Origin of the sequence: Streptomyces sp. NBC_01283 (assembly GCF_041435335.1) — a bacterium.
Taxonomy (GTDB): domain Bacteria; phylum Actinomycetota; class Actinomycetes; order Streptomycetales; family Streptomycetaceae; genus Streptomyces.
The window spans coordinates 2,772,501-2,830,171 of the sequence record NZ_CP108430.1 but is presented as its reverse complement, the minus strand read 5'-3'; the positions used below and the strand labels follow the sequence as shown (position 1 = coordinate 2,830,171).

Sequence of the window (57,671 nt, the reverse complement as noted above, 5' to 3'; positions counted from 1 at the left end):
GGGTCCGCCGCGGGTTGGCCCACCACTCGAGGAACAACACCACCAGGTCGTACGACCACCCGGCGAAGCTCTCGTCGGCGTCGATGATGTTCTTGAGCCTGGCCCGTAGTGCCCACCCCTCCAGCTTGGGCACGGGCTCCGAGGTCAGCCGCTCGATGAAGTGCTGGATCCAACCCGTCCCGTAGATCGGGAGGTTGGACTCGGGAGCGTAGATCCGCAGAGTCTTGCCGATCAGGGCTGGACCTGAGCGCACCGCGGCGATGGTGTCGATGTCGGCGAGGCGGCCCTCGCGGGCGGCGGTCACGGCCGTGATGATGCCGTCCCGTACGTGCTCCCAGGCCTCCTCGGCATTGGCGTAGCGCGAGTCGTGCCACCAGTCGCCGTCCGGGCCCTTCCGGTAGATGAGGTGCTTACGGGCCGAACCGCCGGCGATGCTCCCGAGGGCATCGCTGCCGAACTCGATCAGATAGCAGTACGGCTTGGTCGTGCTGCTGCCGCCCTGGCCGAGCGCGAACCGTTCCAAGGACATAGTGGGCCACTCCTCCCAGGGAAAGGCTTCGCGTATCTGTCGCGCCGCGTCGTCCCGCTTCCGCAGGGTCTCCTCGCAGCCGGCGCCGTCGAAGGCGGCTCTCGCCTCGGCGAGCGGCCAAGGGCGCATCGTCTCGGCCTGCGTGGGCGAGATGGACTTGAGGACGCAGCTGCACAGACCGATGATCGTCTGGCCGGAACCACCGAGCAGCCCGATGCTCCGGGCGAACTTGATGCGGCCCTCGGTGTCGCCGGACGGCGCCGAGTCGAGGATCCGGCGCCACAGGAGTCTGTCCGGGTCGGGGAAGCGGGGCAGAACCTCGGAGTCCGTCAGGTGCGAGCACCGGAGATCGTGATGCATCTTGCGGCCGTTGAGCGGCAGGACCACTTCACCCGGCGACGGCGTGAGCGCGAAGTCGTGTCCTTCATAGGTGACGGCCACCCGCTCCTGCTCGTCGGCCATGACGCTCCCTCGCGTGCTGGATCACTCCTCGATCGGGCGTCGACCGTACCGCGCCACCACCAGCGCCACGCCCTGCAGCACCATCCCGAACAAGCACCAGCTGGCCACCACGTCCAGGGGCCAGTGATACCCGCGCCGCACCAGGCCGAGGCCGACCGCGAAGTTCAACAGGGCGCAGGCGATGACCAGTTCGCGTCGGGCGTAGGTGCCGCGCAGGTGGGGCAGCAGGAGCAGGGCCGCTCCGCCGTAGGCGACCAGGGCGGTGGCGGTGTGGCCCGAGGGGTAGTAGCCGTTGCCGTCCATGCCGGGTGGGCCGGTGCGGCCGATGAGTTCCTTGAGCGGGATCACGAGTGCCGGGACCGCGGCCATGGCCACGGCGGCGGCGACCGGGGCCAGCCACCAGCGGAACGTACCGGCCCGGTGGCCGCGCCACGACGTGTAGGCGATGGCGGCGGCGAGGAACGGGACGGCGACGGCGACCCCGCCCAGATCGGCGAGGAACTCGGCGGCGCCGTCCGGGAGGCGGCTTCCGGTGATCCAGGGGCCGAGCCGCTCGTCCGCGTCGCGGAGGGGGCCGTCGGCGATCACTTGCCAGGTGATGAGCGCGAAGAGCAGCGCGCAGAGGCCGAAGAGGAAAATGGTCGGCCGCCCCGGAACAGGGGGGGTAGTTCCGAGGCGGCCGACCTGACCGGTGTGCCGCACGCCCCGGGGGGTTTGGGGCGGGCGGCCGTCCGATCGGTGAGGAGTTCCGGAGCCAGTGACTCCGGGTGTGTGCGCGAGGGCACGACCAAGACGGGGCTGGGGAGGCTCCGTCCCGGTGTCGCCCACAGTCCCCTGTGGGCGGGGTGTTTCTCTCATCTGCAGAAACCGTACGTCAGGTGGTGACGGGCCGACAGGCGGAACGGCAACCCGGCATGGGTCCCGCACACCTTCTTCACACGCCCTGACGGTCACTCCAGGTCACGGTTCTCGCACCGCGCGCCGTACACACACGTCAGGCCGCGCTCGGACACATGCGGAGCCGGGATCTTCCCCCTTTGGGGTGATCCCGGCTCCGCCGAGCACGTCCGCGGGCTCGTCCGCGGGGGAGGTGATCAGATGCGGGCGAACGCCGCCTCGATGATGTCCAGGCCCTCGTTCAGGAGGTCGTCGCCGATGACCAGCGGCGGCAGGAAGCGCAGGACGTTGCCGTACGTGCCACAGGTGAGGACGAGCAGGCCCTCCGCGTGACACGCCTTGGCGAGCGCGGCCGTCGCCTCGGCGTTCGGCTCCTTCGTGGCGCGGTCCTTGACCAGCTCGATGGCGATCATCGCGCCACGGCCGCGGACGTCGCCGACGATGTCGTACTTCTCCGCGATGGCGTTCAGGCGGGCCTTCATCGTCGCCTCGATGGCCTTGGCCTTGCCGTTGAGGTCGAGCTCCTTCATGGTCTCGATGGCGCCGAGCGCACCGGCGCAGGCCACCGGGTTGCCGCCGTAGGTGCCGCCGAGGCCGCCCGAGTGCGCGGCGTCCATGATCTCGGCGCGGCCCGTGACGGCGGCGAGCGGCAGGCCGCCCGCGATGCCCTTGGCCGTCGTGATCAGGTCGGGGACGATGCCCTCGTCCTCGCACGCGAACCACTGGCCGGTGCGGCAGAAGCCGGACTGGATCTCGTCCGCGACGAAGACGATGCCGTTGTCGTTGGCGAACTTCACGATCTCCGGCAGGAAGCCCTTCGCGGGCTCGATGAAGCCGCCCTCGCCGAGCACCGGCTCGATGATGATCGCGGCGACGTTCTCCGCGCCGACCTGCTTGCTGATCTGGTCGATGGCCTGCTTGGCGGCCTCGGGACCGGCGTTCTCCTCGCCCGTCGGCCAGCGGTAGCCGTAGGCCACCGGGACGCGGTAGACCTCGGGCGCGAACGGCCCGAAGCCGTTCTTGTACGGCATGTTCTTGCTGGTCAGCGCCATCGTCAGGTTCGTACGGCCGTGGTAGCCGTGGTCGAAGACGACAACCGCCTGGCGCTTGGTGTGCGCACGGGCGATCTTGACGGCGTTCTCGACGGCCTCGGCGCCGGAGTTGAAGAGCGCGGACTTCTTCGCGTGGTCACCCGGCGTCAGCTCCGCGAGCTGCTCGGCGACGGCGACGTACCCCTCGTACGGCGTCACCATGAAACAGGTGTGCGTGAAGTCGGCGAGCTGCGCGGTCGCCCGGCGTACGACGGCCTCGGCGCTGGCGCCGACCGACGTCACGGCGATGCCGGAGCCGAAGTCGATGAAGCGGTTGCCGTCGACGTCCTCGATGATGCCGCCACCCGCGCGCGCCGCGAAGACGGGCAGCACGGAACCCACGCCGCCGGCGACCGTGGCGGTACGGCGGGCCTGCAGCTCCTGGGACTTCGGCCCGGGAATGGCGGTGACGACGCGGCGCTCCTGCGGAAGTGCGGTCATGGGGTGCTCCTGGGGGTGGGGCGAGGCGGACGCTCGATGCTGGCTTTCGTTGCTGCTTTCTTTCGCAGGTTAGGGGCGGAGCGTGGGGGCGGGCATGCTCCACGGGGGAGTTTTTCGGCGTGGCGGTTGTCCGTGATGGACATAGCGGCCCGTGGGCGGGGTGCGGCTTTCGTCCCCATCGGCACCCTGCCCACGTCAGGGTGTTCCCGCAGGTCCCGGGCGCGTATCCGGTGAACTCCCCCTGCGGGGGCACTAGATTGACGGCTGAACCGACAGACCGGCAGGTCAGGGGGCAAGGGCCATGGACTCCGAAGGCACGCACGACGCTCGCGGTACGCACGCCACACCGGTGCCGCGTCCGGCGGGGCCGGCCGTCCCCGCGGCGCCGCCGATGCCCCGGCGGGCGCCCGGCGCCGACAGCACCCCATCCGTCGCCGACTGGCTCGCCGCGCCCCGCCCCGAGGCGGCCCCCGGCATCTGGCGCTACGCCTACCGGCCCCCCGCGCCCGAGGCCGAGAGCGAAGGCGTCAACCGGCGGCTGATCGTCGGCATGGTGATCTCCGCCGTGCTCGGCCTGCTGTTCTGGTCGCTGTGGCGGCAGGGCAACATCCCCTATCAGTGGGCCCTGCTCAAGCTGTTCACGCCGGGCGACTGGTGGTGGGCCGGCAGCGTGCAGCCCAAGGAGCGGCAGGCCGACGACGCCCGGATCGTCTACAACGGTCTTGTCTTCGGCGCGGTGCTGTACTCCGTCGGACGGCTCGGTGCCTGGCCCGACTCGATCCGGCACTTCGTGGTGCGGCGCCCGCAGCCCTCCCGCGCCGTGGTCGCCTCCGTCGCCGCGGTCGGTGTCCTGATCTTCGTCTGGCCGAGCGCCTTCGGGCTCGACGCGCGCCCGCTGCCCGTGGTCGACCCCGTCTTCTCCCTGGTCGCACTCATCGCGGGGGGTTACGAGGTCTTCACCTCGCAGGTGCTCACCGACGTCCTGTACATCCTGATCACCCTCGCGGTGCTGTGGCCCTTCGCCCGGATCGGCGGATGGTGGGAGGCGATCCGCGACGCCACGACCGCCAAGGCCGCGACGCCCGCGACGGCACGCCCCCGCGCCACCCCGCCGCGCCCCGCCGGCGCTCCCGCCCGCGGCCACTGGCCCGAACTGCGCGCGGCCGGACACGACAAGGCCGCCGACCTGCTCTCCGCCGAGCTGGTCAGCGGACGCATGAACGACGTCGACTGCGCCCGCGTGGCCCACGCCTGGCGCACCGCCGCCCCCGACGCGGGCGCGCTCGCCACCTTCGTGGACACGGTCGCCCGGCACGGTGCCGCCTCCTGGACCCACCCCTCGGGCCAGCGCGACCTGCCCACCCGCAGCGCCGTCCACGACCTGCTCGTGGGCCAGGTCAGGATCGGCCGCTTCGCGCAGGACGAGCGCAACCCCTACGCCGTGCGCAACGCCGGCGCCGCGCTCGACCCCGCCGTGCTCGGCACCTCACTGCTCGCGGTGGGCCCGTCCGGTGCGGGCAAGACCGGACGGCTCATGTGGCCGGTGGCCGAGTCCCTCGCCCTGGGCGCCCTGACCGGGCAGTGCGCGGTCGTCGTCGTGTGCGCCGCGGGCACGGCGCTCGGCCCCGACAGCGCGTACGACGTCGTGGTCAGGCCGGGCGATCCGGCGTCCGTGCACGACCTCGACCTCTACGCGGACTGCGACGACCCGGACGAGGCCGCCGCCTTCCTCGCCGAAGGGCTCGTCGGCGACCTCGAAGCCGTGGACACGCGGCGCGCCGCCACCACCCTCGCCCAACTCCTCGGCCCCTACCGCCGCCTCCACGGACGCTTCCCGTCCGTGCCCGTGCTGCGCGAACTGCTGGAGGGGGCCCCGGCCGCGCTCGACGCCCTCCGCGCGGGCCTCGCCGCCGACGAGCACACCGCCATGCGCCGCGAACTCGACGCCCGCGTCCGCCAGTCCGGCTCGCCCAACGACCCGGGCCCCGCCCTGGCCGACCGGCTCGCCCTGCTCGACCGCCCCGCCTTCGCCGACTTCTTCGACCCGAGCGGCGAGGGACACCCCTTCTCGATGCGGGCCGTGGCCCACCACCCGCTCCGCGTCCGGGTGGACCTGCCCGAACACGGACACGAGGAGGCGTCGCGGCTCCTGGCCCGCCTGCTGCTCGCCCAGTTCTCGTACGTCGCGCGCGGCCGTGCCCGGCGGCCGCACTTCGCGTGCCTGATCCTCGACGACGCCGCCCGCACCCTCACCACCGAGAGCGTGCGCGCCATCCAGCGGCTGCGGTCGCTGAACGCGGGCGTCGTGCTCGGTCTGCGCACGATCGGCGAGGTGCCGGAGGCGCTCCAGGGGCCGCTGTACGCCGCGGTCGGCTGCCGGATGGCCTTCTCCGGTGTGACGACCTGGGACGGGCGCCGGTTCACCGAGGCCTGGGGCACCGAGTGGATCGAGACCAGGGAAGTGGCTCAGCACACGGTCTTCGCCGACCAGCCGATGACCCGGGCCCTGCACTCGCTGCGCAAGCTCGTCACCGGCAAGGCGGTCACCACCGACGCCGTCACCGTACGCAAGGTCGAACGCGAACGCTGGTCCGCATCCGATCTGGCCCACTCCCTGCCCCCGGGCCACGCGGTGCTCTCCCTGACGGACGTACGGGGCGAGCACGCGCCGCCCCTTTTGGTGGACCTTCGGGGATAGCCACCCGGGCGCACGCAGCGGGGGCGCGGTCAGCGAGGTACATACGGGGAATTCGGTCCCGTACGTACCGTACGGTGAGGCAGAATCGACACAGGTCGTTCATACGTACCGGCCAAAAGATCCACATCTCGTCCGGGATTCAATGGCCGACCGGGACGCGCGCCCGCCGCCGGTGCCAGGCATCAGCCCTGATGTGCCCTGACCCTACTGACCAGACCTGAAGGCCCCATGCCGCCCACGCTCGCCTCCCTCGTCCACCACTCCGCACTGAAGCTCACCGTGCGCGCCGGTGAGGACCATCTGGACGCGCCCGTGCGCTGGGCGCATGCCAGTGAGCTCACCGACCCCGTGCCCTACATGGAGGGCGGCGAGCTCCTCCTGATCACCGCGCTCAAACTGGACGCGGAGGACCCGGAGGCCATGAGCCGCTACGTGAAGCGGCTCGCGGCGGCAGGCGTCGTCGGGCTCGGGTTCGCGGTCGGGGTGCATTACAAGGACATTCCGGAGGCGTTGGTCGCGGCCGCCGCGGACGAAGGGCTTCCGCTCCTTGAGGTGCCCCGGCGCACCCCGTTCCTCGCCATCAGCAAGGCGGTTTCCGCGGCCATCGCCGCCGACCAGTACCGCGCGGTGACCGCGGGCTTCGCCGCCCAGCGCGAGCTGACCAAGCAGGCACTGAGCGACGGTCCCGAAGGGCTGCTCGGCGCGCTCGCCGGCCAGGTGGACGGCTGGGCCGCGCTGTACGACGCGTCCGGCGCCGTCGTCGCCACGGCCCCCGAGTGGGCGTCCCGCCGGGCCGCCAGGCTCACCACCGACGTGGAGCGCCTGCGGGACCGGGCCGCACCCGCGAGCGCGGTCGTCGCGGGCGCCGAGGACCGGGTCGAGCTGCACTCGATCGGCACGGGACGGCGGCCCCGCGCCGCGCTCGCCGTCGGCACGGCCTCCACCCTCGGCACCGCGGAGCGGTACGCCCTGCACTCCGCCATAGCGCTGCTCACCCTCACCACGGAGCGCAACCGCTCGCTGCAGGCCGCCGAGGCGCGGGTCGGCTCCGCGGTGCTGCGGATGCTGCTCGCGGGGGAGCCGGACCATGCCCGCACGGTGGCGGGGGAGCTGTACGGCAGCCTGCTCGACGCGCCGTTCCGCCTGGTGGTCGCGGAGGTGCCCGCCTCCGCCCCGGACGACGCCGACCCGTTCGCCGGTCTGACCGACGCCGTCGAGTCGGCCGCGGCACGCGCCGGTGAGGCACTCCTCGTCGTCCCCTACGGCGAGCGGCTCGTGCTGCTCGTCGTGGACGGCGGCGCGGGCGCGGCGGCCTGCGTCGCGTACGCGCAGACGCTGGAGGCAGGGCGTTCCGAGGCGCCGGAGGGCGGTGCGGGCGACGGGGCGGCTCTCCTCCTCGGCCTCTCCGCGCCTGCCGGACCGATCGCGGCGGCCACCGCGTACAAGCAGGCGGACCAGGCGCTGTCCATCGCCCGGCGCCGGGGCCGTGCGCTGGTCGAGCACGAGGACCTGGCGGCGGGCTCGGTCCTGCCGCTGCTCGCCGACGATGCCGTACGGGCGTTCGCCGACGGACTGCTGCGCGCCCTGTACGAGCATGACGCCACCGGCCGCGGCGACCTGATCGCCTCGCTGCGGGCCTGGCTCTCGCGCCACGGCCAGTGGGACGCGGCGGCGGCGGACCTGGGCGTCCACCGCCACACCCTTCGCTATCGGATGCGCAGGGTCGAGGAGATCCTGGGCCGCTCCCTGGACGACCCGGACGTCCGCATGGAGCTGTGGCTGTCCCTGAAGGCGACATCGAGCGGTACGGAGTAGCTGCGGGGCAATCGTTCCCCTGCCAAAGCGGCGCGGCCCCAAGGGTCAGTACTCCGCGTCGGACAAACGCCCCGCGCCCTTGCCGCCCCTACGGTGGGGAACGTACCCCCCAAGACACACCTTCGCGGAAGGGCCGGGAATCGACATGACTTCCATCCACGCCTTCTGGCTCGCCGGTCGCCAGACCACCGGTGAGACCACTCTCGACGTCACATCGCCGTGGGACGGACGGGTCGTCGGCAAGGCGTCCGTACCGACCGACGCCCAGGTCGAGGAAGCCGTCGCCGCCGCGTACGCCGTGCGCGACGAGTTCGCCGCGACCCCGGCGCACGTGCGGGCCGCCGCCCTCGACCACGTGAGCCGCAGGCTCGTCGAGCGGACGGAAGAGATCGCCCAGCTCATCTCCGCGGAGAACGGCAAGCCGATCAAGTGGGCCCGTGGCGAGGTCGGCCGTGCCGTCTCCGTCTTCCGGTTCGCCTCCGAGGAAGCCCGCCGCTTCAACGGCGGCGAGGCCCAGCGCCTCGACACCGACGCCGGTGGCCAGGGGCGTCTCGCCTTCACGCGCCGCTTCTCCAAGGGTGTCGTCCTGGGCATCGCGCCGTTCAACTTCCCGCTGAACCTCTGCGCCCACAAGATCGCCCCGGCCATCGCGTCCGGCACGCCGATCATCCTCAAGCCGGCTCCGGCGACCCCGCTCTCGGGTCTCCTCATCGGCGAGCTGCTCGCCGAGACGGAGCTCCCGGCCGGTTCCTGGTCCGTGCTCCCCGTCGCGAACGAGAAGATGCCCGCCCTCGTCCAGGACGAGCGCCTCCCCGTCATCTCCTTCACCGGCTCCGAGAAGGTCGGTTACGCGATCCTGGACTCGGTGCCGCGCAAGCACTGCACCCTGGAGCTCGGCGGAAACGGCGCCGCCGTCGTCCTGGCCGACTTCTCCTCCGACGAGGACCTGGACTGGGCGGCCTCGCGCATCGCGACGTTCTCCAACTACCAGGGTGGCCAGTCCTGCATCTCGGTGCAGCGCGTCATCGCCGACGCCTCCGTGTACGACCGGCTCGTGCCGCGCGTCCTCAAGGCCATCGAGGCCCAGGTCACCGGCGACCCGTCCGACCCGAAGACCGACGTCGGCCCGCTCGTCAACGAGGACGCCGCCAAGCGCGTGGAGTCCTGGGTCGACGAGGCCGTCCAGGCGGGTGCGCAGCTCCTCGCGGGCGGCAAGCGGGACGGCGCCTCGTACGCGCCGACCGTCCTCGCCGACGTCCCGGCCGGCACCACCATTGCCGTCGAGGAGGTCTTCGGGCCGGTCCTCACGATCAAGAAGGTGGACGGCGAGGCGGAGGCGTTCGCCGCCGTCAACGACTCCAAGTACGGCCTCCAGGCGGGCGTCTTCACGCACGACCTGCAGACCGCCTTCCGCGCCCACCGCGCCCTTGAGGTCGGCGGCGTGGTCATCGGCGACGCGCCGTCTTACCGCGCCGACCAGATGCCGTACGGCGGCGTGAAGCAGTCCGGCGTGGGCCGCGAGGGCGTCCGCTTCGCGATGGACGACTACACGTACGAGCGGGTCATGGTCCTGACGGGCCTCGACCTGTAGGTCACTTCCCGTCACTTCTCGGACCGGACGGCCGGAGCCCACTGTGCGGGGGCTCCGGCCGTTCTCGTGTGCGCGTGTCCCACGCGTCCCGGTGGGCCGAACGCTGCGCGAGGACTGGTGGGCTCGGGGCGAATCGGGTACATACGATCCATACGATCGAGTAGCACCAGTCAGTAACCGACCGGGTCGAGATCGGGTCAATCGGAGCCGACCGGCCCCACTCCGCGGCGAGGTGAGCTCCTCAATGCCCGCACCAACGACACCACCTTCCGGTCCGTCCGTCACCGAGCGCGAGGCCCGGCAGGTCGCCGAGGCCGCCCGCGAGCAGGACTGGCGCAAGCCCAGCTTCGCCAAGGAACTCTTCCTCGGCCGCTTCCGGCTCGACCTGATCCACCCGCACCCCCTGCCCGCCGACGAGGACGCCCGGCGCGGCGAGGAATTCCTCGCCAAGCTCCGCGACTTCTGCGAGACGAAGATCGACTCGGCGCGCATCGAGCGCGAGGCGAAGATCCCCGACGAGGTGCTCAACGGGCTCAAGGAGCTCGGCGCCCTCGGCATGAAGATCGACACGAAGTACGGCGGGCTCGGCCTCACGCAGGTGTACTACAACAAGGCCCTGGCCCTGGTCGGCTCCGCGAACCCTGCGATCGGCGCGCTCCTCTCCGCGCACCAGTCGATCGGCGTACCGCAGCCGCTCAAGCAGTTCGGCACCCAGGAGCAGAAGGACGAGTTCCTGCCGCGCTGCGCCCGCACGGACATCAGCGCGTTCCTCCTGACCGAGCCGGACGTGGGCTCCGACCCGGCGCGGCTTGCCACCATGGCGGTGCCGGACGGCGACTCGTACGTCCTGGACGGCGTGAAGCTGTGGACGACGAACGGTGTCGTCGCCGACCTCCTGGTCGTCATGGCGCGCGTGCCGAAATCCGAGGGCCACAAGGGCGGCATCACGGCCTTCGTGGTGGAGGCCGCGGCCGAGGGCATCACCGTCGAGAACCGCAACGCCTTCATGGGCCTGCGCGGCCTGGAGAACGGCGTGACCCGCTTCCACCAGGTCCGCGTCCCCGCCGCGCACCGCATCGGACCGGAGGGCGCGGGCCTGAAGATCGCCCTGACGACCCTCAACACCGGCCGCCTCTCGCTGCCCGCGATGTGCGTCGGCGCGGGCAAGTGGTGCCTGAAGATCGCCCGTGAGTGGTCGGGCGCGCGGGAGCAGTGGGGCAAGCCGGTCGCGCTGCACGAGGCGGTCGGCGCGAAGATCTCCTTCATCGCGGCCACGACCTTCGCCCTGGAGGCCGTACTCGACCTCTCCTCCCAGATGGCCGACGAGGACCGCAACGACATCCGCATCGAGGCGGCGCTCGCCAAGCTGTACGGCTCCGAGATGGGCTGTCTGATGGCGGACGAGCTGGTGCAGATCCGCGGCGGCCGCGGCTTCGAGACCGCGGAGTCCCTCGCGGCCCGCGGCGAGCGCGCGGTCCCGGCCGAACAGGTCCTGCGCGATCTGCGCATCAACCGCATCTTCGAGGGCTCGACGGAGATCATGCACCTGCTCATCGCCCGCGAGGCGGTGGACGCGCACCTCAAGGTGGCGGGCGACCTGATCGACCCGGACAAGTCCCTCACCGACAAGGCGAAGGCGGGCGCGCGGGCAGGCGGCTTCTACGCACGCTGGCTGCCGAAACTGGTCACCGGCCCGGGCCAGCTCCCGCGCTCGTACACCGAGTTCCACCCCAGCGGCCACGCGAACCTCTCCCCGCACCTGCGCTACGTGGAACGGGGCGCCCGCAAGCTGGCCCGCTCGACGTTCTACGCGATGTCGCGCTGGCAGGGAAAGATGGAGACCAAGCAGGGCTTCCTGGGCCGCGTGGTCGACATCGGCGCCGAACTCTTCGCGATGAGCGCGGCCTGCGTGCGCGCCGAGCTCCTGCGGACGACGGAGGACCACGGCCGCGAGGCCTACCAGCTGGCCGACACGTTCTGCCGTCAGTCCCGCATCCGCGTCGACGAGCTGTTCGACCGCCTGTGGACCAACACGGACGACGTCGACCGCAAGGTGGTCAAGGGCGTCCTGAACGGCATGTACACCTGGCTGGAGTCGGGCGTCGTGGACCCCAGCGGCGAAGGACCCTGGATCGCGGACGCCACACCGGGTCCGAGCACCCGGGAGAACGTCCACCGGCCGATCCGCTGAGCCGGCGGCCGGGGGCGGGTTCCCGCCCGTCCCCGGCCGGAGTTCCCGCCCAGAACACGATTCCGGCCGACCGGATCGGGGCGCAGTGTCTCCTCACACCGCCGCCCAGGCAAGAATGGGGGGATGAGCGACAGTCCAGCCCCCCTCGCCGACCCGCATCTCGTCTTCGACCCCGTCGTCACGGACGGTCCGCGGGACATCGTCATCCTCGGCTCGACCGGGTCGATCGGCACCCAGGCCATCGATCTCGTCCTGCGCAACCCCGGTCGCTTCCGCGTCACCGCGCTCTCCGCCGCCGGCGGCCGCGTCGGACTGCTCGCCGAGCAGGCGAGGCGGCTGCGGGTGCGGACCGTGGCCGTGGCCCGCGAGGACGTCGTACCGGCGCTGCGCGAGGCGCTGAAGGGGCAGTACGGCGACGAGCCGCTGCCCGAGGTCCTCGCCGGGCCCGACGCGGCCACGCAGCTCGCCGCGTCGCAGTGCCACACCGTCCTGAACGGCATCACGGGATCCATCGGGCTCGCGCCCACCCTCGCGGCGCTCGAAGCGGGCCGCACCCTCGCGCTCGCCAACAAGGAGTCGCTGATCGTCGGCGGCCCGCTGGTGAAGGCGCTCGCCAAGCCGGGGCAGATCATCCCCGTCGACTCCGAGCACGCCGCGCTCTTCCAGGCGCTCGCCGCGGGCACCCGCGCCGATGTGCGCAAGCTGGTCGTCACGGCCTCCGGGGGCCCGTTCCGGGGGCGTACGAAGGCCGATCTGGCGAACGTCACACCGGACGACGCGCTCGCGCACCCCACCTGGGCCATGGGCCCGGTCATCACCGTCAACTCGGCGACGCTCGTCAACAAGGGCCTGGAAGTCATCGAGGCGCACCTCCTCTACGACATCCCCTTCGAGCGCATCGAGGTCGTCGTCCACCCGCAGTCGTACGTGCACTCCATGGTCGAGTTCACCGACGGGTCGACGCTGGCCCAGGCCACGCCGCCCGACATGAGCGGTCCGATCGCCATCGGCATCGGCTGGCCCGAGCGAGTGCCGGACGCGGCGCCCGCCTTCGACTGGACGAAGGCCTCCAGCTGGGAGTTCTTCCCCCTCGACAATGACGCTTTTCCGTCGGTCGGGCTCGCCCGGCACGTGGGGAAGCTCGCGGGCACGGCCCCGGCGGTGTTCAATGCCGCCAACGAGGAGTGCGTGGACGCGTTCTTGAACGGCGCCCTGCCCTTCAACGGGATCATGGAGACCGTCACGAAGGTCGTCGCCGAACACGGCACACCGGCCGCGGGAACTTCCCTGACCGTCGCGGACGTCCTCGAAGCGGAGACCTGGGCGCGTGCCCGGGCCCGTGAACTGACGGCGAAGGCGACCGCGGAGGCCCGCGCATGACGACCCTGATGATGATCCTCGGCATAGTCGTCTTCGCGGTCGGGCTGCTCTTCTCGATCGCCTGGCACGAGCTGGGCCATCTGTCGACCGCCAAGCTGTTCGGCATCCGCGTGCCGCAGTACATGGTCGGTTTCGGCCCGACGATCTTCTCGCGCAAGAAGGGCGACACCGAGTACGGCGTCAAGGCCATCCCCCTCGGCGGGTACATCCGCATGATCGGCATGTTCCCGCCGGGACCGGACGGCCGCATAGAGGCACGCTCGACGTCGCCCTGGCGCGGCATGATCGAGGACGCGCGGTCGGCGGCCTTCGAGGAGCTCAAGCCCGGCGACGAGACCCGCCTCTTCTACACGCGCAAGCCGTGGAAGCGCGTGATCGTGATGTTCGCGGGCCCGTTCATGAACCTCATCCTCGCCGTGGTGATCTTCCTCGGCGTGATGATGACCTTCGGCATCAGCACGCAGACGACGACGGTCGGCAAGGTGTCCGACTGCGTCATCCAGCAGAGCGAGAACCGCACCAAGTGCCAGAAGGGCGACACGGCCGCGCCCGCCAAGGCCGCGGGACTGAGGCTCGGCGACAAGATCGTGGCCTTCCAGGGCGAGCCCGTCGACGACTGGTCCGCGCTCCAGGGCAAGATCCGCGAGACCATCGGCCCGGCCACCATCACGGTCGAGCGCGACGGCAAGCGGGTCGACCTGCACGCCAACCTGATCAAGAACCAGGTCAGCAAGACGGACGGCGACGGCGGATACGTCCAGGGGAAGTACGTCTACGCGGGCTTCCTCGGCTTCACCCCCGCCACCGGCATCGTCCAGCAGGGCTTCGGCGACTCCGTGAACCGCATGGGCGACATGATGGAGAACGGCGTCGAGTCGCTCATCGCCCTGCCGTCCAAGATCCCCGACCTGTGGGACGCGGCCTTCGGGGACGGCGACCGCAAGCAGGACTCCCCGATGGGCGTCGTCGGCGCGGCCCGCGTGGGCGGCGAGGTCTTCACGCTGGACATCCCGCCGGAGAACCAGATCGCGATGATGCTGTTCCTGGTGGCGGGCTTCAACCTCTCGCTGTTCCTGTTCAACATGCTGCCGCTGCTGCCCCTTGACGGCGGGCACATCGCCGGGGCGCTGTGGGAGTCGGTGCGCCGCAAGGCGGCCAAGCTCCTGAAGCGGCCCGACCCGGGCCCCTTCGACGTCGCGAAGCTGATGCCCGTTGCCTATGTGGTGGCCGGAATCTTCATCTGCTTCACGATTCTCGTCCTGATCGCGGATGTAGTTAACCCGGTAAGAATCTCGTAGTAATGCGAAGTTTGCGGCGGCCGGGCACTCTATGTGTCCGGTCGCCCACCATTGGGTGGACTTGGGGACGGGATGTGCTCGGGCCCTGTGGGGTGCCGTAATCTCGAAGCCTGGAGCCCGCCGATCTCGGGACCTTGATCCACACCTTGGGGATGCACGCCAGATGACTGCCGTTTCTCTCGGAATCCCGTCCGTACCGACCAAGCTCGCCGACCGCCGGGTCAGCCGCAAGATCCAGGTCGGTACGGTCGCCGTCGGCGGGGACGCGCCTGTGTCCGTGCAGTCGATGACGACGACGCGTACGTCCGACATCGGGGCGACGCTGCAGCAGATCGCGGAGCTGACCGCGTCCGGCTGCCAGATCGTGCGGGTCGCCTGTCCGACGCAGGACGACGCGGACGCCCTCGCGACGATCGCGCGGAAGTCGCAGATCCCGGTGATCGCCGACATCCACTTCCAGCCGAAGTACGTATTCGCCGCGATCGACGCCGGCTGCGCCGCTGTCCGTGTGAACCCGGGCAACATCAAGCAGTTCGACGACAAGGTCAAGGAGATCGCGCGCGCCGCGAACGACGCGGGCACCCCCATCCGGATCGGCGTGAACGCGGGTTCGCTGGACGCGCGCCTTCTCAAGAAGTACGGCAAGGCGACTCCCGAGGCACTGGTCGAGTCGGCCCTGTGGGAGGCGTCGCTCTTCGAGGAGCACGGCTTCCGGGACATCAAGATCTCGGTCAAGCACAACGACCCGGTGGTCATGGTCAACGCCTACCGCCAGCTCGCGGCGGCGTGCGACTACCCCCTGCACCTCGGTGTGACGGAGGCCGGTCCCGCCTTCCAGGGCACGATCAAGTCGGCGGTGGCCTTCGGCGCGCTGCTCTCCGAGGGCATCGGCGACACGATCCGCGTCTCCCTCTCGGCCCCGCCGGTCGAGGAGATCAAGGTCGGCATCCAGATCCTGGAGTCCCTCAACCTCAAGCCGCGCCGCCTGGAGATCGTCTCCTGCCCCTCCTGCGGCCGCGCCCAGGTCGACGTCTACAAGCTGGCCGAAGAGGTCACCGCGGGCCTGGACGGCATGGAGGTCCCGCTGCGCGTCGCCGTCATGGGCTGCGTCGTGAACGGCCCCGGCGAGGCCCGCGAGGCCGACCTCGGTGTCGCGTCCGGCAACGGCAAGGGTCAGATCTTCGTCAAGGGCGAGGTCATCAAGACCGTCCCCGAGTCGAAGATCGTCGAGACGCTCATCGAAGAGGCCATGAAGATCGCCGAGCAGATGGAGAAGGACGGCATCCCCTCGGGCGAACCGACGGTGGCCGTCGCGGGCTGACGCCTGACATGACGCAAGGGACCGGGTGCCCCTCCGGAGGTGGCGCCCGGTCCCTTGCGTGCGGTGCTACTCGGCATCTCCGGTTAAAGTACGGAGATCAGCAGACCGTGTGACTCCGCCCCGAGGGGCTTCTCGCAGTGACGCGACGGTCAAGCCCTGACCGACGCCCTGAGGGCACGCGGCGACGCTAGCAGGGTGTTCGACTGGTTGTCGTTGCCCGCAGGGAGTGATGGAGACGCCCCGTTGTTGACGCAGACCACCACCAGGGTCCTCGAACCGAGTGACCTGGACGCCGCGCTCGCTGTGCTCGACCGCGAGCCGGTGGCCAACGCCTTCGTGACCTCACGGGTCCGCGTCGCGGGCCTCGACCCGTGGCGGCTCGGCGGCGAGATGTGGGGCTGGTACCAGGACGGAATGCTGGAGTCCCTCTGCTACGCGGGCGCCAACCTCGTCCCCATCTGCGCGACCCCGCGCGCGGTCCGCGCCTTCGCGGACCGCGCGCGCAGGGCAGGCCGCCGCTGCTCCTCCATCGTCGGCCCCGCCGAGCCCACCGCCCAGCTCTGGCGGCTGCTCGAACCGTCCTGGGGCCCCGCCCGCGAGGTCCGCGCCCAGCAGCCCCTGATGGTCACCGACCGCCTCCCGCGGGACATCGCCCCCGACCCGTACGTCCGTCGCGTCCGCAAGGACGAGATGGAGACGATCATGCCCGCGTGCGTGGCGATGTTCACCGAGGAGGTCGGCATCTCACCGCTCGCCGGCGACGGCGGACTCCTCTACCAGGCGCGGGTCGCCGAACTCGTCGGCGGGGGCCGCTCCTTCGCCCGCCTCGACCGCGACGGCAAGGTCGTCTTCAAGGCCGAGATCGGCGCGGCCACCGCACAGGCCTGCCAGGTGCAGGGCGTCTGGGTGGCCCCCGAGTACCGGGGCCAGGGCTACGCGGCACCGGGCATGGCGGCCGTCCTGCGGTACGCCCTCGCGGACGTCGCCCCGGTCGTCAGCCTCTACGTCAACGACTTCAACACCGCGGCCAGGGCGGCGTACCGGCGGGTGGGGTTCCAGGAGGTCGGGGCGTTCATGAGCGTCCTGTTCTAGTCAGGTTCGGGGCAGGTTCCGGTCCGGTTCACGTCCGGTTCCGGCCCCTGCGCGTCTCACACCGCACTCCTCACGCACCCCCGTCCGCGAGTTAAAGTTCGGCGCATGACTGACGACGTCGTGATCGGGCCGCTGGACCTCGCCACGCACGTGGACGAAGCGCTGCGGGTGCAGGCCCACGCCTTCGGGCTCAGCGACGACGAGGTGACCGTGCGGCGCCAGATCGTGCTGCGGCACCTCACCTACCCCGGCGCCCGCGCGCTCGGCGCCACCACCCCCGAGGGGCGGCTCGTCGGCTTCGTCTACGGCATGCCCAACGACCGCGGCCACTGGTGGTCCACGGTCGTCGAGCCGTATCTGCGGGTCCACGGCGTGGAGGACTGGCTCGACGACTCCTTCGTGATCACCGAGCTCCATGTGCAGCCCGGTTACCAGAACCGCGGCGTCGGCCGCACCCTCATCACCACCATCACGGACACGGTCGACCAGCCGCGCTCGATCCTCTCCGCGATCGACGTCGAGAGCCCCGCACGCGGCCTCTACCGCTCGCTCGGGTACGCGGACCTGGCCCGCAACGTCCAGTTCCCCAGCGCCCAGAAGCCGTACGCGGTGATGGGCGCGCCCCTGCCGCTGAAGCGGTCGGGCAGCTAACCGATTTCCGCCCGCGCCCGGGCCCCGGCTAACCTCCTGCCATCACCCTTCCCCAAGCTCTCGGCTTAGGCCGAGCAGGGGGGACCCCCTTTCGCAGGAGTTCACCATGGCCCAGGTCCAGCGCATGTCCCGATTGATGATCAAGACACTGCGCGACGACCCGGCGGACGCAGAGACGCTCAACCACAAGCTGCTCGTCCGGGCCGGATACGTCCGCCGCACCGCCGCAGGCATCTGGTCCTGGCTGCCGCTGGGCAAGAAGGTCCTGGAGAACATCACCCACGTCGTGCGCGAGGAGATGGACGCCATCGGCGCCCAGGAAGTCCTCCTGCCAGCGCTCCTGCCCAAGGAGTCGTACGACGCGACGGGCCGCTACGACGAGTACGGCGACCTGCTGTTCCGCCTCAAGGACCGCAAGGGCGCCGACTACCTCCTCGGTCCGACGCACGAGGAGATCTTCACCCAGATCGTCAAGGACCAGTGCTCGTCCTACAAGGACCTGCCGGTGATCCTCTACCAGATCCAGACGAAGTACCGCGACGAGGCCCGCCCCCGCGCCGGTGTGCTCCGCGGCCGCGAGTTCCAGATGAAGGACTCGTACTCCTTCGACACCACGGACGAGGGCCTCGCCGAGTCGTACGCCCTGCACCGCGCCGCGTACATCAAGATCTTCGAGCGTCTCGGCCTCGACCACCGCATCGTCTCCGCCGTCTCCGGCGCGATGGGCGGCTCGGCCTCCGAGGAGTTCCTGGCGCCCGCGCCGGCCGGCGAGGACACCTTCGTGGACTGCCCCGCGTGCGACTACGCGGCCAACACGGAGGCCGTCTCCTTCGTCGTCACGGAGGCCGCCGACGGCTCGGCGCACGGCCCCGTCGAGGAGCTGGACACCCCCGACACCCCGACCATCGAGACGCTCGCCGCCCACCTCGGCGTCCCGGCCTCCGCGACCCTGAAGAACCTCCTGGTCAAGGTCGACGGCGAGATCGTCGCCGTGGGCGTGCCCGGCGACCGCGAGGTCGACCTCGGCAAGCTCGGCGAGCACCTGGCGCCCGCCGTCGTGGAGCTGGTGACGGCCGAGGACTTCGAGGGCCGCGACGATCTCGTACGCGGCTACGTCGGCCCGCAGGGCCTGGACAAGGTCCGCTACATCGCCGACCCGCGGGTGGCGGCGGGCACCGCCTGGATCACCGGCGCGAACAAGATCAACACGCATGCGAAGAACGTCGTCGCGGGCCGTGACTTCGAGGTCGACGACTACCTCGACGTCGTGGTCGTCGAGGAGGGCGACCCCTGCCCCAAGTGCGGCACCGGCCTGAAGCTGGACCGCGCCATCGAGATCGGCCACATCTTCCAGCTCGGCCGCAAGTTCGCCGACGCCTTCCAGCTCGACGTCCTGGGCCAGCAGGGCAAGCCGGTCCGCGTGACCATGGGCTCGTACGGTATCGGCGTCTCGCGCGCGGTGGCGGCGCTCGCCGAGCAGACCGCGGACGACAAGGGCCTGTGCTGGCCCAAGGAGATCGCCCCCGCCGACGTCCACGTGGTGGCCGCGGGCAAGGCGCTCCAGACGGAGCTCGCGCTCGACGTCTCCGAGCAGCTGAACGCGGCGGGCGTCCGGGTCCTGGTCGACGACAGGGCGGGCGTCTCGCCCGGCGTGAAGTTCACGGACGCCGAGCTGATCGGTGTCCCGCAGATCCTGGTGGCGGGCCGCCGTTCCGCCGAGGGCGTCGTGGAGCTGAAGGACCGCCGCACCGGCGAGCGCGAGGAGCTCACCGTGGCCGAGGCGATCGCGCGACTCACTGCCTGAGCCTGATGCTCAGACGCCGGACGGGCTGAATCTTCAGCCCGTCCGGCGTCTGGGGACGAACTCGGCGGATCAAGTGGTTGCGGCACAGGAGCCCGCTACAGCCACCCCGCGAACTCCAGCAGCAGCTCCGCGTCCTGCTCCCGCCCCACGCGCCGTGCCCGCACCCCGGACTCCACGGCCCGGAACAGCGTCCAGCCCCGCAGCCGCTCCTGGTCCACGTCCAGCGACTCGGCCAGCTTCTTCACCCGGCGCCGGGTGATCGACGCCCCGGAGGGCGAGGCGATGAGGTCCTCCACCCGGTCCCGCACCAGGCGGGCCAGGTCGAACGCGCACTCGCCCACCACCGGGTCGGGCCCCACGGCCAGCCACGGCACGCGGTCGCCCTGAAGCACCTTGCTCTGCCGGAACGTGCCGTGCAGCAGCCGTACCTCCACGTCCCCGGCCAGCAGCTCGTCCCGCGCGGCGAGCGCGGCGTCCACCAGCGGCGCGACGTCCCCGTCCGAGGCGGCCCGCATCGCGTCCGCCTGCCGTCCCGTCCGCTCGGCGACCGTCTCGAAGCGGTGCCCGGTGGGCGGCTCCACCCACAGCCGGCGCAGCGTGCCCGCCGCCTCCAGGAGGGCCTTGGCCTCGGGCAGCGAACGGACCGACACATCGCGGTGCAGCCGCTCCAGGAGGAGGGCCCCGTCCGCGGCGGAGGGGTCGAGCAGCCGTACGGCACCGAGCCCGTTCCAGTGCGCGAGCGCGGCGCGCTCGCTCTCGGGCCGCGACCTCGGCGGCACCAGCTTCAGCACCGCGGGCGCGTCGTCGGCTTGGCGTACCATGATGACGAGGCTGCTGCGCCCACCGGGCACGTGCACCCGCTCGACGGTCAACTCGCGTAGAGCGACGGCCTGTTCGGCTGCTCCGGGCAGCTTCTCCAGCCAGTCGTCGCCGTCCTGCGCCGCCTCGCCGAGTGCGGTGACGAGGCGCCGGGGCGGTTCGAAAGCCATGCGCGAGGTGTTCCCTTCCTGGCGGTCGTGAGCGCCTACGCCTTGGGGCCCGCCGGTGCGGTGGTGTCCGACCCGGCGGCCCGCTCTGCGAGACCAGGGAAGGTTACGCTCCCGCCGCGCCACCGTGCCGCACGGACCGCCGCCTCCCGAAGCGCCTCGGCCGCGCTGCCGCGCCGGGCGCCGGTGGAGGCCCGTACGAGATCGGAGTAGACCCCCGCGACCCGTTCCTCCAGCTCCGTGGCGAGCCGTACGGCGGCATCGGAGTCCGGCACCGCGAACGGCAGCGCGTAGGCGGCCGCCGACGGCTCGGGCTCGCCGCCCAGGTCGCGCACGGCGCGCTGCAACGCGTCGCGCCGGGCGCGATGCGCGTCGTACGCCGTGCGCGCCTCCTCCCTGCGGCCCTCGCTGATCCGGCCGCCGACGACCCCGAAGCCGTACACGGCGGCGTGCTCGGCGCCCAGCGCGGCCTGCACCGCGCGCAACTCGTCCTTGGAATCGCTCACTTGTCGCCCTCCGTCAGCAGATACGCGTGCGTGGCGCCCGAGGCCGCCACCGACGCGAGCAGCCTGGCCAGCTCAGCCGGCGCGTCCAGCAGCTCGCTCCCGCGCCGCTTGGCCAGCTCCCGCTCGGCCTTGGCGAGCTCACGCACCGCGTCCTTCTCGTCCTTGGGGACGGCGGGCTTCCGGGAGGGCGGCGCGGAGGGGGCGGAGGGGGCGGGAGCACCCGTCGAAGCCGAGGGGCTCGGGGGAGCGGATCCCTCGGCGAAGACCGCCTCGTGCCGCTTCACCTCGGCCCGCAGCGGATCCAGCCGCCCGGCCAGCGAGGGATGCGCGGCGAGGACGGCGTCGTAGCGCCCGAGCAGCTCACCGCTGTCCCGGGCGGCACGCGCGCGCAGCCGCGCGGCGGCGGAGGGGCGCTCGTCCTCGTCCGTGGACGAGGAGTCCGAGCAGCCCGAGAGCAGTACGGCCCCGGCCGCTCCGGCGGCCCCGGTCAGCAGGCTCCTGCGGCGCGGCCCCGAGCGGGCGTGCGAGGGGGTGGGATACGACGGCACAGCGGACGTCCTCGGCAGGAAGGCCAGAAAGGCAGGCAGTCAGATGGTGGGCGAGCCGGGCGCGAGCCCGGTGATCACCGTACCTGCGGCCTGCCCTCGTACGCGTGAGCGGCTCGGTGCCGGTCGGACGGGGCCGTGCCGCGGCCGGACGGGGGCCGGACGGCGGGCGGCAACACCCCTCGGGACCGGATACCCTTTGACCTGACACGCGAACGATCCCACAACAGCACACGCGGCCGAGGAGTCACCCGGATGAGCACCACCCAGAGCGAGAGGCTGCGAGAACTGCTGGAACCGCTCGTCAGCTCGAAGGAACTGGATCTCGAAGAGATCGAAGTGGCCTCGGTCGGACGCAGTCGGGTGCTGCGCGTGGTGATCGACTCCGACGACGGCGTGGACCTGGATCAGATCGCGGAGATCAGCCGCGAAATCTCCGAGAAGCTCGACGAGAGCGACGCGATGGGCGACGGGGAGTACACCCTCGAAGTCGGCTCCCCGGGCGCCGAGCGCCCGCTGACGGAGCACCGCCACTATCTGCGCGCCGTCGGCCGCCTGGTGAAGTTCCAGCTGACGGAGGGCGGCGACGACCTGATCGCCCGCATCCTCGAGGTGGACGACGAAGGCGTGAATCTTGAAGTACCGGGCGTGAAGGGGCGTAAGCCCACCGCCCGCAGGCTCACCTTCGACGCGATCGCCAAGGCGCGCGTCGAGGTCGAGTTCAACCGCAAGGACAAGAAGGAAGAGGAGGCGTAGCCGTGGACATCGACATGAGTGCCCTGCGGGGTCTGGTCCGGGAGAAGGAGATCTCCTTCGACCTGCTGGTCGAGGCGATCGAGTCGGCCCTCCTCATCGCCTACCACCGCACCGACGGCAGTTTCCGTCGCGCCCGCGTGAAGCTGGACCGCGACAGCGGCCATGTGACGGTGTGGGCGACGGAGGACCCGGCGGACCTCGAAGAGGGGCAGGAGGCCAAGGAGTTCGACGACACCCCGTCGGACTTCGGCCGGATCGCCGCGACGACCGCCAAGCAGGTCATCCTGCAGCGTCTGCGCGACGCCCAGGACGACGCGACGCTCGGGGAGTACGCCGGCCGCGAGGGCGACATCGTCACGGGCGTCGTCCAGCAGGGCCGCGACCCGAAGAACGTGCTCGTCGACATCGGCAAGCTCGAGGCCATCCTGCCGGTGCAGGAGCAGGTCCCGGGCGAGGAGTACGCCCACGGTCTGCGCCTTCGTTCGTACGTCGTCCGGGTGGCGAAGGGCGTCCGCGGCCCCTCGGTCACGCTGTCCCGCACGCACCCGAACCTCGTCAAGAAGCTCTTCGCGCTCGAGGTGCCGGAGATCGCCGACGGATCGGTCGAGATCTCGGCCATCGCCCGCGAGGCCGGTCACCGGACCAAGATCGCGGTCCGTTCCACCCGCTCCGGGCTCAACGCCAAGGGCGCCTGCATCGGTCCGATGGGCCAGCGTGTGCGCAACGTCATGGCCGAGCTCAACGGCGAGAAGATCGACATCGTCGACTGGTCGGACGACCCGGGTGAGATGGTCGCCCACGCGCTCTCCCCGGCGCGGGTCAGCAAGGTGGAGATCGTCGACCTCGCGGCCCGTTCCGCGCGGGTCACGGTGCCCGACTACCAGCTCTCCCTCGCGATCGGCAAGGAGGGCCAGAACGCCCGCCTCGCCGCGCGGCTCACGGGCTGGCGCATCGACATCCGTCCGGACACCGAGCAGCCGCAGGACTCCCCGGAGGCCTGATCGGGGTGCCGATCGACCGCTGATCGCGTACTGATCAAGACAACAACCGTTCGATTTTTGCCCCAAAGGGGTGAGGTCGGTGCGGGGAGGTAGACTTAATCGTGTCTGGCCGGACGCAAGCCCGCGCATGCCCTGAACGCACCTGTGTGGGGTGCCGGGAGCGAGCGGCCAAGAACGATCTGCTGCGCATCGTGGCGAAAGAGGGCGCTTGCGCCCCCGATCCAAGCGGTACGCTGCCCGGCCGGGGTGCGTACATCCACCCCGTTCCGGTCTGTCTCGACCTGGCGGTCCGACGCAGGGCGTTCCCGAGGGCCTTCCGGGCCCCGGGCCCGCTCGACACGGCGGACTTGCGCCGAGTCGTCGAGACAGTTGCCCAGCAGGCAACACCGTAAGGAAGGTCGCGCGGAACCCCGCGCGGCCCTGGTATTCCGCGAGTTGGAAGTAGGTCGAGATTGCGATGAGCACTCGATGAGCACGCGATGAGTACGCCCATGAAGTAGCGACGGTCCGGCGTAACCCGGACCTAAAAGGAGCGAAGTGGCTAAGGTCCGGGTATACGAGCTCGCCAAGGAGTTCGGCGTAGAGAGCAAGGTCGTCATGGCCAAGCTCCAAGAACTCGGTGAATTCGTACGTTCGGCGTCCTCGACGATCGAGGCGCCCGTTGTACGCAAATTGACTGACGCATTGAACCAGGGTGGTGGCAACGGCAAGCCCGCCGCCGCCAAGCCCGGGGCGCCGCGCAAGCAGGCCGCCCCCAAGCCGCCGGCCCCCTCGGGCCCGGCGTCCCCCTCTCCCGCGCAGGCCGCCCGTCCGGGTCCGGCCGCGCCGAAGCCGCCGGCGGCCAAGCCCGCCGCCGCGGCCGACAAGCCCGCGGCCTCCCCGGCCGCTCCCGGCCCGCGTCCGGGTCCGAAGCCGCCGACGCCGAAGCCGGCGCCCGCAGCTCCGGCCGCCCCGGCGGCTCCGGCTGCCCCTGCCGCACCGGTCAGCCCGGCTCCGGCCGCCCCGGAGTTCACCGCTCCGCCGGCCGCTCCGGCTGCCCCTGCCGCCTCTTCGGCGCCGGCAGGTCCCCGTCCGGGCGCTCGCCCGGGTGCCCCCAAGCCCGCGGGCCGTCCGGCCCCCGGCCAGGGTGGTCAGGGTCAGGGTGGCCAGGGTCGTGGCGACCGCGGCGACCGTCAGGGTGGCGCTCCGCGTCCCGGCGGCCAGGGTGGCGCAGCGCGCCCCGGTGGCCGTCCGGCAGGACCGCGTCCCGGCAACAACCCCTTCACCTCTGGTGGCTCCACCGGCATGGCGCGCCCGCAGGCGCCCCGTCCGGGCGGCGCCCCGCGTCCCGGCGGCCAGGGTGGCCCCGGCGGTCCCGGCGGCGCCCCGCGCCCGCAGGGCCAGGGCGGCCAGGGTGCTCCTCGTCCGCAGGGTCAGGGCGGCGCTCGCCCCAGCCCCGGCGGCATGCCTCGCCCGCAGGGTGGTGCCCCGCGTCCCGGCGGCGCCCCCGGTGGCGGCGGTAACCGTCCCAACCCGGGCATGATGCCGCAGCGTCCCGCTGCCGGTCCGCGTCCCGGTGGTGGCCCCGGCGGTGGCCGTGGTCCCGGTGGCGGCGGCGGTCGCCCGGGCGGCGGCGGTCGTCCCGGTGGCGGCGGCTTCGCAGGCCGTCCGGCCGGTCCCGGTGGCGGTGGCGGTTTCGCCGGTCGTCCCGGTGGTGGCGGTGGCGGTGGCGGTTTCGCCGGTCGTCCCGGTGGTGGCGGCGGTTTCGCCGGTCGCCCCGGTGGCGGTCGTCCCGGCGGCCCCGGTGCCCGTGGTGGCACGCAGGGTGCGTTCGGCCGTCCCGGCGGGCCCGCCCGTCGTGGCCGCAAGTCGAAGCGGCAGAGGCGCCAGGAGTACGAGTCGATGCAGGCTCCGTCGGTCGGCGGCGTCATGCTGCCGAGGGGCAACGGCCAGGCTGTCCGCCTGTCCCGTGGTGCCTCGCTGACCGACTTCGCCGAGAAGATCAACGCCAACCCGGCGTCGCTCGTCGGCGTGATGATGAACCTCGGCGAGATGGTCACGGCCACGCAGTCCGTGCCGGACGAGACGCTGAGGCTGCTCGCGGACGAGATGAACTTCGTCCTTGAGATCGTCAGCCCCGAGGAGGAGGACCGCGAGCTGCTCGAGTCCTTCGACATCGAGTTCGGCGAGGACGAGGGCGGCGAGGAAGCACTCGTCGCGCGTCCGCCGGTCGTGACCGTCATGGGTCACGTCGACCACGGTAAGACCCGACTTCTGGACGCGATCCGCAAGACGAACGTCATTGCGGGCGAGGCCGGCGGTATTACGCAGCACATCGGTGCGTACCAGGTCGGTGCCGAGGTCAACGGCGAGGACCGCCGGATCACCTTCATCGACACCCCCGGTCACGAGGCGTTCACCGCCATGCGTGCCCGTGGTGCGAAGTCCACCGACATCGCGATCCTCGTGGTCGCGGCCAACGACGGTGTGATGCCGCAGACGATCGAGGCGCTGAACCACGCCAAGGCGGCCGACGTGCCGATCGTGGTCGCGGTCAACAAGATCGACGTCGAGGGTGCCGACCCGACCAAGGTGCGCGGTCAGCTCACCGAGTTCGGTCTGGTGGCCGAGGAGTACGGCGGCGACACGATGTTCGTCGACATCTCCGCCAAGCAGGGCGAGAACATCGAGGCCCTCCTGGAGGCCGTGGTCCTGACCGCGGACGCCTCGCTCGACCTGCGCGCGAACCCGGCGCAGGACGCGCAGGGTATTGCGATCGAGTCCCACCTGGACAAGGGCCGCGGCGCCGTCGCGACCGTCCTGGTCCAGCGCGGTACCCTCCGCGTCGGTGACACGATGGTGGTCGGCGACGCGTACGGCCGAGTCCGCGCGATGCTCGACGACAAGGGCGAGAACGTGGAAGAGGCGGGTCCGTCGACTCCGGTCCTCGTCCTCGGTCTCACCAACGTCCCGGGTGCCGGCGACAACTTCCTGGTCGTCGACGAGGACCGTACGGCCCGTCAGATCGCCGAGAAGCGTGCCGCCCGTGAGCGCAACGTCCGCTTCGCCCGCAAGGGTGTTCGGTTCTCCCTGGAGAACCTGGACGAGGCCCTCAAGGCCGGTCTGGTGCAGGAACTCAACCTCATCATCAAGGGCGACGCGTCCGGTTCGGTGGAGGCTCTCGAGTCCTCGCTGCTCCAGCTCGACGTCGGCGAAGAGGTCGACATCCGCGTCCTGCACCGCGGCGTGGGTGCGGTCACCGAGTCGGACATCGACCTGGCGACCGGCTCCGACGCGATCGTGATCGGCTTCAACGTCCGTGCGGCCGGTCGTGCCGCGCAGATGGCCGACCGCGAAGGCGTGGACGTCCGGTACTACTCGGTCATCTACCAGGCGATCGAAGAGATCGAAGCGGCCCTCAAGGGCATGCTCAAGCCGGAGTACGAAGAGGTCGAGCTCGGCACGGCGGAGATCCGCGAGATCTTCCGCTCGTCCAAGCTGGGCAACATCGCCGGTGTCCTGGTCCGGTCGGGCGAGGTCAAGCGCAACACCAAGGCGCGCCTCATCCGCGACGGCAAGGTCATCGCGGAGAGCCTCAACATCTCCGGTCTGCGCCGCTTCAAGGACGACGTCACCGAGATCCGCGAAGGGTTCGAGGGCGGTATCAACCTCGGCAACTTCAACGACATCAAGATCGACGACGTCATCGCGACGTACGAGATGCGCGAGAAGCCTCGCGGCTGATCAACGCAGCTCGAACCGGGGCCGGTCGAGGGGAGGTAAATCCCGTCGATCGGCCCCGGCCGTTCCGTGTACGGTTCTTGTGTCCCTGCCAAGTGGTTGGCGGGGCACGACCCCGAACCGGCGGGACATCCGGACACACATGTATGTGGGGACACTGTCCTTCGATCTGCTCCTCGGCGACGTTCACTCGCTGAAGGAGAAACGCTCCGTCGTCCGCCCGATCGTCGCCGAACTCATGCGCAAATACGCGGTGAGCGCGGCGGAGACCGGCAACCAGGACCTCCATCGCAGGGCCGAGATCGGCCTGGCATTGGTCTCCGGGGAGACGGGGCACCTCACCGACGTACTGGACCGGTGCGAGCGCCTGGTCGCCGCCCGTCCCGAGGTGGAGCTGCTCTCCGTTCGACGCAGGCTCCACGGCGACGAAGACTGATTGCACAGCAAGGCGAAGAAGGAGACGGAGCAGTGGCCGACAACGCGCGGGCGAAAAGGCTGGCGGACCTCATCCGAGAGGTGGTTGCCAAGAAGCTGCAGCGCGGGATCAAGGACCCGCGGCTCGGTACGCATGTGACCATCACGGACACCCGGGTGACGGGTGACCTGCGGGAGGCGACCGTCTTCTACACGGTCTACGGCGACGACGAGGACCGCGCGGCAGCCGCCGCCGGCCTGGAGAGCGCCAAGGGCGTCCTCCGTTCGGCGGTCGGTGCGGCGGCGGGTGTGAAGTTCACCCCGAGCCTCACCTTCGTGGCGGACGCGCTGCCGGACAACGCCAAGGCCATCGAGGACCTCCTCGACAAGGCCCGGATGTCGGACGAGAAGGTGCGCGAGGTGTCCGCGGGCGCCGAGTTCGCCGGCGGGGCCGACCCGTACCGCAAGCCGGAAGCGGACGACGACGACAACGACGAGACGGATGGCGACGCCTCGGCATGAGCAACACCGGCAACAAGACGCCGGACGGACTTGTCATCGTCGACAAGCCGTCCGGCTTCACTTCGCATGACGTGGTCGCCAAGATGCGCGGGATCGCCAAGACCCGCCGCGTCGGCCACGCGGGCACCCTCGACCCCATGGCGACGGGCGTTCTCGTCCTCGGGGTCGAGCGGGCGACCAAACTCCTCGGCCATCTCGCGCTGACGGAGAAGGAGTACCTCGGCACGATCCGGCTCGGCCAGAACACCGTCACGGACGACGCCGAGGGCGAGATCACCTCGTCGGCCGACGCCTCGGGCATCAAGCGCGACGCCATCGACGCGGGCATCGCCAAGCTCTCCGGCGACATCATGCAGGTGCCGTCGAAGGTCAGCGCCATCAAGATCGACGGCAAGCGGTCGTACGCGCGAGCGCGCGAGGGCGAGGACTTCGAGATCCCCGCCCGGCCGGTGAAGATCTCCGCCTTCACCGTGTACGACGTCAGGGACGCCGTCGCCGAGGACGGCACCCCCGTCCTCGACCTGGTCGTCTCCGTCGTCTGCTCGTCGGGGACGTACATCCGCGCCCTGGCCCGCGACCTGGGCGCCGACCTCGGGGTCGGCGGCCACCTGACGGCCCTGCGGCGCACCCGCGTCGGCCCGTACAAGCTGGACGCGGCGAAGACCATCGACCAGCTCCAGGAGGAGCTGACGGTGATGCCGGTGGCGGACGCGGCCACCGCCGCCTTCCCGCGCTGGGACGTGGACGAGAAGCGGGCTCGGCTGCTGCTCAACGGCGTGCGGATCGAGATGCCGGGGGAGTACGCCGGGGTCGGCGCTGTCGCGGTCTTCGATCCGGAGGGCCGGTTCCTGGTCCTGGCCGAGGAGCTCAAGGGCAAGGCCAAGAGCCTGGCCGTCTTCGCCTGAGCCCGCGCCTTCTCCGCACGTACGCCGGAGCCCCGTCTTCCCGTACGTCGATCTCCGTCGTGGAGCGGCGGCAGCTGTGCGCGTGGCCGCACGCCGCTCCACGGCGAATCCCCCCACCCCAAGATGTATCCATCGCGCCCTGCCGATTCACCCCATCGGGCAGGCGCTCGGAGTGAACCGAGGGGGCGGAAGGGGGCGCGTTCGCGACGCGTTCTGTCCCGCTGATCACCGCCGACCTACCGTCAGAGGGACGGGGCGTCGCGGGAGGTTCGGGCATGGCGGGACAGGGCGACCCGACGGCGCTCGACGGTGCCCTCGTGCGGATCTGCGATCTGGCCGGGCGGCCACGGGGCATGGGCTTCGCCGCCGACGACCACGGCACGGTGATCACCAGCCACGAAGCGGTCGACGGCCTCGCGCGGCTCGTGCTGCACGCGGCGGGGGAGCGCGTCTGCGTGGTCGGCGCCGACGCCGTGGTGGCCCTCCCCGAGACCGATCTGGCGCTCGTCCGCACCGACGGTCTTGAGCTGCGGCCGCTGCCCGTCACGGTCCGCGAAACCGTCCCCGTGGGCACCTATGTACGCATCGTGGCGCGCGGCCGGCGCGAGGCGAGGGTGCTTGGCCCGGCATCCGTCACGTACACCGCGACGGACCGCTTCCATCTGGTCGACCAGGCGATGGAGCTCGCCATCGGCACGGACGGCGCCGACGCGCTGCGGCTCGGTGGCGGGGCCGCGGGCGGCCCGGTCCTCGACGTCTCGTCCGGGGCCGTCCTCGCCGTCCTCGGTACCGCGTTGCACGGCGAGCACAGTGCGGCGGGGTTCGCCGTGCAGCTGCGGGAGGCGGCAGCCGCCGGTCCGGGCGGGCCGCTCGCCGAGCTCCTCGCACGCAATGCGGCGACCGTTCCGGCGTACGGCCGCGATCTGAATCTGGCGGGCGTGCTGCACCTGGCGGCCACGTCATTGGGGTCCGACGGCCCGCGCCCCGCCCTCCTCGAACCGGTCGAACGCCCGGACACCAAAGCGGAGTTGGCCCGCTTCACCGCCGGGCGCGCACAAGTGCTCGGCCTGGTCGGCGCTCCCGGCACCGGCCGGACGACGGAACTCGCCGCCCTCGCCGCATGCCGCGCCCGAGGCGCCGAGCCGGCGCCCACGCTGTGGCTGCGCGGCGCCGATCTCCAGGGCACGGACACGGACGTGGGTGACGCGGTGGAGCGTGCGCTGGAACGGGCGGGCCGAATCCTGGAAGCTTCGGGGGCCCCGGGGGGCTCTGAGGGCTCGCTCGCCGACGCCGACGACGGGCTCGGGGACATCTCCGCCGGGCGGGTCGCGCGGCTCGTGCGGGACGAGGGGCGGGCGCTGCTGCTGTTGCTCGACGGCCCCGAGGAGATGCCGCCGGTCCTCGCGCACCGTCTCGCGGAGTGGAGCAGGGGGACGGCCGAGTGGCTGCGGGACACGGGCGCGCGGCTCGTGGTGGCCTGCCGCGCGGAGTACTGGGAACAGGCGGGAGCGCACTTCTCCGAGGAACTCTTCCCCGGGTGTGTGCACCTGGGGGATCTGCCCGAGCGGCAGGCACGGATCGCCCGCGCGCGGTACGGCATCCCGGACGGAGCGCTCGCCACGGCCGACGCGCGCCACCCTCTCGCCCTGCGCCTGCTCGCCGAGGTGCGGGCGGCTCTGCCGGAGGACCCGCCGCCGGGCCGCCCCGGCCGGGACGAGATCTTCGAGGCCTATCTGGACGTGCTGTGCCTGCGCGTGGCGGTGCGGCTCGCGGCGGCGAACGGCCTGCGCGGCACGGCTGTACGGCGCCTCGCGGCGAAGGTGTCCGGCCAGGTGCACGAGGCTGCGCGGCGGTGCCTGGGACCGGGGCAGGGGGAACTGGACCGGGCGTCCTTCGAGGAGATCTTCCCGTGGGGCACGGGCTGGGCCTCCGCGGTCCTCACCGAGGGGCTCCTCGCTCCTGCCGGTGACGGCTACCGCTTCGCACACGAGGAGCTCGCGGACTGGATCCAGGGGATGCACCTGGACGTGGACGGCGCCCTGTGGTCCCTGGTACACCGCCACGGCCCCACCCCACCGGGTTCCGAACCACCGCCACTGTCACTGCCGGTACCGAGGCACAGGATCGGCCCGGTGATCCAGGCGCTGCTGTTGTTGGGGCGGCAACGGGGGGTGGGGGAACTGGGGGAGAGGTTGGGGGAGTTGGTGGGGTTTGTGACGGCTGCAGGGGCTGTGGAGGCTGTGGGGGAGGGCTTGGGCGATCGGGCGGGTGGCTCGGAGGCACGCTGTGAAGCGGCGAAGGCTGCGGCGTCGGCTGGTGCGTCGGCGGGGGAGACGCGGGGCAATCGGGTGGGTGGGAGGGAGACCCGCCGCGAAGCGGCGAAAAGCAGCCCGCCGCCGGGGGCAGGCGAGGCAGGGCAGGAGGCCAGGGGCCAGCGCGAGGCGGGGGCTGAGGCCAGGGGTCAGGGCGTGGCGGGGGCTGAGGCCAGGGGCCAGGAGGATGCCCTGTGGTGGGCCGGGCGGCTCCTGGAGGAGACCCTCTCCCGGGTGGGCGACGCGAAGCCCTACCTGGAGCTGCTCACGGACCTCGCCCGGCAGGGCAGGTACAAGGCATCCTTCTGGCTGGGCCTCCCCCTCACCGAGGACGACCGCTTCGACCTCCTGCGCACGGCAGTGATCCACGACCCCCCGCCCGGCCCCTCGCAGGCCCGCTGCCTCGACGCGGTCGCCGAACTCCTCGCCGAGGACCCCGCCACCGTGCAGCCACAGCTGACCCGCTGGTTCAGCGACGAACGCCCCCTCGAAGCCACCCCGCACGCCACCGTCGCATCGGCGGCCCAGGCCCTGCTGCACACCCACCGCCACCGCGCCATCGACGACCTCGCCGAGATCCTGGTCGACTGCGCCCACCCCCGGGCCGACGAACTGCTCGCCGCACTGGCCGAGGAGGAGCCGTCGGCCATCTGCCGGGCCGTCGACCGCTGGGTGCACGACACGCGCCCGGCGCGCCGTGTCGCCGCCGTCGCCTACGGCCTGCGCGCCGCGCCGCACGCCAGCACGGACGCCGACCGCAGGCTCCTGCGGTACGCGGCCTTCGCCCTGCTGGCCCGCGCCGCCGACAGCTCGCTGCACGGCGCCGCCCTCGCCCTCCTCGTACGCGACCCGCAGACCCGCGCACGCCACCTGCCGCCCGCCCTGAAGCGCTTCACCGCCGGCGACCCGCAGCTCCCCGCGAGCGCCCTCGCCGCCGCCCTCGACACCCACCCGGAGCAGGTGCTCGCCGCCTTCCGGACCCGGCTGTACGGCCCCGGCCCCGCGCCCGGCGACGTCCTGCGCGCCCTGGCCGACGTGACGGCCCCCGTACCGGCCAGGCGGGTCGCCGAACTCGTACGCGACGTGCTGGAGCTGCGCCCCGACCTGGCGGGGCACGTGGCCGCGTACCTCGACCTGCGCCTAGAGCAAGGGCCCGGCGTACGCGCGATCCTCCTCCCGCTGGTCACGGGCCTCCTGCGGCACCGCCCGCCGCCCGTGCGCGCCGCGCTCGCCACGGCCGTCGCCGCCCCCGGGACCGACGCCTCGCACGCCCTGCGCAACGAGCTCCTGGAGGCGCTGCTCGCCCAGGAGCGGGAGCCCGAAGTCCTGGACGCCGTGCTCTGCGCCGTGGCGGGCGGCGAGGACAAGGAACGGGTCCGCGCGCTGGTGCACCGCACCGGCGCGCTGCTCGTCCGCACCCCGGAAGGCGCGACCTGCTTCGACCGGCGCCTGGTCGAGCTGGCCCGCTCCGTGCCGGGCTTCTCCACACAGGTGGCCAGGTGGATCTGCGCGGCCCCGCAGGACTGGTCCGCCCTCGTCGGCCCCAGCTCCCGCCGCATGATCGAGAACCTCGCCGGAGTACGTGTCCCGGCGTGACCCCCGCCACCCCCTCCGATGCGATCCCGATGGCGCGGGCATGGCAGTCTTAGACCTGCGCAATCGGCAATGGGACGTACACACACGTACACAGGTTCGGCGAGGAGCAAAGACAGTGCAGCGCTGGCGTGGCTTGGAGGACATCCCCCAGGACTGGGGGCGCAGCGTCGTCACCATCGGTTCCTACGACGGCGTACACCGCGGACACCAGCTGATCATCGGCCGTGCGGTGGCACACGCCCGTGAGCTCGGCGTGCCCGCCGTGGTCGTCACCTTCGACCCGCACCCCTCCGAGGTCGTGCGCCCGGGCAGCCACCCGCCGCTGCTCGCCCCGCACCACCGGCGCGCCGAACTCATGGCGGAGCTGGGCGTGGACGCACTGCTCATCCTGCCGTTCACCACGGAGTTCTCGAAGCTGTCGCCCGCCGATTTCGTCGTGAAGGTCCTGGTCGACAAGCTGCACGCGCGCCTGGTCGTCGAGGGCCCCAACTTCCGCTTCGGCCACAAGGCCGCGGGCAACGTCGCCTTCCTGACCGAGCTCGGCGCCACGTACGACTACGAGGTCGATGTCATCGACCTGTTCGTGAGCGGTGCGGCCGGGGGCGGTGAGCCCTTCTCCTCCACCCTCACCCGGCGCCTGGTCGCCGAGGGTGACGTGGAGGGCGCCGCGGAGATCCTCGGCCGCCCGCACCGCGTCGAGGGCGTCGTCGTACGGGGCGCGCAGCGCGGGCGTGAACTGGGCTTCCCCACCGCCAACGTGGAGACGCTGCCGCACACCGCCATCCCCGCCGACGGCGTCTACGCCGGGTGGCTGCACGCCCAGGGCGAGGCGATGCCCGCGGCGATCTCCGTCGGGACGAACCCGCAGTTCGACGGGACGGAACGGACCGTCGAGGCGTACGCGATCGACCGCGTCGGGCTCGACCTGTACGGGCTGCACGTGGCCGTGGACTTCCTCGCCTTCGTGCGGGGCCAGGCGAAGTTCGACTCGATCGACTCGCTGCTCGTCGCCATCGCGGACGACGTGAAGAAGGCCCGGGACCTCATCGAGGCCGCCGAGTAGCGGCAAGCGCTGCGTATGGCCCCTGGGGTCCGACGACCCGTTCGTATGATCATCGGTGACTTCCTGGTCGTGCGGGGGTTGGCCACGGTGAGCGGGCCGCGACCGGTGGCCCGCACGTGAGCGGGCCAAGATCGACGACCCGCTGGAGGACGTCCTCAAGCACACCCTCAACTTCGGGGACGGATACAGGTGGGACTGACGCGCCCCGCCGCCGTGCGTGCCCCTACCGTACTTGCGCGGGTCCGGAGTAGCCGCGCAAGTACGTGACGAAGCTGGGGTGTTCGGATCACGGAGACGCTGGTCGCCGACCGCTGGTCGCCCACGATCCGTCGCGATGTGACTCAGACGCCCGACGCCCCGACATTGACCGCCGCCCAGTGGCACGCCACCTGCGTCTCGCCGCCGCCGGACAGCACCGGCAGATCCTCCGTCCGGCAGCGGTCCGCCACCCCCGCCCTCTCCGCCTCGCCCGACGCGAGCACCTGACAGCGTGCGTGGAACCGGCAGCCACCCGGGATGCGCGACGGGTCCGGCGGCTCGCCGGTGAGGACCACGGGGGCACCGGGAGCCTCCGGCAGCACCGACAACAGCGCCTGGGTGTACGGATGCTGAGGTGACGTCAGGACCTCCTCCACCGTCCCCGTCTCGACGATCCGGCCCAGGTACATCACCGCCACCCGGTCCGCGATGTTCCACGCGAGCCCCAGGTCGTGCGTCACCACCAGGGCGGAGAGCCCCAGTTCGTCCCGCAGGCGCAGCAGCAGGGCGAGGATCTCGCCGCGCACGGAGGCGTCGAGCGACGCCACCGGCTCGTCCGCGACGATCAGTTCGGGCTCCAGGACCAGCGCCCCCGCGATGACGACGCGCTGGCGCTGGCCGCCCGACAGCTCGTGCGGATAGCGCAGGAAGAACCGCTCGGGCGGCCGGAGCCCCGCCCGTGACAGGGCGTCGGCGACCGCGGCCTGCTCGTCGCCGCCGTACCCGTGGATGCGCAGGCCCTCCGCCACGGCCTCGTACACGGTGTGGCGGGGATTCAGCGAACCGCTGGGATCCTGGAGCACGAGCTGGACGCGCTTGCGGTACGCCTTCAGGGCGCGGCCCGAGTAGTCGAGTGGCTTGCCGCCGAAGGTCACCTTGCCCGACGTGGGCGCGACCAGGCCGAGCAGCGAACGGGCCAGCGTCGTCTTGCCGCAGCCCGACTCGCCGACCAGGGCCACGATCTCGCCCGGCTGGATGTCGAGGTCGACGCCGTCCACGGCCCGTGCGGGCGGCGCGCCACGGCGGCCGGGGAACGTGATGTGCAGGTCGCCCGCCGACAGCAGGGGATCGGCCGACAGCAGGGAATCCTCGGTGGTCATGCGTCGCCGCTCCTCGGTGCGTGATCGATCGGTGCCCACGGGGTCGGTGCTCACGGCGTCCGCTCCGCCGTCGCCGGTGCCGACGTCGGCTGCGCAGGAAGCTGCGCGCCCGCGTGCACGCATGCCGCGCGGTGCCGGGGGCCCGCATCCCGCAGCGCCTGGTCCTCCGTGGTGCAGGAGTCGAGGGCCACCGTGCAGCGCGGGTGGAACGTACAGCCCGTGGGGAGCAGGGACGGGTCCGGCGGGTCGCCGGGCAGGCCGCGGGGCGCGAAGCGGGACGCCGTGTCGCCGATGCGCGGGAAGGCCGCGGAGAGGGCCTTCCCGTACGGGTGCCGGGCGTTCTCGTAGACCTCGGAGGCCGGACCCTCCTCGACGACGCGGCCCGCGTACATCACCGCGAGCCGGTCGCAGGTGTCGGAGAGCACCGCGAGGTCATGGCTGATCATGATCAGGCCCAGGTCCTGCTCGGCCACCAACTGCTCGATCAGGCGCAGGATCTGAGCCTGGATCATCACGTCGAGGGCCGTCGTCGGCTCATCGGCGATGATCAGGCGCGGATCGCAGGCGAGCGCCATCGCGATCATCACGCGCTGCCGCTGCCCGCCCGACAGCTCGTGCGGATACGCCTGCGCGCGAGCGGCCGGAAGGCCCACCTGTTCGAGCAGCTCCCCGGCCTTCTTCTTGGCCCCCGCCTGCGTCGCCTTCTTGTGCAGCAGGATCGGCTCGGCGATCTGGTCGCCGATGCGGTGCACGGCGTTGAGCGAGTGCATCGCGCCCTGGAAGACGATCGACGCGCCGGCCCAGCGGACCGCGCGGACCTGGCCCCACTTCATGGTGAGGATGTCCTCGCCGTCGAGCAGGACCTGGCCGGTCACCTTCGTGCCTGCGGGCAGCAGCCGCAGCAGCGCGAGCGCCAGCGTGGACTTGCCGCAGCCGGACTCGCCCGCGACGCCGAGCTTCTGGCCCGCGTCGACCGAGAGGTTCACGCCGCGCACGGCGGCTGCCCCGGACGCGTACGTCACCTCGAGATCGCGTACGTCGAGCAGGCGCTGTTCCGGCGCGTCGTTCTCCGGCATGCCGGTCTCCGTCACCTCGGTCGGATCACTCAACGGGAGACCCCCAGCCTGGGGTTGAGCACGGACTCCACGGCGCGTCCGCACAGCGTGAACGCGAGCGCGACGACGGCGATGGCCAGTCCGGGCGGAGCGAGATACCACCAGTCACCGGCGCTGACCGCGCCCGCCTCGCGCGCGTCCTGGAGCAGCCCGCCCCAGGAGACGCCCGTGGGGTCGCCGAGGCCCAGGAAGGCGAGCGTCGCCTCGGTGAGGATGGCGTTGGAGATGACGAGGGTGGTCTGTGCGAGGACGAGCGGCATGACGTTGGGCAGGACATGCCGGGTCATGATGTGGCCGTGGCCGCCGCCGAGTGCCTGCGCGCGTTCGATGTACGGACGTGACTCCACCGCCAGTGTCTGGGCGCGGACCAGGCGGGCGGTCGTCGGCCAGGTCGTCACGCCGATCGCCAGGATGATCGTCCAGATCGAGCCGGACATCACCGCGGCGAGTGCGATGGCGAGCACCAGCGTCGGCATCACCAGGAACCAGTCGGTGACGCGCATGATGACTGTGGCGTACCAGCCCTTGAAGTGCCCGGCGGTGATTCCCACGAGGGTGCCGATGGTCACCGAGAGGACGGCGGCGAGCAGCCCGACGGTCAGCGACATCCGCGCGCCGTACACCAGGAGGCCGAGCAGGGAGCGCCCGAACTGGTCGGTGCCGAGCGGGAATTCGCCGCTCGGCGATTCCATGGGCTCGCCCGGGGCGTCGGTCACGCTCTGCGCGTCCGAGCCGACCAGGAGCGGCGCGAAGACGGCGATGAGCGCGATGACGACGAGCGCGACGAGCCCGAAGAGTCCGGCCCGGTGGGTGCGGTACTCGCGCCAGAAACGGGCGGCCGAGTGTCGTCTGCGGGCCCGGGCGAGGGCCCGCGCGCTCTTCAGCGGGGCGGTCGGCGGGGTGGTCGGTGCGGATTCGGTCGTCATCGGCCCACCCGGGGATCGAGCAACGGATAGATCACGTCGGCAAGGGTGTTCATCAGGATCACCGCGGCGGAGAAGATGAAGAACAGGCCCTGGACGAGGGGCAGGTCGGGCACGCTGAGCGCGGCGTAGAAGAGCCCGCCGAGCCCCGGCCAGGAGAAGACGGTCTCGACGAGGATCGCGCCCGCCACCACCGTGCCGAGGTTCACGAACATCAGCGTGACGGTGGGCAGCATCGCGTTGGGGACGGCGTGACGGCGGCGTACGAGATCGTCGCGCAGCCCCTTGGCGCGGGCGGTCGTCAGATAGTCGCTGCCCATCTCGTCGAGGAGGGATGACCGCATCACGAGCAGTGTCTGCGCATATCCGACCGCCACCAGGGTGATGACGGGCAGCACCATGTGGTGCGCGACGTCGAGGACGTACGCGATGCCCGTCTCACCGCCGGATTCGAGCCCGCCGGTGGGGAAGAGTCCTGGGATCGGTCCGACCCCCACCGAGAAGGTGATGATGAGGAGAAGCCCGAGCCAGAAGGACGGCACGGAGTAGAGGGTGAGCGCGAGGCCGGTGTGGACGCGGTCCCCGAGCTGTCCGTTGCGCCAGGCCGTGCGGGTGCCGAGCCAGATGCCGATGAGGGTGTAGAGCACGAACGCGGTGCCGGTGAGCAGGAGCGTCGCGGGCAGCGCGTCGGTGATCTTGTCCATCACCGGCGTGTGGAACTGGTAGGAGGTGCCGAAGTCGCCGGTCAGCGCGTTGCCGCAGTAGTCGAAGAACTGCGTCATGACGGGCTGGTCGAGGCCGAACTCCTTGCGCATCGCGTCCAGCTGTTCGGCCGATACGCGCTTGCCGCCCGTCATCTGCTTCACCGGGTCGCCCGGGATCAGGCGGAACAGGAAGAAGCTGGTGACGAGGACGGCGAACAGCGAGACGGCGGCGCCGCCCAGCTTGCCCGCCACGTACAGGAGATAGGCACGGGTGTTGCGGGCCCGGGGCCCACGGGCCGACGGCCCGGCGAACGCCGGATCGTCGGTCACCGCGGTGCCCTCGGTGTCGAGCAGTGCGGGATTGCTGTCAGCGGTCATGCGTTACTCGCGGTCCTCTGCGGTCGAACGGCGGCGCAGGGCGAACAGGACTCCGCCGCCGACGAGCACCACCGCGGCGGCGGCGATACCGATGATGACACCGGTCGAGCTCCCATCCTTGGAGGAACTCTTCCCATCCGCGGGCACTGCTGACCACCAGGACCAGTAACCGTCCTGGCCGTAGATGTTGCCGGCGGCCGTCGGCATGGTGGTGATGGACTTGATCTGGTCGGTGCGGTAGGCCTCGACGGCGTTCGGGTACGCGAGGATGTTCATGTACCCGGAGTCGTAGAGCCAGGACTGCATCTCCTTGACCGTCTTCGCACGCTTGGCCGGGTCGTACTCGGCGAGCTGCTTGTTGTAGAGCTCGTCGTACTTCTTGTCGCAGATGAAGTTGTCCGTCGCGGCGCTCTCCTTGGCCTTCACCGGGAGCGCGGCGCAGGCGTGGATGCCGAGGACGAAGTCCGGGTCGGGGTTGACCGACCAGCCGTCGAACGCGAGATCGTACTCACCCGCGTACCAGGGCACGGACACGTCATCGAGGCAGTTGACCTTGAGCCCGATCCCCAGATCGCCCCACCACTCCTTCAGGTACTTCCCGACGGCCTTGTCGTTCGGGTCGGTGGCGTGGCAGAGGATGCGGAAGTCGAGCGGCTTGCCGTCCTTGCCGACGCGCTTGCCGTCGCTGTTCTTCTTGTAGCCCGCCTCGTCGAGGAGCTGGGCCGCCCTCTTGGGGTCGTACGACAGCTTCTGTTCGGCGGAGGGCTTCCAGGCGTACTCGGAGAAGCGGGGCGGGATGTACCCCTCGCCCTCGACGGCCTGGCCCTGGAAGACCTTGTCGACCAGCGCCTCACGGTCCACGGAGAGGAAGAGCGCCTGGCGGACCTTCTTGTCCAGGAGGGCCTTGTTGCCGTCACCGAACTTCTTGCGGTCGCGGGTCTGGGCGCCGGGGTTGGTGGCGAGGGCGAAGAAACGCCGCCCCGGCCCCTCGTTCACCTTGACGTTCTCCGTGCCCTTGAGCTCGCGGGCCTGAGCGGGCGTCAGCGCGGGCTGACCGGCGACGAAGGACACCTCGCCCTTCTTCAGTGCCGCGACGGCCGCGTCCTGGTCCTTGTACGTCTTGAAGACCAGCTCGTCGAACTTGGGCGCGCCGCGCCAGAAGTCCTTGTTGGCCTTCAGTTTCACGTACTGGTCGGTCTTGTAGTCGGTGAGGACGAAGGGCCCGTTGCCGACGATGGGGAAGTCTTTGTCGTTGTTGAACTTGCTGACGTCGTCGACCTTCTCCCACACGTGCTTCGGGACGATCGGTACGTCGAGGGCGGCCATGGTGGCCTGCGGCTTCTTCAGCTCGATGACGAGCTTGGTGGGGCTCGGCGCGGTCACCTTCTTGAAGTTGGCGACGAAGCCGGAGTTGGCGGTGGCGGTGCCTTCCTTGGACATCACCTTGTTGAACGTCCAGGCGGCGTCCTCGGCGGTGGCCTGCTTGCCGTCCGACCACTTCGAGTTGTCCCGGATGGTGTACGTCCAGGTCAGCTTGTCCGCGGAGGGCTCCCACTTGGTGGCGAAGCCCGGGATCGCGTGGTTGTCCTTGGCGTCGTAGTTGGTCAGGTACTCGTACGTCAGGCGGTGGATGCTGGTGCTCAGCAGCCGCTGGGCGAGGAAGGGACTGAGCGAGTCGACGCTCTGGGCCACCGCGACGGTCAGGGTCTTCTTGCCGTCCGCCTTGGCCTCGGCCTGGTCGGGGGCCGGGTTGAGGGGAGTGGCAAGGCCCGCGGTGAGGGCGAAGGCGGCGGCTCCGGCGGCCAGGAGGCGACGGAGCCGGGCCGGCGCTTTCGGGGGCGCCTTCGAAGGAGCCTCGGTGGAGGGGTGAGACCGTGTTCTGCCGTGCTGATCTTGTGTATCCATGGGTCGGTGACCTCGCGTCATCGCTCGCGCAGAGATGGCTAGTGGATCAAGGAACGCCAGCTGGTTGATGTGTGTGTCTACCAGCGCCAGTCTGCGTCAGTCAACGGCAGGTGAACCCCATGTGGCCTGCGGAAATAACGAGTTGACCCGTATTTCATCCGCATTGGTCAAGACCTGTGAAGCGTGGCTGGTCGGGGGGTGATGGTGGGGATTGGGGCAGGTGGGGGAGTTCTGGGGTGGAGGGGCGGGGAGGGGGTGCGTACGGCGGGGGCGGGGCTTGGGGGCGAGGGTCGGGGTCTCCTGCGCCCGGGCGAGGGACTGGCGGGTTGTTGTTGTGGCGGTGCGGCAGCCTCTCTGCCCTGGGCGCCCGCGTGTCGCTCTGCCCCGGAGGTGCCCGCGTGTCGGCCGCTCGTCCCGTCCGCGCCCATTCCTGTCCCGACTGTCCACGTGATCTCGACTGTCCGAGTGCCGAACTCATCGCCCCACCCCTGTCCCTTCGGTACTTGGGTACGGCTATGGGGTAATCGGGTGGGCGGGAGAGTCTTTTCGGCAGCGGACGCCGCGGGACACCGGAGAAATGGACTGGGCCCGCACCGGAGTTCGGTACGGGCCCAGTCTGTGTCGGCGCAGGCGAAGGCTACTGCTGAGGCGCTTCCGGCGCCGGAGGCTGCGGCGGCTGATAAGGCGCCCCGGGCTGGAACGGCTGCCCGGGCTGAACGGGCGGCGGCGCCTGCTCTCCCTGGGGCTGACCGGGTTGGTCGGGTTGGCCCGGCTGACCGGGAGGCACCTGCCCCGGCTGCGGCTGTCCCTGTGGCATCTGGAACGGCTGCCCAGGCCCCGGCGCCCCCGGCCCCTGCGGAGGCGCGGCGTTCTGCCACCCCTGCGGAGCCCCCGGCTGCTGCGGATACGGCTGCCCACCGGGCTGGGGCTGCTGCCCGGGCTGCGGCTGCGGCTGCTGAGGAGCGTAAGGCTGCTGGGGTTGAGGCTGCGGCTGCGGCGCCTGCCCCGAATAGGGCGCCTGCCCAGGCTGACCCCCCTGCCTCGGATAGGGCTGCGGCGCCTGCCCGGGATACGGCTGCTGCCCAGGCCCGGCCCCCTGCTGCCCGGGATACCCCCCCTGCCCCGGCAACGGCGGAGCCACGACCGGCGGCGGATTACCGTCCGAGGTCCAGAGCCCCTGCTGCTGCTGAGCCCGCACGAAGTCCTCCGCAACCATCGCGGAGAGATTGAAGTAGGCCTCCCGCACCTTCGGCCGCATCATGTCGAGATCGACCTCGGCACCGGCGGCGAGATGCTCGTCGAACGGAATGACGACAACACCCCGGCACCGCGTCTCGAAGTGCGAAACGATGTCGTCAACCTTGATCATCTTCCCGGTCTCACGCACCCCGGAGATGACGGTGATCGACCGCGAGACCAGATCGGCGTACCCATGGGCCGACAGCCAGTCCAACGTCGTGGACGCACTGCTGGCACCATCCACGGACGGCGTCGAAATGATGATCAACTGATCGGCGAGGTCGAGAACCCCCCGCATGGCGCTGTAGAGCAGCCCCGTACCGGAGTCGGTCAAAATGATCGGATACTGCTTCCCGAGCACATCGATCGCGCGGCGGTAGTCCTCGTCGTTGAAGGTCGTCGAGACGGCCGGATCGACGTCATTGGCGATGATCTCGAGCCCGGACGCGGCCTGCGAGGTGAAGCGCCGGATGTCCATGTACGAGTTGAGGTACGGGATCGCCTGCACGAGGTCACGGATGGTGGCCCCGGTCTCGCGGCGCACGCGACGCCCGAGCGTACCGGCGTCGGGGTTGGCGTCGATGGCAAGGATCTTGTCCTGCCGCTCGGTGGCGAGCGTGGACCCGAGCGCGGTGGTCGTGGTCGTCTTACCGACACCACCCTTGAGGCTGATGACGGCGATGCGATAGCAGGACAGCACCGGAGTGCGGATCAGCTCCAACTTCCGCTGCCGCTCGGCCTCTTCCTTCTTCCCGCCGAGCTTGAACCGGGACCCACCGGCAGCGGGCCGACTGCTCTTGGCCTTCGGCTTGTTGTTACGGAGAAGGCGATCGGAGGAGAGCTCGACGGCCGCGGTGTAGCCGAGGGGCGCCCCGGGGTTGGTCCGCTCGCGCTGATCATGCTGCACGGGCTGCGGCCAGGCGGCCCCGGTGCGGGGGTCGATGGGCGGCTGCCCACCCGGCTGGGGCGCTTGCTGCTGCGGCGGCTGGGGCTGCGGCTGTGCCTGGGCCGGGGGCTGCGGCTGCTGCTGGTGGGGGAAGGGCACGTTGGGGTTCGGGGCCTGCGGCGACTGAGGGGCCTGCGGCTGGGGCTGCTGGGCCGGAAGCGGCTGCGGGGCCTGGGGCGGCTGGGGCTGCGGCTGCTGTGCCTGGGGCGCGGGCTGCTGCGGGAAGCCGTAACCGCCGGCCGGGGCAGGCGGGTTGCTCTGCTGGGGAGGCTGACCCTGCGGGTTGGGCTGCTGGACCGGCTGGTTCGGCTGACCCGACTGGTTGGGCTGAGGGAAGCCGTAACCGGCGGGCGGCTGGGGGACGGAGCCCTGCTGGGGGAAGCCGTAACCGCTGGCAGGGGCAGGCGGGTTGGGGGCAACGGGCTCCGCGGGGGCGGGCACGCTGGGCTGGCCCTGCTGAGGCGGCTGGTATGGCTGACCCGGCTGCTGCTGCTGCGGCGGCTGATACAGCTGCCCAGGCTGCGGGAACCCGTAACCGGTCGGCGGCGCGGGGGCTTCGGGGGCCGGGGTGACAGGAGGGACGGGCCCGGTGGGCGAGGGCCAGGCGCCGGGCCCAGGCTGCGGGGCCTGCGGCTGAACCGGGGCGGGCTGCGGAGCCTGCGTCTGTACGGGCTCGGGCTGCTGCGGCTGCACAGGGGCAGGGGCAGGTTCAGGGGCCGAACTCTGTGTCGGCACGGGCCACTGCGGCGCGGAGGTCGGAGCCGCGGGCTGGAAGGCGGGCGGCAACGGCGGAAGCCCGGCCTGCGAGGCCGGCGGGGGAGTCCAAGAGGGGGGAACGGAATCCTGCACCTCATCGGCAGGATCGGCAGGAGCAGAGTCCTGCGGTTCTACGTCCTCATCGGCGTTGGCGTTGGCGTTGGCGTTGGCGTCGGCGTCGGGCCCGGCATCGACAGAAGCGATGTCCTCAGACGAGTCGCTATCAAGGGCAAGGGAACCAAGCTCGGAGTCACGGCTGCTCTCAGGCGCAACAGCAACATCCACAAGGTCAGGATCAAGGTCATCGTCGCCATCGACAGCGGCACCAGAACCGGCATCCACACCTGAACCGACAACCGCATCGGCATCGGTATCCGTCGCCGCGTCGTTCGCGTCCTCACGGGCGGCCGCAGCCCGCTCCTCGATCTCCCGCATCTCGCGTTTCAGGGCGTGAGACGAGAAACGCATGGTGGCGCCACTCTCAAGATCGCCGTTCCCGAAGCTGTCGGGGGCTTCGGAACCGGACTCCTCAGAGACGGCAACGTCGGCTTCTGCCTCCGACGCCGCCTCCGCCTCGGCTTCCGCCTCGGCGAGAGCAGCATCGACCTCGTTCTTGGGCACCACGCCGGTCACATGCACCGAGGCGGCAGGCCCGGCAAGAGCCCCGCTCCAGTCTGAGGCCCCAGACGAAACCGGAGCTTCACCGGAGGCGTCGGAGTCCACATCGTCACTGTCGCGAACGGCAGGCTGGAACCCACCACTCACGGGAAGCTTCGGCAGGGCAGTAGGAGCAGGCGACGGATCCCCCACAGGATCCCCCACAGGAGGAGCGGGCGAAACAGGCCCGGTAGGCGGGCTCAACGGCGGAGCCACAGGCTCGGCCGGAGCCGCCGGCGGAGAAACGGGCCCCGGAGCAGCAGCAAACGGCGAGGCCGGCACACCCGACGAACCCGGAGTGGACGAGGGCGCAGACGAATCCGGTGCAGGCGGAGCAGGCGAGGCAGGCGGGGCGGGCGACGCCGAGGGCGTCTCACCCGCACTGCCCGACGCGTTCTGCGTGTACCAGGCGGGCGGGGCGTAGTCGATGGTGAACTCGCCCGTCGTCTCGGCAGCGGACTCCGCGTCGGACTGATCATCGACGGGTGAATCCCAGCCCCCGCGGATCTCGTCCCGATCGCTGTTCACAATGCCTCCTGATGTGGTCGAGCACCCTCGTGCCGTGGTGGGAGGGCGACCGTTTCTGTCGTCCGATCCGCCATGGCTCTCCCCGTGGTGGACGCGCACGACCCACTCCTGGGTTCTGGCGTCGCGTCCAGTACCAGCCTAATCACCAAAAGCACCAGCACGGCAGGGCAGCCCACCCCACGAATCCTGTCCTTTCCCTCACGCTCCCCACAGGAGCGAGCCCCGTATCCGAAACGTCGAAAGACAAATCAACCAACAGGCGCCAAATATCGCCTAATTCGTCCGGTCAACAGACGCCGACCGCCCGCTCAATCCATCCTCCGTGCCGTACCCAACAATCCGGTCTCGGCGTCCGTAGCCTGCGTCATCACGTACTGCCGGTCACGATCGGCACACCACAACGTCACCCCGTCGGCAAGCGTCGGCAACGCCTCGACATCACCGCGCGGCAGCCCCACGGATCGTCCGATCTGCATGGCCTCATCCGGCGAAACGCGTTGCACGCCGACGAGCCGGGCCTGACGGATCAATCGAGGCGCGACCGGACTCAGGTAGGGCAGCAAGGTCAGAACCGACTGCCAGGGCCCTGACACCACCCGCCCCCGCGGCGGCCGCATCCCGCAGTCGCGCACCACGAGGACCGGACTTCCCGCCGACGCACCCTGCGCGGGAACACGCCCCACTTCATGCACCGACATACCGCTCGGCCCGACACCGAGGGCCGCTACGAGCTGCGCCCAGGCCGCCGCCCGTCCGGTCTCCACGGCCACCCGCGCACCTGTCGCGGCGGCCCGCAGCGCGATGACCTGAGCCGTCCACAGCCCCCCGATGAGAAGTACGTCGTACGGAGTCGGGCGGTTGACGCCGAGAACCGAGGGCTGGCCCTGCGCGTCCACGCCGATCACGACGCCGTCGTCACCGATCGGCAAGGCCAGCGCATCCACCTGCTCGGCGGAGAGCGTATGGCGACGGTGACGCGGTCCGAGCAGGCCGAACCCACTGCGCAGTGAGGTGCGGAACCCTTCGCCCGGAGTGGAAGGCGCAGCTGGAGTGGTCGGATTCGTGACGGCCATCAGCGAGCGCCTCCGAGCGGCAGAGTGGCGAGCATGCCGGGCAGCTGTTCACGATCGAGCCGGACCAGCCCCGTACCGGCGCGCCTGGCCCCCTGCTCCAACGCGCGCCTGGCGGTGTCGAGTTCGGCATCACTGCGCCCGGTCACCCGCACGTGGCCGCACAGCGACACTTCCTGCCGCTCGCCGTGGCGCAGGGTGAGACTGAACGTCGTGGCGAGCGTCGGGACGGCGGTGAGCAGCGCGACGAGCTGCGGCAGTGACGGACCGCCCGCGCTCCCCAACTGCGGCCAGCGCCGTACCCAGTAGGTGGTGTGACGGCGGTTGTCGCAGCGCCATGCGCGTGCGGACTCCTCCGTCCTGCGCTCCGGCAGCCCGGTCCGTCCGGCCTCTGCGGTGACCAGCGGGTTTGCGCCCACCGATGTGGCGATGGCGGCAGCCAACTGTTCCTCGGACAGCGCGGTGGCCCGGAAACCGGCCCCCGTCAGCCGGCTCGCAAGCTGGTCCATGACGCGCACCACGCACTTCTGAGCCCCCACGAGCCCACCCCCGCGCGCCGCGACGGCCTCGGGGCAGAGCTCGGGATCGAGCTTCAGGGCAACCCAGGTGATCCGCACGGCGGGAGCTCCGGTCTGGGCCTGAAGGGGGGCGTAGTTGCTGACGGCCACGGACTGCTGCGGGAGATGCAGGGCGGGGGCCGGCTGGGTGTGCTGCACGATCTGCGCCGACTCGAGCCGGATGCCGTCCACCTCCAGGGCGTCGCGCACGAGCCCCACCGGCAGTGGGTGGCGCCCACGCTCGGCCCGCAACGCCGTGGTTCGCCCGTATCCCCATCGGCTTCGAGTCCCCGCACGCCGCACGCAACGAGTACGGCGCTGAGCCAGAGCCGCAGCAGCCTGTCGACGCCGAGCGCATCGCCGCCCAGGCTCGCCGCGGTCACGAACTGCTCGTCGGTCTGGTGGGTGGCTGCGCCTTGGTGTCCGTCGGTGCGGCCGCGGTGCTCGGCTTCTCCGACGATGGCTGGGGGCAGCTGCTTGCCCTCGCCACCGGCATCGCGATGCTGATGCGCGCCCAGCTCTTCCGTTACACGGCTCAGGTCGCCTCGACGCTGGCCGCGGGCCTGGCGGGACTCGTGCTGCTCGGACTCGGCCTCTGCCTCAATCCGCCGCACGCGCTGATGCGCGATGCCCTGCTCGGCGACAGTTCGGCCCTCAACGTACGAACCCTGTGGCTGATCGCGGCGATCGCGACCGCCTCCGTACTGGTCACCGCCGTAGGTCTCATCACGTCACGCCGAGGAGTCACCCCCTTCTGGGGCCGCTTCACTGAAATCGCGGAAGGCTTCGTCCTGCTGACGTTGGTCCCGCTGACCCTGGCCGTCTTCGACGTGTATGCCTCGGCGCGAGCTCTGACCAGCTGACAGCTGCGCTCTACGCGTCAGCCCGCATCCCGGCTGCCCTCGCCCACCGCCGGCTCCAGATCGAACTCCCCGTCCCGGGCTCCGAGCACGAAGGCCCGCCACTCCGCCTCGGTGTATCGGAGCACCGTCTCGGGATCGAGCGACGACCGCATGGCCACGGCGCCGTCCGGCAGGTACGCGATCTCGACCCGCTCCTCGTGTGCCTCGGCGCCCGGCGCGCTGTGCCACTCCACTCCGGAGATGTCGAGAGCGTAGAGCTCGTTCTTCTCGCGCTCTTTGCGAGCCTGGACGTCCTCTTGCTGTGCCTCGGCCATGGCGCGACGGCCCCTTCCACCTGAGCGAACCAACCGTGGGCTCAGCGTACTTGGCGGGTCGGAGGGTACGCAGCGCAATAGGCCCGTCACCCGGGGTTCCGGTCACGGGATCCTCAAGCCTGAACGGATGATGGCGAAAGCACGGAGATAAGGTGACGCGCGCATCGTGCGGAACCTGAACCAGTGGGCATTTGCGGTGAGTTCACCCGCAACTTCGCGCGAAGCGACGGCCCACTTCGCGCGAAGTGACGCCCCTTCGAACCAGAAAGGCCCTGCCACGTGAGTCCCGGCCCGCCCCATTCCGCCTTCACTCAGTCCGTCCTGAGCGCGGAGAGGGAGAACAAGAAGCGTCGCGCGAGGGCGCTGGCCGTTGTGCTGGCAGTGGTTCTCTGCGTGGGCAGCGGTGTCGTGTGGGCGGCGACTGACGGCGATCAGTCACAGCCGAAGAAGCCGACCGCCGTGCGGCAGGCACCGGACGACATCAGGGACACCGTCGAGAAGACCCCCCGGAGCCCTGAGGCCAACCTCGTCGTCGACCACAACGAAAAAGAGTTCAAGAAGAGGTTCGGGCGCGAGACCGTCCCCGCGCCCGGCGCGTGGGCGACGGAGAAGACCTTCGTCCGGGGAACCGGCAGCACGCTCAAGGGCTTCAAGTTCGGCACGTCCAAGGAGGACTGGTCCACCGAACTGACCGGCCCCATATGCGACACCACCCGCCACGTCACCGCCGACGGACGCACGGCTGTCCTGCTCCAGGAGAGGGGCGACAAGCCCAAGGGCAAGGACGAGAAGGGCAAGAAGAAGAGCAAGAAAGACGAAAAGAGCAAGAAAGGCAAAAAGGGTAAGGGGAAGGAGGCCAAGGGCAAGAGCCCCAAGGTCGAGGACCCCGACAAGTCCCTCTGCACCCAGCTGGCCTTCTTCGACCTGAACACCGGCGAGAAGCTCTGGCAGGTGAAGCTGCCCGACGCCAAGGGAGCGTTCGCGCCGCACGCCAACGTGACCATGACACGTGGCACGGTCGCCGTGGCCTGGGGCCAAGGCTCGGTCGCGTACGACATGAAGCGCGGGCGGCAACTGTGGACGAGCCCGGCCTCCGCGGAGTGCAGGGACCTCGGCTTCGCGGGCGGGCGCGACCTGCTTGCCCTCGTCCGGTGCGGGGACACCGAGGAGCCCCAGTTCAAGGTGCAGAAGGTGCGGCCCCGGACGGGGGAGCCGGAGTGGACCTACAAGGTGGCGCGGGGGGTCGAGCGCGTGTACCTGGTCTCATCCGAGCCCGCGGTGCTTGCCGTCTCGACCGCGGGTACCGCCGTGACGGACTTGATCACCCTCGATGACCGAGGCCGCTACCGGGCCACGATCGACATGCCGGAAGGCCGCTTCGTCGACAATTGCAGCAAGCCGCTCTTCGGGGCCGTCGAAACGTGTGACGCGATCGCGGTCGGGCGGGACCAGCTGTTCCTGGCGGCCTCCAAGGGGACGCCCGCTGACAACTGGATCGTCTCGTACGACCTCGGCACCGGGAAGACCGTCAAGAAGTTCGACTCGAAGCCGGACCGCCCTATGTACCCCTTGCGGGTGAGCGGCGGCAGGCTGCTCGCGTTCCGTCCGAGCGGCGACGGTGTCTCGCCGGCCGCCGTGGTGAGCCTCGACCCGCGTACGGGCAAGGAGGCCCCGTATCTGCTCTTCGGCATGCCGGACCGCATCGGGATGGAGAAGCCGGAGGAGAGCGAGATGATTGTCGAGCACGGCCGGGTCTTCTTCGCGCCCCGGGAGCTGTCGGCGGAGGACAGTGGACCCTGGAAGGGCACGGCCTTCAGCGTGCTGGGAGTCGAAGGCGCCTGAAGCGCCCGAAGCAGCGTCGGAAGACTGGACAGGAGCCCTGTCAGCTGTCCACGACCCGACTGGTACCCTGTGTAACGGCCGTATGTGTAAGCGCCCCCAGACCCCCTAGGTCAAGACCCTGACCAAGGACCTGGAGACAGCCCCAGCGGACCTCGCCTCCCGAGTTACGGAAGCCCCCCTGCGATGTAGACCAGGGGCACTCGGTGGCCACGAAAAGACTACGAGGAGTAAGCGTGTCGCTCGACGCCGCTACGAAGAAGCAGATCATGACCGAGTTCGGCCAGAAGGAGGGCGACACCGGCTCCCCCGAGGTCCAGGTCGCCATGCTCTCCCGCCGTATCTCGGACCTGACCGAGCACCTCAAGACCCACAAGCACGACCACCACTCCCGTCGTGGTCTGCTGATCCTGGTCGGTCAGCGCCGCCGTCTGCTGCAGTACCTGGCCAAGAAGGACATCAAGCGCTTCCGTGCGCTGGTGGACCGTCTGGGCATCCGTCGCGGTGCGGCGGGCGCCAAGTAAGACATCGTGAAGGGGGCGGTTCCCACGCAAGAGGGGGCCGCTCCCTTTGCTGTACGTGCGCGTTGTCACCGACGCTTTGTAGTCTGGTGACATAAGCACGTCCCCGCGGGTAGGGATCACCATGGTCCAGCATCCCGGGGGACACCCCAGTACGACCTCACGAAGGAGAGGCGCACCAGCCGCCGCCGATCTTCGGTAGTGGCCCCCGGGCGAAACCCCCGGGAGCTTCGATCGAAGACCGGCCCGCACACACGGCGCGCTTCTCCACACAGTCCCTGTCCACGAAGGACGCATGGGGCGCCGCTCCCGGGCCACACGGGCCCAGGGGCGAGAAGACGAAACGTAGACACGTAGGAGAACAGTGGAGAACGAGACCCACTACGCCGAGGCTGTTATCGACAACGGCACTTTCGGCACCCGCACCATCCGCTTCGAGACGGGCCGCCTGGCCAAGCAGGCCGCAGGCTCCGCCGTCGCGTACCTGGACGACGACACCATGGTGCTGTCGGCCACCACCGCTTCCAAGCGGCCCAAGGACCAGCTCGACTTCTTCCCCCTGACGGTGGACGTCGAGGAGCGGCAGTACGCCGCCGGCAAGATCCCCGGTTCGTTCTTCCGTCGTGAGGGCCGCCCCTCCGAGGACGCGATCCTGACCTGCCGCCTGATCGACCGCCCGCTGCGTCCTTCCTTCAAGAAGGGCCTGCGCAACGAGATCCAGATCGTCGAGACGATCATGGCGCTCAACCCCGACCACCTGTACGACGTGGTCGCGATCAACGCCGCCTCCTGCTCCACGCAGCTGGCCGGCCTGCCCTTCTCGGGCCCGATCGGCGGCACGCGCGTGGCGCTCATCAAGGGCCAGTGGGTCGCCTTCCCGACGCACACCGAGCTCGAGGACGCCGTCTTCGACATGGTCGTCGCCGGTCGCGTCCTCGATGACGGCGACGTCGCGATCATGATGGTCGAGGCCGAGGCCACCGAGAAGACCATCCAGCTCGTCAAGGACGGCGCCGAGGCGCCGACCGAAGAGGTCGTCGCCGCCGGTCTCGAGGCCGCGAAGCCCTTCATCAAGGCTCTCTGCAAGGCCCAGTCGGACCTCGCCGCCAAGGCTGCCAAGCCCACCGGCGACTTCCCGGTCTTCCTGGACTACCAGGACGACGTCCTGGAGGCCCTGACGGCCGCCGTGAAGTCGGAGCTCTCCCAGGCGCTGACCATCGCCGGCAAGCAGGAGCGCGAGTCCGAGCTGGACCGCATCAAGGAGATCGCCGCCGAGAAGCTCCTCCCGGCCTTCGAGGGCCGCGAGAAGGAGATCTCCGGTGCCTACCGCGCGCTGACGAAGAAGCTCGTCCGCGAGCGCGTCATCAAGGACAAGGTCCGCATCGACGGCCGTGGCGTCACGGACATCCGTACGCTCGCCGCCGAGGTCGAGGCCATCCCGCGCGTGCACGGCTCGGCGCTGTTCGAGCGTGGCGAGACCCAGATCCTGGGCGTCACCACCCTCAACATGCTCCGCATGGAGCAGCAGCTCGACACCCTCTCCCCGGTGACGCGCAAGCGCTACATGCACAACTACAACTTCCCGCCGTACTCGGTCGGCGAGACCGGCCGCGTGGGTTCGCCCAAGCGCCGCGAGATCGGCCACGGCGCGCTCGCCGAGCGCGCGATCGTGCCCGTGCTCCCCTCGCGCGAGGACTTCCCGTACGCGATCCGTCAGGTCTCCGAGGCCCTCGGTTCGAACGGCTCGACGTCCATGGGCTCGGTCTGCGCCTCGACGATGTCGCTGCTGAACGCCGGTGTGCCGCTGAAGGCCGCCGTCGCCGGTATCGCCATGGGTCTGATCTCGCAGGAGATCGACGGCCAGACGCACTACGTCGCCCTCACCGACATCCTCGGTGCGGAGGACGCGTTCGGTGACATGGACTTCAAGGTCGCCGGTACGAAGCAGTTCGTGACCGCGCTCCAGCTCGACACCAAGCTCGACGGCATCCCCGCCTCGGTCCTGGCCGCCGCGCTGAAGCAGGCCCGTGACGCGCGTCTGCACATCCTCGACGTGATGAACGAGGCGATCGACGTTCCGGACGAGATGTCCCCGAACGCGCCGCGCATCATCACGGTCAAGATCCCGGTGGACAAGATCGGTGAGGTCATCGGCCCGAAGGGCAAGATGATCAACCAGATCCAGGAGGACACCGGCGCCGACATCACGATCGAGGACGACGGCACCATCTACATCGGTGCCGCGCAGGGCTCGCAGGCCGAGGCCGCCCGCGCCACGATCAACGGCATCGCCAACCCGACCATGCCGGAGGTCGGCGAGCGCTACCTGGGCACCGTCGTGAAGACGACGACCTTCGGCGCGTTCATCTCTCTCATGCCGGGCAAGGACGGTCTGCTGCACATCTCGCAGATCCGTAAGCTCGCCGGCGGCAAGCGCGTGGAGAACGTCGAGGACGTCGTCGGCGTGGGCCAGAAGGTCCAGGTCGAGATCGCCGAGATCGACTCCCGCGGCAAGCTCTCCCTCATCCCCGTCATCGAGGGCGAAGAGGGCGACGACACGAAGGACGACACCGACAAGTGACGTCGCGTAGCACCACGACGACGGCCCGCACCTCCGAGGAGGTGCGGGCCGTCGCCCGTACCCAAACCCTGCTCAAGGGCAAGGACGGCATCGGCACGGTCCGCCGTACGACGCTGCCGGGCGGCCTCCGCGTCGTCACCGAGACCCTGCCCTCCGTACGCTCCGCGACCTTCGGGATCTGGGCGAACGTCGGCTCCCGCGACGAGACGCCGTCCCTGAACGGCGCCACGCACTATTTGGAGCACCTGCTCTTCAAGGGCACCAAGAAGCGCAGCGCCCTCGACATCTCGGCCGCGCTCGACGCGGTCGGCGGCGAGATGAACGCGTTCACGGCGAAGGAGTACACGTGCTACTACGCGCGCGTGCTCGACACCGACCTGCCGCTGGCCATCGACGTCGTCTGCGACATGCTGACGGGCTCCCTGATCCTCCAGGAGGACGTCGACGCCGAGCGCGGCGTCATCCTCGAAGAGATCGCGATGACCGAGGACGACCCGGGCGACTGCGTGCACGACCTGTTCGCGCACACGATGCTCGGTGACACGCCTCTCGGCCGCCCCGTCCTCGGCACCGAGGAGACGGTCAACGCCCTCACCGCGGAGCGGATCCGCCGCTTCTACAAGAAGCACTACGACCCGACCCACCTCGTGGTCGCGGCCGCGGGCAACGTCGACCACAACAAGGTCGTACGCCAGGTCCGTGCCGCCTTCGAGAAGGCCGGCGCCCTCCACCGCACCGACGCGACCCCGATGATCCCGCGCCAGGGCTCCCGCAGCCTGCGCACGGCGGGCCGCGTCGAGGTCGTCAACCGCAAGACCGAGCAGGCCCACGTCATCCTCGGCATGCCGGGCCTGGCCCGCACGGACGAGCGCCGCTGGGCCATGGGCGTCCTGAACACCGCCCTCGGCGGCGGCATGTCGTCGCGCCTCTTCCAGGAGGTCCGGGAGAAGCGCGGCCTGGCCTACAGCGTGTACTCGTACACGTCGGGCTTCGCCGACACCGGCCTCTTCGGCGTGTACGCGGGCTGCCGCCCGAGCCAGGTGCACGACGTGCTGAAGATCTGCCGCGACGAACTCGACCAGGTCGCGCAGAACGGCCTGACCGACGACGAGATCGGCCGCGCGATCGGCCAGCTCGCGGGCTCCACCGTCCTCGGCCTCGAGGACACCGGCGCGCTGATGAACCGTATCGGCAAGAGCGAGCTGTGCTGGGGCGAGCAGATGTCGGTCGACGACATGCTGGCGAAGATCGCGGCGGTCACCCCGGACGACGTCCGTGAGGTTGCCCGCGAGGTCCTCGGCCACCGCCCGTCGCTGTCGGCCATCGGCCCGCTCAAGGACAAGCAGGCCGCCCGCCTGCATGAAGCGGTCTCCTAACTCCCCTAAGGAATCAGGCACATGAGCAAGCTGCGCGTGGCGGTCATCGGAGCCAAGGGCCGGATCGGCTCCGAGGCCGTCCGAGCCGTCGAAGCCGCCGACGACCTGGAACTGGTCGCCGCACTGGGCCGGGGTGACTCGCTGGACACGCTGGTGGAGACCGGCGCCCAAGTCGTGGTCGAACTGACCAACCCCGACTCGGTGATGGGCAATCTCGACTTCTGTGTCCGGCACGGCATCCACGCCGTGGTCGGTACGACGGGCTGGACCGACGACCGCCTCGCGCAGCTGCGTGCCTCGCTGGACGCCTCGCCGAGGACGGGCGTCCTGATCGCCCCGAACTTCTCCATCGGCGCGGTCCTCACCATGAAGTTCGCGCAGATCGCGGCGCCCTACTTCGAGTCCGTCGAGGTCGTCGAGCTGCACCACCCGAACAAGGCCGACGCCCCCAGCGGCACCGCCACGCGCACCGCCCAGCTCATCGCGGAGGCGCGCCGCGAAGCGGGCAGCGTCCCGCAGCCGGACGCCACGACGACCGCGCTCGACGGCGCACGCGGCGCGGACGTCGACGGCGTGCCGGTGCACTCCGTGCGCCTGCGCGGCCTCCTGGCCCACCAGGAGGTGCTGCTGGGCGGCGAGGGCGAGACCCTGACGGTCCGGCACGACTCGCTGCACCACAGCAGCTTCATGCCGGGCATCCTGCTCGGCGTACGCCGTGTGGTGAGCACTCCGGGCCTGACGTTCGGCCTGGAACACTTCCTGGACCTGAACTGACGCGGACCGGCTGACCCTCATGCGAGCAAAGATCACTTACGCCGTCACGGCTGCCGTCCTGGTCGTCTATTTCGTCCTGGTCGGCAGCCGGGGCGTGCTTCTGATACAGCACGGCACCGCGCTCACCGTCACCTTCGGTGTCGCGGTGCTGATCCTGCCGTTCATCGGTGTCTGGTTCCTCTGGAAGAACACCCAGTTCGTCCAGCGCGCCAACCGCCTCGCCGCCGAACTGGAGGCCGAAGGCGGCCTGCCGGTCGACGAGTTGAGGCGTACGCCCGGCGGCCGCATCGACCGTGACTCGGCCGACGAGGTCTTCGCCCGTCGCAAGGCCGAGACGGAGGACGCACCGGACGACTGGCGCTGCTGGTTCCGCCTCGCCGTCGCCTATCACGACGCCCGGGACACCCCGCGCGCGCGAAAGGCGATGCAGCGCGCGATCGCGCTGCACGCGGGCAGGCCGGTGAACGTCTAGCGTTTTGAACCAGGTGATCAGGCGGTACGGCGGTACTCGTCGGCCCAGACCTCGATGGAGTCGGCCGCCCGGTTGAACGCCTCGTACCGTGCCAGGAAGTCGGCATTGCGGTCGGTGAGCAGCGGAGGCTGCCCCTCGGCCTGCTGATCCCGGCGTACGAGGACGAGTGCCTGCCCCTGCACGGTGCGCGGCAGCCCGAGCCACCGCACGGGCTGCTGGGTCGTACGCACCGCTACGACCTGCGCCCACGGCACGGTCTGCGTCGTCAGGAAGGCCACCCGACGCAGTCCGTGCGCGCTCACCCAGGTGCCCATCCGCAGCAGCCGCAGCGCGCTCACGATGACGACCACCGCGAGCCCCGCGCAGATCGCGGCACCCGCCAGTGAGTCCGCGAACGCGATGATCACGGCGGCGACGAGGACGAACGAGGCGAGCAGCAGAAGCAGCGCGGCCGCCCCCACCCGCCACGGGCCGGGCCGGTAGGGCCGACGCCAGTGGTCGCGGTCGTCGAACGGCAGCGCGGCGTCGTCCGCTGTCTCGTCAAAGGCGCGGTCCGCCGTCAGAAAGGGCAGGGGCACGACTGAATCCTCACTCGATCCACGCACGGGCTGTGCCCGGTGAGGCTACCGAGCCCTGCACCCGCCTACCACCCACGGGGGGCCATGGGGGTACCTTCCACGCCTTTCAGGGCAGTGGGTCCGGGGCGGTGAGGGAGATTCAGAGGGCTTGGACGGTCGTCATCGACCGTCCGAGGCCTCGGACTGCTGGTGGTGCGTGGGTGCCTGATCGGGTGACAGGGCGGGCATGCCGAACAGCATGGATCCCGCGAGCCCTGCGACCACGACCAGACCGACCAGGGTGCGACCCACGACCTGACTGGCCGTGGCGCGCTCCCGGGGAGGGGGAGTGACATTGCTGCGGAACTTGTCGGCTTCGGCGATGAAGGCGAACGGGACTGGCTCGCGCCGACGGAACATGGGGTGCGTTTCTCCTCACGCGACTCGAACTGAACTCTGTTACCTAGACAGACGCTCGAAACGGCCAATCGGTGCCCGGTTTCGCCAAATTCGCCGAAGAATGTCGTGGCGGGGCACCGAACGGCTGATTGTCAGTGCCTGGCCATAGAGTGGGCGCCGCCCGAGTGATGCACATGGAAGGACCCCGCCAGTGAGCGAGACCCCCACCGAAGACCTCAAGCCCAGCTTCCGCAGCGAGGTCACCGTCGAGCTGGTGAAGCACGCCGCGACCGACTCCGACGTCCTGTGGGCCGCCCGTGTCTCGACTGCCGGGGAGCAGTCCCTTGAGGAGCTCCAGAAGGACCCCGAGCGCTCCAAGGGCCTGATCAACTACCTGATGCGGGACCGGCACGGCAGCCCCTTCGAGCACAACTCGATGACGTTCTTCATCAGCGCCCCGATCTTCGTCTTCCGCGAGTTCATGCGGCACCGCGTGGGCTGGTCGTACAACGAGGAATCGGGCCGCTACAGGGAGCTCCAGCCGACGTTCTACGTCCCGGACGAGTCCCGCAAGCTGGTCCAGGAGGGCCGCCCCGGGAAGTACGTCTTCGTGGAGGGCACCCAGGCCCAGCAGGAGCTCACGGGCCGCGTCATGGAGGACTCGTACCGCCAGGCGTACGAGGCGTATCAGGAGATGCTGGCCGCCGGCGTCGCCCGCGAGGTGGCCCGCGCGGTCCTGCCGGTCGGCCTCTTCTCGTCCATGTACGCGACGTGCAACGCCCGTTCGCTGATGCACTTCCTCGGCCTGCGCACGCAGCATGAGCTCGCCAAGGTCCCGTCCTTCCCGCAGCGGGAGATCGAGATGGTCGGCGAGAAGATGGAAGAGGAGTGGGCCCGGCTGATGCCGCTCACGCACGCCGCCTTCAACAAGAACGGCCGTGTGGCTCCGTAAGGCACTGGTGTACGGGTGGGCTGAGCGAGGTGTCCGTATTGCGGCATTTCGAGAAGTTCATCTAGCCTGATCAAACGGACCCGGCACTGCTTGAACCCCCGAGCAGGCAGTGCCGGGCTCCTCACTTGTCAGGTCCGCACACATCCCCCGAGGGGGGACCACGCGCTGAGCAGCGAGTAGCGTGTTACCCATGGCTCCGACCTCCACTCCGCAGACCCCCTTCGGGAGGGTCCTCACCGCCATGGTCACGCCCTTTACGGCGGACGGCGCACTCGACCTCGACGGCGCGCAGCAGCTTGCTGCCCACCTGGTGGACGCAGGCAACGACGGCCTCGTCATCAATGGCACCACCGGCGAGTCCCCGACCACCAGCAACGCGGAGAAAGCCGAGCTCGTACGAGCCGTAGTGGAAGCAGTCGGAGACCGCGCCCACGTCGTGGCGGGCGTCGGCACGAACGACACCCGCCACAGCATCGAGCTCGCCCGCGACGCCGAGCGTGTCGGCGCCGACGGCCTCCTGACGGTCACGCCGTACTACAACAAGCCCCCGCAGGAGGGCCTGCTCCGGCACTTCAGCGCGATCGCCGACAGCACCGAGCTGCCGGTCATGCTCTACGACATCCCCGGCCGCAGTGGCGTACCGATCAACACCGAGACGATCGTCCGCCTCGCCGAGCACCCGCGGATCGTCGCCAACAAGGACGCCAAGGGCGACCTGGGCCGCGCCAGCTGGGCCATCGCCCGCTCCGGCCTCGCCTGGTACTCCGGCGACGACATGCTGAACCTCCCGCTGCTCTCCGTCGGCGCCTGCGGCTTCGTCTCCGTGGTCAGCCACGTGGTCACACCCGAGCTCCGCTCGATGATCGACGCGTACAACACGGGTGACGTACAGAAGGCCACCGAGATCCACCAGAAGCTGCTCCCGGTCTTCACAGGCATGTTCCGTACGCAGGGTGTGATCACCACCAAGGCGGCGCTCACCCTGCAGGGACGCCCCGCGGGACCGCTGCGGCTGCCCCTGGTCGAACTGTCGCCCGACGAGACGGCCCAGCTCAAGATCGATCTCGCCGCCGGCGGGGTACAGCTCTAACCACAGACTTCACAACTGAATACGCGAAACACCGCGGGACACCGACTGACACGGTCCTGCACACACACAAACAACTGCTACTGCACGAACGTCATGCGCGCCACGTGCCCTGGAGGTACGTGGCGCGTGTGGTGAGGAGAGTCTTTTGAGTCATCCGCATCCTGAACTCGGCGCCCCGCCGAAGCTCCCGAAGGGCGGCCTGCGGGTCAC

Annotated in this window: 44 protein-coding genes and 2 pseudogenes (2 of these 46 cut by a window edge); 29 read left to right on the top strand and 17 right to left on the bottom strand. The window is 70.6% G+C overall.

Going from position 1 to position 57,671, the window contains the following annotated elements; genetic code table 11:
• The 3 genes from OG302_RS12655 to gabT all read right to left on the bottom strand — a co-directional run.
• Nucleotides 1–991 carry the beginning of an McrB family protein gene (locus OG302_RS12655; RefSeq protein WP_371526891.1) on the bottom strand. 1,514 nt of this gene lie to the left of the window's left edge, so only the first 991 of its 2,505 coding nucleotides appear in the window; it begins with the start codon at nt 989–991; the stop codon falls past the left edge of the window.
• A 21-nt stretch (nt 992–1,012) separates the two neighbouring features.
• On the bottom strand, nt 1,013–1,693 hold the full coding sequence (locus OG302_RS12650; RefSeq protein ID WP_371526890.1) for a phosphatase PAP2 family protein: 681 nt from the start codon (nt 1,691–1,693) through the stop codon (nt 1,013–1,015).
• A gap of 392 nt (nt 1,694–2,085) precedes the next feature.
• Nucleotides 2,086–3,420, bottom strand: a complete 1,335-nt coding sequence (gene gabT, locus OG302_RS12645; protein WP_371526889.1) for a 4-aminobutyrate--2-oxoglutarate transaminase — start codon at nt 3,418–3,420, stop codon at nt 2,086–2,088.
• 301 nt (nt 3,421–3,721) lie between these two features.
• Between gabT and OG302_RS12640 the strand changes: the two genes are divergently transcribed.
• The 10 genes from OG302_RS12640 to OG302_RS12595 all read left to right on the top strand — a co-directional run bounded on the left by OG302_RS12640 (nt 3,722) and on the right by OG302_RS12595 (nt 19,261).
• Nucleotides 3,722–6,118, top strand: coding sequence for an ATP/GTP-binding protein (locus OG302_RS12640; protein WP_371526888.1), 2,397 nt, complete (start codon nt 3,722–3,724; stop codon nt 6,116–6,118).
• A gap of 228 nt (nt 6,119–6,346) precedes the next feature.
• Complete coding sequence (locus tag OG302_RS12635; protein WP_371526887.1) at nt 6,347–7,933, top strand: PucR family transcriptional regulator; 1,587 nt, start codon at nt 6,347–6,349, stop codon at nt 7,931–7,933.
• A 145-nt stretch (nt 7,934–8,078) separates the two neighbouring features.
• On the top strand, nt 8,079–9,524 hold the full coding sequence (locus OG302_RS12630; protein WP_371526886.1) for an aldehyde dehydrogenase family protein: 1,446 nt from the start codon (nt 8,079–8,081) through the stop codon (nt 9,522–9,524).
• 244 nt (nt 9,525–9,768) lie between these two features.
• Nucleotides 9,769–11,715, top strand: a complete 1,947-nt coding sequence (locus OG302_RS12625; RefSeq protein WP_371526885.1) for an acyl-CoA dehydrogenase family protein — start codon at nt 9,769–9,771, stop codon at nt 11,713–11,715.
• Between the two features lie 123 nt (nt 11,716–11,838).
• Nucleotides 11,839–13,095, top strand: a complete 1,257-nt coding sequence (gene dxr, locus OG302_RS12620) for a 1-deoxy-D-xylulose-5-phosphate reductoisomerase (protein WP_371526884.1) — start codon at nt 11,839–11,841, stop codon at nt 13,093–13,095.
• A complete protein-coding gene (locus OG302_RS12615; protein WP_371526883.1) occupies nt 13,092–14,393 on the top strand; it encodes an RIP metalloprotease in 1,302 nt (433 codons plus the stop codon). Before dxr ends, OG302_RS12615 begins: the two co-directional genes overlap by 4 nt.
• Before the next feature lie 163 nt (nt 14,394–14,556).
• Nucleotides 14,557–15,714 carry a flavodoxin-dependent (E)-4-hydroxy-3-methylbut-2-enyl-diphosphate synthase gene (gene ispG, locus OG302_RS12610; RefSeq protein ID WP_190084813.1) on the top strand — a complete coding sequence of 386 codons (1,158 nt, stop codon included), beginning with the start codon at nt 14,557–14,559 and terminating at the stop codon, nt 15,712–15,714.
• 243 nt (nt 15,715–15,957) lie between these two features.
• Complete coding sequence (locus OG302_RS12605) at nt 15,958–16,806, top strand: GNAT family N-acetyltransferase (protein ID WP_371526882.1); 849 nt, start codon at nt 15,958–15,960, stop codon at nt 16,804–16,806.
• Between the two features lie 105 nt (nt 16,807–16,911).
• The gene (locus OG302_RS12600; protein ID WP_371526881.1) at nt 16,912–17,457 is read left to right on the top strand and encodes a GNAT family N-acetyltransferase; all 546 of its coding nucleotides are present in this window, start codon (nt 16,912–16,914) and stop codon (nt 17,455–17,457) included.
• Nucleotides 17,458–17,563: 106 nt separating this feature from the next.
• The gene (locus tag OG302_RS12595; RefSeq protein WP_361837880.1) at nt 17,564–19,261 is read left to right on the top strand and encodes a proline--tRNA ligase; all 1,698 of its coding nucleotides are present in this window, start codon (nt 17,564–17,566) and stop codon (nt 19,259–19,261) included.
• 95 nt (nt 19,262–19,356) lie between these two features.
• On the opposite strand, the gene OG302_RS12590 is transcribed toward OG302_RS12595, so the two are convergent.
• Genes OG302_RS12590 through OG302_RS12580 form a run of 3 tightly spaced genes read right to left on the bottom strand, consistent with a single transcriptional unit; the run spans nt 19,357 to nt 21,301 of the window.
• Nucleotides 19,357–20,250, bottom strand: a complete 894-nt coding sequence (locus tag OG302_RS12590) for an aminoglycoside phosphotransferase family protein (protein WP_371526880.1) — start codon at nt 20,248–20,250, stop codon at nt 19,357–19,359.
• A 35-nt stretch (nt 20,251–20,285) separates the two neighbouring features.
• The gene (locus OG302_RS12585; protein ID WP_371526879.1) at nt 20,286–20,753 is read right to left on the bottom strand and encodes a ferritin-like domain-containing protein; all 468 of its coding nucleotides are present in this window, start codon (nt 20,751–20,753) and stop codon (nt 20,286–20,288) included.
• Complete coding sequence (locus tag OG302_RS12580; RefSeq protein WP_371526878.1) at nt 20,750–21,301, bottom strand: hypothetical protein; 552 nt, start codon at nt 21,299–21,301, stop codon at nt 20,750–20,752. The genes OG302_RS12585 and OG302_RS12580 overlap by 4 nt, the downstream gene beginning before the upstream one ends.
• A gap of 252 nt (nt 21,302–21,553) precedes the next feature.
• Between OG302_RS12580 and rimP the strand changes: the two genes are divergently transcribed.
• The 9 genes from rimP to OG302_RS12535 all read left to right on the top strand — a co-directional run bounded on the left by rimP (nt 21,554) and on the right by OG302_RS12535 (nt 33,587).
• Nucleotides 21,554–22,054 (top strand): ribosome maturation factor RimP, encoded by a 501-nt coding sequence (gene rimP / locus OG302_RS12575; RefSeq protein WP_371526877.1) that lies wholly within the window; start codon nt 21,554–21,556, stop codon nt 22,052–22,054.
• Nucleotides 22,055–22,056: 2 nt separating this feature from the next.
• Nucleotides 22,057–23,055 carry a transcription termination factor NusA gene (nusA, locus tag OG302_RS12570; RefSeq protein ID WP_371526876.1) on the top strand — a complete coding sequence of 333 codons (999 nt, stop codon included), beginning with the start codon at nt 22,057–22,059 and terminating at the stop codon, nt 23,053–23,055.
• A 101-nt stretch (nt 23,056–23,156) separates the two neighbouring features.
• A complete protein-coding gene (locus tag OG302_RS12565; protein ID WP_371526875.1) occupies nt 23,157–23,447 on the top strand; it encodes a YlxR family protein in 291 nt (96 codons plus the stop codon).
• 145 nt (nt 23,448–23,592) lie between these two features.
• Nucleotides 23,593–26,778 carry a translation initiation factor IF-2 gene (gene infB / locus OG302_RS12560; RefSeq protein ID WP_371526874.1) on the top strand — a complete coding sequence of 1,062 codons (3,186 nt, stop codon included), beginning with the start codon at nt 23,593–23,595 and terminating at the stop codon, nt 26,776–26,778.
• A 139-nt stretch (nt 26,779–26,917) separates the two neighbouring features.
• Entirely contained in the window at nt 26,918–27,211 is a 294-nt protein-coding gene (locus tag OG302_RS12555; RefSeq protein ID WP_361837859.1) for a DUF503 domain-containing protein, read from the top strand.
• Nucleotides 27,212–27,243: 32 nt separating this feature from the next.
• Entirely contained in the window at nt 27,244–27,711 is a 468-nt protein-coding gene (gene rbfA, locus OG302_RS12550; protein WP_371526873.1) for a 30S ribosome-binding factor RbfA, read from the top strand.
• Entirely contained in the window at nt 27,708–28,616 is a 909-nt protein-coding gene (gene truB, locus OG302_RS12545; RefSeq protein ID WP_371526872.1) for a tRNA pseudouridine(55) synthase TruB, read from the top strand. The genes rbfA and truB overlap by 4 nt, the downstream gene beginning before the upstream one ends.
• 275 nt (nt 28,617–28,891) lie before the next feature.
• A complete protein-coding gene (locus OG302_RS12540; RefSeq protein WP_371526871.1) occupies nt 28,892–32,524 on the top strand; it encodes a trypsin-like peptidase domain-containing protein in 3,633 nt (1,210 codons plus the stop codon).
• Nucleotides 32,525–32,639: 115 nt separating this feature from the next.
• Nucleotides 32,640–33,587 (top strand): bifunctional riboflavin kinase/FAD synthetase, encoded by a 948-nt coding sequence (locus OG302_RS12535; protein ID WP_371526870.1) that lies wholly within the window; start codon nt 32,640–32,642, stop codon nt 33,585–33,587.
• A gap of 341 nt (nt 33,588–33,928) precedes the next feature.
• Here OG302_RS12535 and OG302_RS12530 read toward each other — a convergent pair whose 3' ends face one another.
• The 8 genes and pseudogenes from OG302_RS12530 to eccE form a co-directional block, all read right to left on the bottom strand.
• Entirely contained in the window at nt 33,929–34,945 is a 1,017-nt protein-coding gene (locus tag OG302_RS12530) for an oligopeptide/dipeptide ABC transporter ATP-binding protein (RefSeq protein WP_371526869.1), read from the bottom strand.
• 50 nt (nt 34,946–34,995) lie between these two features.
• Nucleotides 34,996–36,021 carry an ABC transporter ATP-binding protein gene (locus tag OG302_RS12525; protein ID WP_371750101.1) on the bottom strand — a complete coding sequence of 342 codons (1,026 nt, stop codon included), beginning with the start codon at nt 36,019–36,021 and terminating at the stop codon, nt 34,996–34,998.
• Between the two features lie 29 nt (nt 36,022–36,050).
• Complete coding sequence (locus OG302_RS12520) at nt 36,051–36,986, bottom strand: ABC transporter permease (protein ID WP_371526868.1); 936 nt, start codon at nt 36,984–36,986, stop codon at nt 36,051–36,053.
• The gene (locus tag OG302_RS12515; protein ID WP_361837840.1) at nt 36,983–38,065 is read right to left on the bottom strand and encodes an ABC transporter permease; all 1,083 of its coding nucleotides are present in this window, start codon (nt 38,063–38,065) and stop codon (nt 36,983–36,985) included. Before OG302_RS12515 ends, OG302_RS12520 begins: the two co-directional genes overlap by 4 nt.
• A 3-nt stretch (nt 38,066–38,068) precedes the next feature.
• Complete coding sequence (locus OG302_RS12510) at nt 38,069–39,970, bottom strand: ABC transporter substrate-binding protein (protein ID WP_371526867.1); 1,902 nt, start codon at nt 39,968–39,970, stop codon at nt 38,069–38,071.
• Nucleotides 39,971–40,607: 637 nt separating this feature from the next.
• Entirely contained in the window at nt 40,608–44,096 is a 3,489-nt protein-coding gene (locus OG302_RS12505) for an SCO5717 family growth-regulating ATPase (RefSeq protein WP_371526866.1), read from the bottom strand.
• A 308-nt stretch (nt 44,097–44,404) separates the two neighbouring features.
• Nucleotides 44,405–45,169 (bottom strand): hypothetical protein, encoded by a 765-nt coding sequence (locus tag OG302_RS12500; protein ID WP_371526865.1) that lies wholly within the window; start codon nt 45,167–45,169, stop codon nt 44,405–44,407.
• Nucleotides 45,169–45,981 (bottom strand): annotated as a pseudogene (gene eccE / locus OG302_RS12495) (type VII secretion protein EccE); the annotation flags it as partial. The pseudogene eccE and the gene OG302_RS12500, both read right to left, overlap by 1 nt.
• Between eccE and OG302_RS12490 the strand changes: the two are divergent.
• Nucleotides 45,909–46,586, top strand: a pseudogene (locus OG302_RS12490) (type VII secretion integral membrane protein EccD); the annotation flags it as partial. The pseudogenes eccE and OG302_RS12490 sit on opposite strands and share 73 nt — an antisense overlap.
• Nucleotides 46,587–46,603: 17 nt before the next feature.
• Here the strand turns inward: OG302_RS12490 and OG302_RS12485 are convergent.
• Nucleotides 46,604–46,900 carry a DUF397 domain-containing protein gene (locus OG302_RS12485; RefSeq protein ID WP_371526864.1) on the bottom strand — a complete coding sequence of 99 codons (297 nt, stop codon included), beginning with the start codon at nt 46,898–46,900 and terminating at the stop codon, nt 46,604–46,606.
• A 459-nt stretch (nt 46,901–47,359) separates the two neighbouring features.
• On the opposite strand from OG302_RS12485, the gene OG302_RS12480 reads away from it, so the two are divergent.
• The 6 genes from OG302_RS12480 (at nt 47,360) to OG302_RS12455 (ending at nt 54,463) form a co-directional block, all read left to right on the top strand.
• Nucleotides 47,360–48,742: a PQQ-binding-like beta-propeller repeat protein gene (locus tag OG302_RS12480; RefSeq protein WP_371526863.1), complete on the top strand. Its 1,383-nt coding sequence runs from the start codon at nt 47,360–47,362 to the stop codon at nt 48,740–48,742.
• Between the two features lie 233 nt (nt 48,743–48,975).
• Nucleotides 48,976–49,263 carry a 30S ribosomal protein S15 gene (rpsO, locus tag OG302_RS12475; protein WP_160507553.1) on the top strand — a complete coding sequence of 96 codons (288 nt, stop codon included), beginning with the start codon at nt 48,976–48,978 and terminating at the stop codon, nt 49,261–49,263.
• A 361-nt stretch (nt 49,264–49,624) separates the two neighbouring features.
• Complete coding sequence (locus OG302_RS12470; protein WP_371526862.1) at nt 49,625–51,841, top strand: polyribonucleotide nucleotidyltransferase; 2,217 nt, start codon at nt 49,625–49,627, stop codon at nt 51,839–51,841.
• Complete coding sequence (locus OG302_RS12465; protein WP_371526861.1) at nt 51,838–53,217, top strand: M16 family metallopeptidase; 1,380 nt, start codon at nt 51,838–51,840, stop codon at nt 53,215–53,217. The genes OG302_RS12470 and OG302_RS12465 overlap by 4 nt, the downstream gene beginning before the upstream one ends.
• 21 nt (nt 53,218–53,238) lie before the next feature.
• A complete protein-coding gene (gene dapB, locus OG302_RS12460; protein WP_371526860.1) occupies nt 53,239–53,991 on the top strand; it encodes a 4-hydroxy-tetrahydrodipicolinate reductase in 753 nt (250 codons plus the stop codon).
• Nucleotides 53,992–54,010: 19 nt separating this feature from the next.
• Nucleotides 54,011–54,463 carry a hypothetical protein gene (locus tag OG302_RS12455; RefSeq protein ID WP_371526859.1) on the top strand — a complete coding sequence of 151 codons (453 nt, stop codon included), beginning with the start codon at nt 54,011–54,013 and terminating at the stop codon, nt 54,461–54,463.
• Nucleotides 54,464–54,480: 17 nt separating this feature from the next.
• On the opposite strand, the gene OG302_RS12450 is transcribed toward OG302_RS12455, so the two are convergent.
• Entirely contained in the window at nt 54,481–55,041 is a 561-nt protein-coding gene (locus tag OG302_RS12450) for a PH domain-containing protein (protein WP_371526858.1), read from the bottom strand.
• A 159-nt stretch (nt 55,042–55,200) separates the two neighbouring features.
• Nucleotides 55,201–55,440, bottom strand: coding sequence for a hypothetical protein (locus OG302_RS12445; RefSeq protein WP_361837805.1), 240 nt, complete (start codon nt 55,438–55,440; stop codon nt 55,201–55,203).
• 190 nt (nt 55,441–55,630) lie between these two features.
• Between OG302_RS12445 and thyX the strand changes: the two genes are divergently transcribed.
• From thyX to OG302_RS12430, 3 genes are all read left to right on the top strand, one after another.
• Entirely contained in the window at nt 55,631–56,371 is a 741-nt protein-coding gene (gene thyX, locus OG302_RS12440) for an FAD-dependent thymidylate synthase (RefSeq protein ID WP_361837802.1), read from the top strand.
• A 190-nt stretch (nt 56,372–56,561) separates the two neighbouring features.
• A complete protein-coding gene (gene dapA, locus OG302_RS12435) occupies nt 56,562–57,461 on the top strand; it encodes a 4-hydroxy-tetrahydrodipicolinate synthase (protein ID WP_371526857.1) in 900 nt (299 codons plus the stop codon).
• Between the two features lie 145 nt (nt 57,462–57,606).
• Nucleotides 57,607–57,671: the beginning of a ribonuclease J gene (locus OG302_RS12430; protein ID WP_361837798.1), read on the top strand. 1,621 nt of this gene lie beyond the right edge of the window; 65 of the gene's 1,686 nt are visible here — the first part of the coding sequence; its start codon is at nt 57,607–57,609; its stop codon lies beyond the right edge, outside the window.

Bases quoted from the DNA above. Each gene is read 5' to 3' on its own strand.
- OG302_RS12625 (WP_371526885.1), top strand. From the start codon at position 9,769: ATGCCCGCACCAACGACACCACCTTCCGGTCCGTCCGTCACCGAGCGC.
- rimP (WP_371526877.1), top strand. From the start codon at position 21,554: ATGAGCACCACCCAGAGCGAGAGGCTGCGAGAACTGCTGGAACCGCTC.
- OG302_RS12485 (WP_371526864.1), bottom strand. From the start codon at position 46,900: ATGGCCGAGGCACAGCAAGAGGACGTCCAGGCTCGCAAAGAGCGCGAG.
- OG302_RS12520 (WP_371526868.1), bottom strand. From the start codon at position 36,986: ATGACGACCGAATCCGCACCGACCACCCCGCCGACCGCCCCGCTGAAG.
- dapB (WP_371526860.1), top strand. From the start codon at position 53,239: ATGAGCAAGCTGCGCGTGGCGGTCATCGGAGCCAAGGGCCGGATCGGC.
- OG302_RS12530 (WP_371526869.1), bottom strand. From the start codon at position 34,945: ATGACCACCGAGGATTCCCTGCTGTCGGCCGATCCCCTGCTGTCGGCG.
- ispG (WP_190084813.1), top strand. From the start codon at position 14,557: ATGACTGCCGTTTCTCTCGGAATCCCGTCCGTACCGACCAAGCTCGCC.
- OG302_RS12540 (WP_371526871.1), top strand. From the start codon at position 28,892: ATGGCGGGACAGGGCGACCCGACGGCGCTCGACGGTGCCCTCGTGCGG.
- OG302_RS12635 (WP_371526887.1), top strand. From the start codon at position 6,347: ATGCCGCCCACGCTCGCCTCCCTCGTCCACCACTCCGCACTGAAGCTC.
- truB (WP_371526872.1), top strand. From the start codon at position 27,708: ATGAGCAACACCGGCAACAAGACGCCGGACGGACTTGTCATCGTCGAC.
- OG302_RS12600 (WP_371526881.1), top strand. From the start codon at position 16,912: ATGACTGACGACGTCGTGATCGGGCCGCTGGACCTCGCCACGCACGTG.
- OG302_RS12515 (WP_361837840.1), bottom strand. From the start codon at position 38,065: ATGACCGCTGACAGCAATCCCGCACTGCTCGACACCGAGGGCACCGCG.
- OG302_RS12525 (WP_371750101.1), bottom strand. From the start codon at position 36,021: ATGCCGGAGAACGACGCGCCGGAACAGCGCCTGCTCGACGTACGCGAT.
- OG302_RS12640 (WP_371526888.1), top strand. From the start codon at position 3,722: ATGGACTCCGAAGGCACGCACGACGCTCGCGGTACGCACGCCACACCG.
- OG302_RS12615 (WP_371526883.1), top strand. From the start codon at position 13,092: ATGACGACCCTGATGATGATCCTCGGCATAGTCGTCTTCGCGGTCGGG.
- gabT (WP_371526889.1), bottom strand. From the start codon at position 3,420: ATGACCGCACTTCCGCAGGAGCGCCGCGTCGTCACCGCCATTCCCGGG.
- OG302_RS12555 (WP_361837859.1), top strand. From the start codon at position 26,918: ATGTATGTGGGGACACTGTCCTTCGATCTGCTCCTCGGCGACGTTCAC.
- OG302_RS12500 (WP_371526865.1), bottom strand. From the start codon at position 45,169: ATGGCCGTCACGAATCCGACCACTCCAGCTGCGCCTTCCACTCCGGGC.
- OG302_RS12595 (WP_361837880.1), top strand. From the start codon at position 17,564: ATGGCCCAGGTCCAGCGCATGTCCCGATTGATGATCAAGACACTGCGC.
- OG302_RS12455 (WP_371526859.1), top strand. From the start codon at position 54,011: ATGCGAGCAAAGATCACTTACGCCGTCACGGCTGCCGTCCTGGTCGTC.
- dapA (WP_371526857.1), top strand. From the start codon at position 56,562: ATGGCTCCGACCTCCACTCCGCAGACCCCCTTCGGGAGGGTCCTCACC.
- OG302_RS12630 (WP_371526886.1), top strand. From the start codon at position 8,079: ATGACTTCCATCCACGCCTTCTGGCTCGCCGGTCGCCAGACCACCGGT.
- OG302_RS12590 (WP_371526880.1), bottom strand. From the start codon at position 20,250: ATGGCTTTCGAACCGCCCCGGCGCCTCGTCACCGCACTCGGCGAGGCG.
- OG302_RS12510 (WP_371526867.1), bottom strand. From the start codon at position 39,970: ATGGATACACAAGATCAGCACGGCAGAACACGGTCTCACCCCTCCACC.
- dxr (WP_371526884.1), top strand. From the start codon at position 11,839: ATGAGCGACAGTCCAGCCCCCCTCGCCGACCCGCATCTCGTCTTCGAC.
- OG302_RS12445 (WP_361837805.1), bottom strand. From the start codon at position 55,440: ATGTTCCGTCGGCGCGAGCCAGTCCCGTTCGCCTTCATCGCCGAAGCC.